Here is a 52,618-nt window from a genome sequence, read left to right as displayed (position 1 = left end):
AGACGCGGTCGGCCAGCCGCTGCACGGCGGCCTTGCCGTTCTGCGCGTCCTCGACCATCCGGGCCATCTGCGCGAGCTGGGTGTCGGAGCCGACACGGGTCGCGCGGACGACCAGTCGGCCGCCGGCATTGACCGTGGCACCGATGACGGTGTCGCCGGGGCCGACCTCGACGGGGACCGACTCGCCTGTGACCATGGAGGCGTCGACCGCGGAGGCGCCGTCGACGACCTCGCCGTCGGTGGCGATCTTCTCCCCAGGGCGCACGACGAACCGCGTCCCGACGGTCAGCTCTCCGATCGGGATACGGGTCTCGATTGGGCCGTCGGGGCCGTCGCGCAGGACGGCGACGTCCTTGGCCCCGAGGTCGAGCAGCGCCCGCAGCGCGGCGCCTGCTCGACGCTTCGCGCGGGCCTCGAAGAACCGGCCGGCGAGGATGAAGGTGGTGACTCCCGCGCCCACCTCGAGATAGATGTTCCCGGCCCCGTCGGTGGGGGCGATCGAGAGCTCGAACGCGTGGGTCATCCCCGGGATGCCCGCGGTACCGAGGAACAGCGCGTAGAGCGACCAGCCCAGGGCGGCGAGCGTGCCCATGGAGATCAACGTGTCCATGGTTGCCGAGCCGTGGCGCAGGTTCGTCCAGGCGGCCCGGTGGAATGGCAGTGCACCCCAGATGATCACCGGCGCGGCGAGCGTCAGCGACGCCCACTGCCAGTAGGTGAACTGCAGGGCCGGGACCATCGCGAGGGCGATGGTCGGGACCGAGAGCACCAACGAGACGACGAGCCGGGTCCGGAGCTCGGTGGCCTCGCGATCAGCCTCGGGCTCCTCACCCCCGTCGGTCTCGTGCGCGGTCGACGGAGTGGCGGAGTAGCCGGCGGCTTCGACGGCCTCGACGAGGTCGGCGGTCGTGACCGTGTCGGGGTAGGTGACGCGGGCCTTCTCGGTGGCGAAGTTGACCGAGGCCTGGACGCCGTCGAGCTTGTTGAGCTTGCGCTCGATGCGGTTCGCGCATGAGGCGCAGGTCATTCCGCCGAGCGCGAGCTCGACGTGCTGTGCGCCGGTGACGCTCGCGGGCGCGGTTCCGGTGTCGGTGCTCATCGCGGGTGCTCCTCCCGTCGATCGTCAGTGGGCGGTGGTGCTGTGTGGTGGTGCGACCGGACCGGGCACGGAGTCGGGCCCGGCGAGCGCGCCGAGTCCGGCTCCGGCACCGAAGGTGATGGCGAGGGCCGCGCTGAAGGCCGCCAGGCGCGGTGCCGGGCGTTCGGACCATCGGGATACCCGTGGGCCGAGATGGCCCCGCGGGGCGGGTGCGGCACTCATGCCGCGTGCTCGGCGAGCCGGTATCCGGCCTCGGTCACGGCCGCTCGGATCTGCTCCACCGCGATCGGCGCCGAGGCGGTCACCGTAACCGCGCCCGTGCTGCGGTCGACGTCCACCGCGGTGACGGCTGGGATCTCCTGGAGCTCTTCGCGCGCGGAGCGCTCGCAGTGCTCGCAGGTCATCCCGACGACGGTGTAGGTGGTAGTGCTGCTCACGATCTTCTCCTCGGTGTCGACTCGGCGGGTGACGACGGACGTGGGTCTCAGGCGCGGACCAGGCGGGCGATGGCGGCGTTGGCCTCGGCGACCTTGCGATCAGCGACGTCGCCGCCTTCGCTCACCGCCTCGGTGACGCAGTGCTCGAGGTGGTCGGACAGCAGTTCCAGCGCCACGCCTTCGAGGGCACGGGTCGCCGCCGAGACCTGGGTGAGGACGTCGATGCAGTACGTGTCCTCCTCGATCATTCGGGCGATCCCGCGAACTTGCCCCTCGATGCGGCGCATCCGCTTCAGGTAGGCGTCCTTGTCCTGGCTGTAGCCGTGCATGACGACCTCCTCGCTCGACTCGAGCATATACCTCTAGGGGGTATGGGTATCAAGTCGAGCCCGTGGCGACTGCACGTCGGCGACCCGCAGGATCGTCGCGCACTACCGCGATCAGACGAGACATCGCTGCTCAGGAGCACGGGCAACCCGATCGGCAGCCCGCCATGGGCGGAGTTGCACACCCGGAGCGGGGCGGGATGCCGCGTGGCTTGCCCATACCCCGTACGGGTACGAGGTCGCTGGCCCGCGGGGCTCTCGCGGGCCTCCGCCGCGGTTCCCGACCTGAATGGACCGCGACCGAGGGACACGTCCGCAGTACTGTTCAGCCCGTGCTGAATCGTGAGTCGCGCGAGGTGGCGGCCGCACGGCTGGGTCGGGCGCTCGCGGACTCGACCCGCCGGCGCCTGTTGCTGGCGTTGGTGGACGGCCCTGGTTATCCGGCCGTGCTGGCGCAGAGGCTGGAGTTGACCAGGTCGAACGTGTCGAACCACTTGTCGTGTCTGCGCGGGTGCGGGCTGGTGGTGGCCCATGACGAGGGTCGACAGGTCCGCTACGAGCTCGCGGATCACCATCTCGGGCGGGCACTCTCCGAGCTGCTCGAGGTGGTGCTTGCGGTCGCTCCGTCTCCGGAGTGCGAGCCGCAGTGCACCCCTGCCGTGGGTCGCCACGAGGCAGCACTGCTCGGCGTCACCGGGACCGCGTCGTGAGCTCGCCACCGAGCGTCGAGGTCTCGGCGGTATCGGGCGAGCGCCGGCAGGTCTTGACTCGCCGGGTGCGGTCGTTGGTCGCGGTGACCATCGCCTACAACGTGATCGAGGCCGTGATCGCGGTGGCGGCCGGGACCGTTGCCTCGTCGGCCGCGCTGGTGGGGTTCGGCCTGGACTCGGTGATCGAGGTGTCCTCGGCGGCAGCCGTGGCGTGGCAGTTCGCGGGCCGGGACCCCGCGGCGCGGGAGAAGGTGGCGCTACGACTCATCACGGCGTCGTTCGTGGCTCTGGCGATCTACGTGTCGGTCGAGTCCATCCGCGCTCTGAGCGGCTTCGCCGAGCCGGAGCACTCGCCGGTCGGGATCGGGCTCGCGGCAGTGTCGCTCGTGGTCATGCCCTGGTTGTCGTGGGCGCAGCGTCGGGCAGGCCGCGAACTCGGGTCGGCCTCGGCGGTGGCGGACTCGAAGCAGACTCTGCTGTGCACCTATCTCTCGGCGGTGGTGCTGGTCGGGTTGGTTCTCAACAGCCTGTTCGGGTGGCGCTGGGCCGACCCCGCGGCAGGACTGGTGATCGCCGTGATCGCGCTCAGGGAGGCCCGGAACGCCTGGCGGGGTGACGGGTGCTGCACCCCGGCGCTGCAGGCCGTGGCTGCCGCGGAGCCCGTCAGCGCGTGTTCGTGCTGCGCGACGCGGGCCGTTCCCGGAGGCGGCTCGGGCGATCGGTGTTGTTCCTGATGTAGCTACGGGTGGGCGGGTACACGCCGAGCAGCGCCTCGAGAGGCGCCGGCGGACGCGGACCACACGTTCGCCGGCGCCCTCGGGCTACCTGATCAGACCCGACCGAGCAGGGTCTGCATCTGCAGGATTTCCGACTGCTGGTCGGCGATGATGGCCTGGGCGAGCTGCTTGGCCTGCGGGTTCTGCCCCTGAGCCAGCTCGGTCTGGGCCATCTGGATCGCACCGGTGTGGTGCTGGATCATCATGTCGAGGAACGCTCGGTCGAACGCCGCTCCGGACTGCGCCGACAGCTGCTGCATCTGGCCGTCGCTCATCATGCCGGGCATCGACGTGCCCCCCATCGGCATCCCCGTCATCCCCGGCATCCCGGGCATGGAGGTGCTCCCGGCCGGCGGCGCCGGGGCGCCCCAGGCGGCAAGCATGGCGTTCATCTGATCCAGCTCGGGGGCTTGGGCCCCCTCGATCTTCGTCGCCAGCTCTTTGATCTCGGGCGAAGCCGCCCGGGTCGGCGCGAGCTGGGACATGGCGATGGCCTGGGTGTGGTGCGGGATCATCTGCTGGGCGAACATCACGTCGGCCGCGTTGTGCTCGGCGGACACCGGCGCCGTGCCCTGCGCCGCTGTCGGGGTCGACGGTAGGGCGCTCGGCGTCGTCGTGGGGGCGGTGCTGGAGCAACCGGCCGCCACCGCGGCGACGGTCACGCCGGCGAGGACGCCACCGGCAAGTCGAGTACGCATGGGTTGTTCGTCTCCTTCGGCTGCACGCCCCGCTCCTATGCGGGCGTGCGCGGGCATGGGTCGGCGCCACAACGTCGAACTGTTGACGTCGCGGTGGGTCGACCTACAGCCGAAGAACCTGCAATCGGGCCTGCCTGCGCTGGGAAGGAGGCGGCCGAGGCGTGAGTGGGAGCCATCCCGTCGACGTGGAGGTCGAGGTGGCCTGCGCGCCGAGCGCAGAGGCAAGGAGTAGGAGCGCGGCCAGGGCAACGACCGCCGCGAGGACGGCCAGGCACAGATGCACCATCGCCATCCCGCCGGCCATCGGGTCCGGTGACCCGATCTCGGCAGTGCCCGCCACCGCGTCGCTCGCGTGCCGTGTGTCGAAGGCGAACCTGGCCGGCGCTGAACCCGGGGTCGCGACATGCCCACCGAACGAATCCGTCGCCGTCGGCAGCGCCTGGAAGCTCGACACACCGGCCGCCGCGTGGGACGCCATGTCCGCGCCCTCGCCGTGTGCGTGGGCTCCCACGACGTGGTGCATCACGACGACGAAAATAGCCAGGACGAGGAGCCCGAGCCGCTGCAGCATCCGACCGTGGGCGGGCGCGGCGGCGGGCAGCCCGACGGCGGCCGCGACCGGCACGAAGCTTCGCCCACGCCCTGACACGTTGCTCATTCTACGATCGCGGTGGCGGTACCGCTGTGAGGCGGGAGCCGAGGGGCTCTGTGGAGCAGCCGTGGCCGGTCCACACCTGCCCACGAGCAGCCCCGGCGCCCCAGACCCCGTTGGCGGGCGTCTAAGCCACCCACGCCGAATTTCGGATAGCGTGAGGTTCCGCTATCCGAGGAGGGGTGGGTTTGTGACGAGTGTTCGGCGGCGGGATCGGTGGCGGCGAGGCTGGGACCGCAGTGCGGGCGGCTACGACGCCCAGATGGCGCGGTTCGATCGCTGGTTGTTCCGGGACACCAGGACGTGGATCTGTTCCCGAGCCCGGGGGGAGGTCCTCGAAATCGCGGTGGGCACGGGGCTGAATCTGCCGCTCTACCCACCGTCCTGTCGTGTCACCGGCATCGACATCAGCGCGGAGATGATCGAGCACGCCCGCCGCCGGCGCGACGGGCTCGGGCGCGGCGACGAGCTGCGTCTCGGCGACGCCGAATCCATCGACCTGCCCGATCACAGCGTGGACACCGTGGTGTGCACCTTCTCCTGCTGCGCGATCCCCGACCATCTCCAGGCGCTGCGCGAGATGCTGCGGGTGCTGCGCCCAGGGGGGCGCCTGCTCCTGGCCGATCACATCGCCAGCGACTGGGCATCGGTCCGAGTCGGGCAGCGCCTCATCGAAGCGGTGACGATCCCGATCGCGGGCGAGCACTTCACCCGGCGGCCCGCCGCCGACCTGGCCGAACTCGCCGGCCTCGCCGACCACCCGATCGTCGTGCAGGAACGCGAGCGTTTCACGTTCGGCATCGTGGAGCGACTGGCGGCGGAACGCGTCTCGCCGTGACCTCATCGCACCGCGCGGGCCGACGACCGCGGCGCACACCCGCCGAGCGCCATTTGGGACGTCTCACGTCGTGGTCGCAGGACGCCGATCGCGCGACGTCGGTCACGTGGCCCTGGTTGGTGGTATGCCCGTACGGCGATGGGAAGTCGGGTCAGGGACGGGAAGCCGTGGCGGTGCCGGACGGAACCCCTGACCGGCCCCGGAGAACCGGTCTCGACTCGCGCAGGCCGGGCAGGCGGGAAGTGCTCCCTCCCGGCGGGATCCGTCGCCCTGCGAGACCTGCATGTCGCAGCTCAGCGACATGGTGCTGTCGTTCCACAAGCCTCGTTCCGGCGACCTCGAACAGGTGGAAGCCTGCGCATCCAGCGTGCGACGGGTTCACGTCGAGCTTCGCTTTCCCTGCTACCGTTCGGAGTATGGGCCCACCGAACGTCACGCATTGTGACTCTCGTGTGCGCTCAGCGGGATTGATCCTTTCGGCGTCGGCCGTGGTGGCACTGGCCGTCGTCTTCGACGTACTCGCTGACGAGCCACCGACGCACACGCTGACGGTGCTGTTGGCGGCGGGGACCGTGGGACTGGGCCGTCTCTGGCTACGCGGTCGTGCGGGCCAGGTTTTCGCTGCTGTGAACCTCGTCGTGATCGGCCAGCCCGCCGTGCACGCCCTCACCAAGCTCACCCACGCCGGCGCCGAGATGTCGCCCCACTCGCATGCCGTGCCCGAGAGTTTCTTCGCGATCGCGATCCACGTCGTGATCGCCGTGCTCGTGGTCGCGGTGGCTGCCAGTGAACCGCTGTGCGTCGTCATCGCCCGGGCCGTTCTGCGCGCGCTGGCCATCCTCACGCGGACCGAGCAGCCCGCCGGGCCGCCGGTCCTCCGACTCCACAGGCGCGAGCGACAGAACGATTCGCCGCACCATCGGGATCTCCTTCTCCGACAGAGCCTCACGCGACGTGGCCCGCCCACCTCGCGCGCCCGCATCGTCTGAGCTCTCCTCCCGACGACGTTCCTGGTCCTGCACCACGGCGCGCTTCCCAGCACGCCGCGCAGGTCCATGGGAAGGGGTTCAGCGATCGGCGCCGACGGTGCCCTGTCCGCACCGGACCGCCCGTCCGGTCATCCCGTGAGGCTCCAATGAGCAACCGACCGACCCTCCCGTCCTCCAACCCCCGACCTCGAATCGCCGAGGCCGGTCCGCGCCGCGCGCTGACCGGTCGCCGTGCCCTGGTGACAGGGGCTCGCGGCTTCATCGGCTCCCGCCTGGTGCGCTCCCTGCTCGACGACGGCGCCGAAGTGCACGTGCTGATCCGACCCGACGACCACCGCCCGGTCCACGCGGTCGCGTCGACACGCGGGCTCGCGCACCGCATCACCTGGCATCGCTGCGACCTCGTCGACGTCGACGCCGTGCAAGCCGTCTTCCGCGAGATCGCGCCCGAGGTGGTCTTCCACCTCGCGAGCCGCGTCCAGGGCCACCGGGATCTCGCGCTCGCCCTGCCCATGCTCGAGGACAACACCCGCGCGGCGGTGAACATCAGCAGGCGCATCAGGAGCTCCACGAGCTCAGGTACTAGGGGCTGTTCCCGGTCTTCCAACTGGGCGCGGCGTTGCCCCATCGTTGGCGCTTTCGGCACGGTCCCCCACCAGGTCGCCCTCGTATCCTGGAGAAGGACAGTAGAGCCTGTCTCACGCCGCCATCACATGGCCGAGACCGAGGTGGTGTCCAGCTTCCGGGAAAAGCGACGTTCCGGTGCACTTCCGACATCTGCCGCTGTCAGAACTCGGGACCGGGTCCCGGGTCGAAGCGGCGTTCGAGGCCGGCCGGTCGACGGCGGCCTCGTGACCCCCAGGGAGATGATCATGGGTGTACCCGAGATCCTGGCACTCCTCGCCGTCCTCATCGTCGCGGTCGCGGGTGTGACCGTCGCGGCGCTGGCTGTCCTTCATCCCGACCGCGAGATCCGCGCCCGGGCAGTGTCGGTCTTGACGCTGCTGTTCAGCGGTCGCCGCCCCAAGGGGCAGTAGCCCGAGGCGCCCCGCCGACTGTGGCGGCGCGGCGACGGCGCCAGTGCGGCGCCGACTGGGGAGGTCGACGGCGGGCGGACACGAGAGTGGTGTCCGCCCGCTTCTCGTTGTCCGAGCTAGCGGAGCAGGTCGGTGTAGGCGGCGACCTCGCTGATCATCACGCGGACATCCGGCCCGGTGGGCATCGGCAGGTTCACCGACTCCACGGCGGCGTTCTGGACGCCGACGTAGCCGTTCAGCGTCCGCACGATGTCGGCCTGCTGCTCGTCGGTGCCTGCCACCTCGAACACGTAGCCGCTCTTGAGCCACACCTGCACACGCACTCCCTAGAACCACGCAAAGCGGACACCTGACGATCATGTCGTCGCAGCGCAGGGGTCACCCGTTACAGAGCGCAGCGCGGTGGTGGCGAACCCGCTTCGGAGGCTGTCCCGCCGTCGAGGTCCAGCTGCTTCGAAGCCTCGCACGACCCGCCCGCTGCACGCGGTCGCAGCGGGTGCGCCGGAACCGACCCCGCGCGGACGGGAGATGGCAGCTCAGCCGCTGGGCTTCGCTTTCGCTCGTCGTGCGCTATCGGGGTGACGGGGCGCGGCGGCGGTACTCACCGTGGCTAGACACACCTCCACGACGTTCTCGCCCCTGTGAAAGCGCAGTAGCGGCCAACCCTCGACCGGAGTCTCGCCCTCGTCGATGAAATCAGGGCGACCCCGCAGTGCGGCGGTCACCGACCGCTGAGCTCGCTGAAAGTCGCTCCGCTCCACGAGCAGGAGGAGCAGCGCCTTAGTGTCCTGGACCTGGAGGTAGCCCATGAGCTGGTCGAGGTGATGACGCTCGGCGAAGCTCCCCGGACCTGCTAGATCATCTTCCCCAGTTGACTGCAGCATAGCGGTCGTTCCTTGTGCTCGATGGGCGGAGCGCGCAGCAGGTTGGCAGGTCGGGCCGCGATGGGCTGTGGCTGCCGAAGAAATCGGGTGGGGCGCGGTTGTCGAAGGACGGCGCCAGACCAATCCCCGGCCCCGCCTCGAGCAGTCAGGAACTTCAACCAGTTCGCTGCTCAGCGGGTGTAGATGCCGGTTGGGGTGTCGTGGTAGCCCTTGGCGCCGACGCTGCGGGCCAGGACGCTGAGCGGGTCTCCGTCAGCAGCGACGGCTGCGGCTGCGGTGTCGACGGTGTGGCGTGGGTGCCAGTCGAGGTCGCGACGTGCGCGGTCGTTGACGTAGACGCGGTCGATGGTGGGAAACATGCGCCAGCCCCATTGCTCGTAGCGCGCGGCCAGTGCTGGAGCCCGGCGGCGCAGGACCGCGGGAGCGTCGCGGCCGAGCTCGGCGAGGTCGTCGTGGGTGAACGGGGTGGTGGCGCTGATGATGTAGCGGCCGAATCTGAGGTCGGGGCCTCGGTGGGCTGCCTGCAGGTGGGCGTCGACGACGTCGACGAGGTCGACGCGGCGATAGCAGAACTCGTTGAGCTTGATGTTCGCGTCTCCGTAGGCGGCGCGGGTCCGCTCGTTGTCGTCGAGTTCCGGGAAGAACCGCGCGGTGCGCAGGACGATCACCGGAAGGCCGAGGTCGGTGGCGGCGAGCTCGCAGAGGTCCTCGGCCGCGGTCTTGGTGGCGCCGTAGATGTTGCGGACCCGGTGGGTGACGTCCTCGGTGATCCAGGCAGCTGGCTCGCCCGGCCCAGGGGTCAAGGCGTGTCCGAAGGCGCTGGTGCTGGAGGTGAACACCACGCTCCGCGCTGCTGCCGCGGCGGCGGACTCGAGGACGGCCAGGGTGCCGGCGACGTTGACCTCGACGAAGTCGGCGCGGGTGTGGGACCCGATGTGGGGTTTGTGCAGGGTCGCGGTGTGCAGCACGTGCTTGACCCCGTTCATCGCCTCGGCCAGCGTGGCGCGGTCGGTGATCGAGGCGACCAGGTCGGTGTGCGGCGACGGGGTGATGTCTAGCCCGCGGACGTTCTCGCCGCGCTCGCGCAGGGTGCGGACCAGGGCCTCGCCGAGGTGGCCGCTGCTGCCGGTGACCAGCCAGCGGCTCACGGGCTGCTCGCCTGGTCGAGTAGGTCGCGGCCGTGCGCGTAGGCCTCGCGCAGGTCCTCGCCGCGGTAGGCGACCCGGGCCAGGGCCTCGATGGTGGGGTCGGCGTTGACCGCGACGGTGTTGGGTAGATGAGCGAACAGCGGCTCGTCGGACATGGAGTCGCCGTAGGCCACGCAGGCCAACGGCGACAGGCCTCGCGCGGTGCGTTCCGCCTCGGTGAGGCGGACCTTGTCGGCGGGGGTGAGGATCGCCTCGGGATCGATGGGGGCGGTGAACGGCAGCGGCGGGAACAGCGAGCCGTGGACGACCTCGATGCCGTAGTCGTGGAGGTGGCGGGCGAAGAAGTCCGGCGACATGGTGATCAGCATCGAGGTCTCGCCGCGGGCGGTGATGTCGGCGCAGACTTCGGCGATCCCTCCGATCCAGGGCGCCCCGGTGGCGATGTCGGCGACCAGGGTGGGGTCGAGATCGGCCCAGAGCTCGCGGACCTCCACCGCGAACTCGGCCGCGGTGATCTCGCCGGTGGCGAAGCGGCGTTCGAGGTCGGTGAGCTCGTCGAGCTGGTTGAGGCGGCGGCTGATCTCCAGGCTGGCGGTGGTGGCGCGCAGCAGGGTGCCGTCCATGTCGAACACGTGCAGAGCGCTCACCGGTGGTTCTCCCAGGCCCGCAGGGTGTAGGCGGCGGCACCAGCGTTGCTCGGTCTGCCCGCCCAGGCGTCCAGGACGAACCGGGTCGGGCCGAACAGCTCAGCGGGCAGCGCGTCGGGCTCGAACCAGGCCAGCTCGCTGAACTCGTGGGTGGCCACCACCTCGGGTTCCCCGGTGACGTCCTCGGCGACGACGCCGGCGGTCCAGACCAGGCGGTCGTCCTCGATCGGCGTCAGTCCGAGCGCGAATACCGTCGCGGTTGCAGCGTGCAGCCCGGTCTCCTCGGCCAGCTCGCGTCGAGCAGCCGACTCGAACGACTCGCCAGCGTCGAGGGTGCCACCGGGCAGCGACCAGCTCACCGCTTCACCGGCCTTCTCTCGGCGCCCCAGCAGCAGCGTCGGCCCCCGGCGCACGATCACCCCGACTCCCAGCTTCGGTGACGACACGACAGCAACCCCCGTTCCTGCGCTCCCTCCCGCCGCCGATCGCCAACGACGACGAGCCGGAAAAATCGCGCCTCACGATCTCAGGGTGCCTCGGCTCGGTGTGGAGCGCCCGCCTGATTTCGGGTCCCCGGCCCGACGTCGCCGGCCGCGAGCGGGTTGTCCGCGCGGCCGGCGACACCCGCTCTCAGGCCCGTCGCAACGACACCACTCCGGGTCTGGGCAACGTCGGGCGAGCGGCCTCCGGGGTGGTCAGCAGCGCGACGACGCTGACGTCGTTGCCGCAGTGCGGGCAGGCACGGACCGCGACCGGCGCCGGCCTCGACCGGGGCTGCTCCTCGTGCTGATCGCCGACAGCGTGACGGCGACTGTGGCCGGCCTTGCGGCAGCGCTCCGAGCAGTAGCGGTGGCGTGGACCAGCGGGGATGAAGGCGGTCCAGCAGATCGGGCAGCTGCGCTCAGACCGCCAGCTCGCGTCGGTTCCTCGTGCCAGGTCAGCTGGCATGGCTGCCTCCCAGACCCGCCCCGTCCCGGACCGCCGAGCCCGAGCGGTGACCGGCTGCGGCGCGCAGGGTGTCGGAGGTCTGCTGGTGGGCGCGCAGCCGGTAGGAGGGTCCGTCGATGCCGACGACGGTCGCGCGGTGCAGAAGCCGATCCAGCATCGCGGCGGCGACGGTGGCGTCGCCGAACGCTCCGGCCCAGTCCGCGATACCGACGTTGGTCGTCAGAATCGTCGAGGATTTCAGGTAGCGCTGGTTGATGACCTGGAACAGCGCCGACGCCCCATCGCCTGGGAGCGGCAGATACCCGAGTTCGTCGATGACCAGGAGTTTCGGGCCGGCGAAGAAGCGCATGACGGTGTTCCAGCGGCCCTCGAGGGCGGCTTTGTGGCAGCGGGCGGCGAGGTCGGCGGCGGTGGTGAAGTAGACCCGGGCGCCGGCCTCGGCGGCGCCCCTGGCGAGGGCGACGGCGAGCATGGTCTTGCCGACCCCGGGTGGGCCGACGAGCAAGACGTTCGCGGCGTCGTCGAGGAACCGCAGCGTCGCCAGGTCCCGGACCAGCTTCTCGTCGACCCCTGGCTGGGCGGCGAAGTCGAAGTCGGCCAGGGTCCAGGGGGCGGGCAGGCAGGCGAACCGCAACCGTCCCGCGAGGCGGCGAGCCTCGGTGGCGTCGACCTCGATCTCCAACAGCCGCTCGAGCGCGGCAGTCAGCGACAGCCGCTCGGAGCGGGCCGCGTCGAGGACGGTGTTGAGGTGCTCGGCGGCGTCGTTGAGCTTCAGGTAGCCCAGGTGCGCGCGCAGGTTCTGGTAGCGGCGGGCTTCGCTGGTCGTCACCGGACCTCACCCCCAACCGGCGCCGACGCTGAGGAAGACGTGGCGCGGGCAGCCGCGGGGACCAGCGCGGCGTAGGTCGCCATGTCGACCACGACCCGCTGCGCCGAGCTCGTGCTCGATCTCGCGCTCGCTGTGGCGGCCGTGGCTGGAGCACCTCGAAGGCGGGCGGCCTCGGCGCGCGACGCCTCACCCGCGGGCCGGCGGGTCTTCGCTCGACACGGCCGGGCGTCGCTGAACGCCTGCAGAACCCGCGCTTCCAGCGCCCGGACGTGGCCCTGGTCGCGGACCACCGCCCCGGCCCCGTCCGGCGCGGCGTGGTGGACCGCGACCGTCGCCCCCGCCGCGGTGACGATGCGCAGCTCGTCGGCCCCGAGGCGCCGCCGCAGCATGACCTGCGCGCCCGGCATCCCCGGTGGCACCGAGTAGCGGTTGCCGCGGAACGCCACCAGCGCCTGCGCGGACACCGTCCGGACGACCGTGAGCTCGGCGGGGTAGGCGGCCGTTGGTGCGGCCCGCAGCCCCTCGCCCGCGGCGAGCGCGCCGACCGTGGTGCGCTCGCCGTCGCGGCGTCGGGCGCGGCCGTCGAGGCGGTCGCAGAGCTCATCCAGACTGGTCTCCGCGGCGGCGACGGTGGTGTCGTCGCCGACGGTGCGCCACCAGCGCTGTGCGGCGGTGTGGTTGGCCTTCTCGACCACGCCCTTGCGGTTGCCGTGGCGCGGTGGGCAGAGATCGACCCCGACGCCGTAGTGCTTCGCGACGTGCGCGAACGCCGCCGACACCGTGTTCGTCGCCGGTGAGCAGACCGTGGCCATCCGGTCGAACCGCCACCGCCGCGAGACGCCGCCGAGCTTGCGGGTGACGCGGTCGAGGGCCTCGACCAGGTGCGGGAAGTCCTCGGACTCCGCGAGCACCGCCCGCCACCGCCCCGAGTGGGCCAACGACCCCACCAGCAGGTGCGCGTTCGCCCCGACACCCCACGAGCTCGGGGGGTTCGGCAGCTCCAGCCAGTCCCACTGGGTCTCCTCCCCCGCGGGATGGGTGATCAGCGCGGCGTCCCGGCCGCGGGACGCCGAGCAGGGCTCGCAGTGCGGGCGCAGCCCGTGGGCCCGGATCGCCGCGGTCAGCGACGGATAGGACCCGGTGAACCCCAGCTTCGCGAGCTCGTCGAGCAGGGTCGAGGCCCACAGGTGCGGATCCTCGGCCAGGCGCAGCCGGCAGTACTCCAGGAACGGCTCGGCCACCGTCGGCTCGCGGCGGACCCGCTGCTCGGGGACCCGCCGGCCCTCGAGGTAGGCGCGGACGGTCTTGCGGTCATGACCCACGTGCCGGGCGATCGCCGAGATCGACCAGCCCCGCTCACGCAGAGCGTGCACTTCCACATCAGCCTCCCAGGACAACACCCGGGCCTCCCGCTGCTCCGCCGGTGATCACTCACCCGGCAGCCCAACGGCCGACCCTCCCGAGGCCTCGGCACCACGCCGAGAACCTGTCGCTACCTGGGGAAGTTGATCTAGCAAGGGTGGGGAACTTCGGTTGGCGCCATCAGAGGGCGGTGCTTGCGGCGGCTGGTCCGGAGTACTTCTTGTTCTCGCCGATGAAGACCTTCTCCGGACCCGCTCCCGTGGGAAGAGCGTCGGCCTTGATGAAGATGTCGGTCTTGCCGCCCCGGCTGTAGACCTCACGGTTCGCGCCGGGCAACGCCGCGTTGAGGGTGACCACCAGCAGGTCACTGATGCGGTCTTCGTCGAGTTGCCGGTAGGCCTCGGGGTGTTGCTCGACCGCGTTCGCCCACACCCGCACTGTCCGGAGCACCTGCTCGAAGCTGGCGTCCGCGAAGCGCGGTGGCGTCCCGGAGGGCAGGGCGAGGTCCGTGCCTCCCGCAGCTTCGGGCAGGGGTTGGTCTTCGGCCAGCTGAGGCTCCGGGTCCTTCCAGTCGGCCGGGAACCCGATGCTGTCCCGGGCAGCTTGTAGTCCCCGCAGGCGCTGTCGGCGTCGTGCGACGGCATCGCTGAGCAGGGCAGGCAGGTCTGTCTCGAAGAACCGGCGGTGCTGCTCGGCGATGGCGACGATGATCGGTTGCACACGCGCGAGGTGTGCCGCGAGTTCACCGCCGAGGTCGAGGTGCAGTTCTGCGGCGCGGTCGAGGTCGGCCTCGAGGTGCTCGACGAAGGTGTAGAGACCGCGACTCCGTTGCGGATCGTTGTCGCCGGCGACCTGCCAACGCTGGGACTCCAGTCGCGCCAGGTAGTCCTGCAGATCTGCGCCCGGCCCCCCTGCCACCTCCCGGGATCGGTCCGCGAAAGAGACGCCGTCGTCGACCGCCACCAGATCGCTGCCAGTATCCGCGTCGTGGCCGGCGTCGTCCGGCCACCATCGCAGGGCCTCGATGTCGCCCTCGACGAGGTAGCGCACCCAGTGCCGCACGGTCGGTGCGCGGACGGTTCCCGCCTCGTTGGGCCGGTACTCCCCAGAACTTGTGCCGGTGGCGCGGCCCTCGCCGAGGGTCGGTGGGGCCACCCAGTAGGCAGCAAGGAGCCGTTCGACGGTGGCCTCCGGGTCGGCCAGGTCGACCAGGCTCATCACATCGATGTCGGCGAGCGCGGGGGTCGTGTACTGCTGCGCCAGGTACCCCGAGAGGGGGCTCGTGGTCCGTTGGAAGTCGCGGAAGACCGCGGTCATCGGGCTGCCGGCGGCACGGGCCCCTCGGGGCCGCGGCGCAGCCCGAGATGACGCGTCGGGTTGGTGGCAGCGAACCGTTCGGCGTCCTCGACGTAGCCGCGCATCGTGGTCGCCGAGCGCCTGCGTCGTCCGGTCCTTTCTCCAGGCATCGACGAGTCGTGAACGGGTCCGCACCTCCCACGGGCCCGTCACCCCCGCGCCTCGTGGGCGGGGTGGAGATCGCTCGGATGACGCCGCCCCGATCCGGGGTCCGGTGCGCTCGGCGGCGAACACCCTCGCGCAGCGGGGACCGGTCGGCTCGGCACTCCGCACCGTGCACGACCCGGGCGTCCGCTGTGGACGCCCGCCGTGTCCAGCCACGACGCGGCGCACAGGACCCGATGACGCTCCGGGCGACGGAAAGGCACTGATGGACGAGGCACTGCTCAGGTCCGATCTGTTCGGTGGACTGGACCCGACTGCCGCGGAGGCACTGGCGGCGGCGCTCGATCGCGTCGATCTCCCTCGTGGTGCCGTCGTCTTCGGTGAGGGCGAGCAGGGCGACCGCCTCTTCGTCCTGCGGAGCGGGGTGGTCACGGTGGGCCGTCGGGCCATCGACGGGCGGGAGATCCTGCTGTCGGTCATCGGGCCGTCCGACGTGTTCGGCGAACTCGCCGCCTTCGATCCCGGCCCCCGGACCTCGACGGCCACGTGCGTCACCGATGTCCACGTCTACTCCCTGGGTGGAGCCGCGCTCACCAGGTGGATCACACGATCACCGGAGTTCGCGGACCACCGGCTGCGCCTGCTCGTCCGTCGACTCCGTCGCGCCGAGAGCCGACTCACGGAGATGGCCGTCAGCGAGGTGGCGAGCCGGGTCGCCGCGGTCCTGCTGCACCTCGCGCATCGCTTCGGCTACCAGGAGGCAGGCAGGCTCCGGATCAGGGCGGTCCTCAGCCACGACGAGATCGCCGAGCTCGCGGGTGCATCGCACGAGGTGGGCAGGAAGGCCCTGGAAGACTTCGTGGCCCGTGGGTGGTTGCTGGTGGACAAGAAGTCCCTCGTCGTTCTCGAACCGGACCGCCTTCGCCGTCACTCCCGTCGAGCGGTGAGCGGAGACCTCCAGGTCGGCTCATCGGTGGGTCACGACGACCGTCACCGGGCCGCCCCCCGTGCGCGCGATGTCCAGGGAGCGGAAGGTCGAGCCGATCGCCGCTTCCACGTGGGTGTCGATCCCGTGTCTGCCGACCATGACTAGGTCGATCTCCCACCGCTCCGCCGCCGGGGAGGAGCTGCTCGAGCGTGCCCACCGGGCCCGAGCCGAATCGGTCCGCCTCGGCCTCGAGGCCGTCGGTAGCCGTCAGCGGTCACGAGAGATCTGTACCGGGTCCATCCGCGTGCGGGACGGCACTTTTCGGAGGTGGACGTGATCCCTCATCGGCTACGACGCCCGCCGACCGGTCGTGGCCATCGCCGCTGAGCGGTTCGCCCGACGAGTCCTGCTCCCGCCCGACCGGTCGGTCCAGGTGCCGCCGATGTCGAGGGAGCCGCCAGGAGCAGGCCGACACACGACGAAGGCCCCGACCGATGCCGGTCAGGGCCTTCATGTGAGGGTGCGCCGTCAGGGACTCGAACCCCGAACCCAGTGGACAGGGTTCACGTCGCCCGTCGTGAGCCACCATCGGCATCTGTGCTGCTCAGCGACATGATCGAGATGAAGTGATCTTGTGCTGTGGGTGTCCGTCGGTCGCCGTGGTGTGACGTAAGCGGTACTCAATCCGGTCCCCGTCCGGAGGACTTCGGCGACGCGAGGAACGACGAGCTGTGCGCGACCGCCGTCTTCGCCTGGTTGGAGTGGCGGGCCTCGCTGACTGCGAGGGGCGTCTACTGGTCATTCCCGACGTCGGGTCGCGAGGCCCACGAGCTCGGCCGCCGGTCCCGCGAGGGGTCGGCCGCGCGGCCAGACGGCGACGAGCCGTCGGTCGAGGTCGACGCCGACGACGGGCACCGCCACGAGCGTCCCGACCGCGAGCTCGCCCGCCACGACGAGTGAACTAAGGACGGCGGGCGCGACGCCCGCGGCGACCGCACCCTTGATGGCGGTCGTGGACGCGAGCTCCAGGGCGGGCCGGGCGAGGGCGCCGACGGCGTGTTCGAGGAAGGCCCGCGTCCCCGAGCCGTGCTCCCGGGCCACCAGCGGGGTGGCGCGGAGCCGCTCGGCGTCGATCCCCCGTCGTCGGGACGCCCACGCGTGGCCGGGCGCGACGACGAGCGTGAGCCGGTCGCGGGCGACGACCTGGGCGTCGAGGTCGTCGGACACCGCCGGCCCCTCGACGAAGCCGAGGTCCGCCGCGCCGGCGAGGACGTCCGCCGCCACGTCCGTGGAGTTGCGCGAGGACAGTGACACCGACGTCTCCGGGTGCTCGGTGCGCAGCGCGACCAGCCAGCGGGGGAGCAGGTACTCGGCGACGGTGAGGCTCGCCGCCACCCGCAGCCGGGCGGCCTGCTCGCTGCGGATCGACGTGACCCCGGCGTCGAGGGCCTCGGCCGCGTCGACGGCGACCCGCGCCCAGTCCGCCACCAGTGCCCCGTGCGGGGTGAGCCGGGTCCCGCGCGGTGACCGCTCCAGCAGCGTCACCCCGAGGGCACCCTCCAGCGAACGGATGCGGGCACTGACCGCCGCCTGGGTGACCCCGTGCCGCTCGGCGGCCCGCCCCATGCTGCCCAGCTCGGCCACCGAGAGGAGGACGTCGTAGGGACCGAGGTCGACCACACGGGGACTCAGGGGCACAAGCGCAGCTTATGACCCCACGAGGTCGGACCGCCTACTCGATCACCTCGCCGCGGACCAGTCTCGGAGCCATGACATTGATCGACGAGCGCGAGACGACGACCGGTCCCGCCACCGAGAAGGCGACGGGACGCCACGAGGCGGTGCCGGCCCACGGGTTCGCCCGCATCGGCCTGCTCCGGGACCTCGAGCGGCCCCGCGAGATGTTCGCGAACCTCGGGCCGAACTGGTACTCGTCGATCATGGGCACCGGCATCGTCGGCGGTGCCGCCGCCACGCTGCCCATCCAGTTCCCGGGTCTGCGGGTCTTCGGCACGGTCGTGTGGGGCCTCGCAGCCGTGCTGCTGGTGCTGCTCACCACGGCGTGGGCCGTGCACTGGATCCGGCACACCGAGACCGCCCGCGGGCACGCCGCGAACCCGGTGATGGGGCAGTTCTGGGGTGCGGTCGCGATGGGGGTCATGACCGTCGGCGCCGGGGCCGGGTCGCTCGGCGGCGCCGTCCTCGGGACCTCGACGGCGATCACGGTCGACTGGGTGCTCTGGAGCGTCGGGACCGCCATCGGGCTCGTGACGACGGCGGCGATCCCCTACCTCATGATCACGCGTGGGAACGTGGCGGCCGACGGGGCCTTCGGCGGCTGGCTGATGCCCGTCGTGCCCCCGATGGTCTCGGCCGCGAACGGTGCGCTGCTCGTCGGGCACCTCCCGGCCGGCACCGGCAAGGAGACGATGCTCCTGGCCTGCTACGCGATGTTCGGGGTCAGCCTCTTCGCGACCCTGGCGATCCTGCCCCAGATCTGGAACAAGCTCGTCGTGCACGGCACCGGGCCGGCGGCGACCGTCCCGACGATGTGGATCGTCCTCGGCCCGCTCGGGCAGTCGGTGACGGCGGCGAACCTGCTCGGCAACCAGGCCCGGGGTGTCCTGCCCGAGCCCTACGCCACCGGGGCCGAGGTCTTCGGCCTGCTCTACGGCGTGCCGACCTGGGGCTTCGCGATGGTCTGGATGGCGCTCGCGGCGGCGGTGACGATCCGGACCGCCTGCCGGAAGCTGCCGTTCGCCCTGACCTGGTGGAGCTTCACGTTCCCGGTGGGCACCGTGGTCACCGGCACGAGCGCCCTCGCCGCCCGCATGCACCTGCCGGCCTTCGCCTGGGGCGCCCTCGCGCTCTACGTCCTGCTGGTCGCCGCGTGGGCCGTGGTCGCGACCCGCACCGCACACGGCAGCGTCGTTCGCGGGCACCTGTTCGCCTGATCGCCGCATCTCGTTCTGGACCCCAAGGCCGAGCCTTGGGGTCCAGACGTACGAGACAGGGAAGGAAGCGGGCATGACCGACACGCAGGCCGCGCCCGATCACCGGCGCCTGCTCCTCCGCGACCTGGAACAGCCGCGCGACCTCTTCGCCAACATCGGGCCGAACTGGTACGCGTCGGTGATGGGCACCGGCATCGTCGGGGGCGCTGCCGCGACCCTCCCGATCCAGTTCCCCGGCCTGCGGGGCTGGGGGACCTTGATCTGGGGCCTCGCGACCGTGTGGCTCGTCGTCCTCACCGCCGCCTGGGCGGTGCACTGGATCCGGCACACGGAGCAGGCCAAGGGCCACGCGACGAACCCGACGATGGCCCAGTTCTGGGGCGCTCCCGCCATGGGGCTGATGACGATCGGGCTCGGCTTCGCCCAGTTCGGGCCGTCGCTCATCGGCGCCACGACCGCCCTCGCCGCGAGTTGGGTCCTCTGGAGCCTCGGCACGGCCCTCGGCCTGTTCACCACGGCGTGGATCCCGTACATGATGATCACCCGGCACGAGATCGGGCAGGACCACGCCTTCGGCGGCTGGCTGATGCCGGTGGTCCCGCCGATGGTCTCCGCGGCGAACGGCTCCCTGCTGATCGGCCACATGCCGCCCGGAGCCGGACGGGAGACGATGCTGCTCGCCTGTTACGCGATGTTCGGGGTCAGCCTGTTCGCGACGCTCGCGATCCTGCCCCAGATCTGGAACCGGCTCGTCGTGCACGGCGAGGGAGCCGCGTCGGCGGTGCCGACGATGTGGATCGTGCTGGGCCCGCTCGGCCAGTCGGTGACGGCGGCGAACCTGCTCGCGAACCAGGCCCGCGGGACGCTGGGTGAGCCGTACGCGAGCGGCGCCGAGGTGTTCGGCCTCTTCTACGGGTTCGCCACCTGGGGCTTCGCGATGATCTGGATCGGACTCGCGGCGGCCGTCACGATCCGGACCGTCCGCCGGAAGATGCCGTTCGCGCTGACCTGGTGGAGCTTCACCTTCCCCGTCGGTACCTGCGTCACCGGGACCAGCGCGCTGGCCGCCCGGACCCACGTCCCGGCCCTCGCCTGGTGGGCGATGGGCCTCTACGCCCTCCTCGTCGCCGCCTGGCTCGTCGTCGCCGTGCGTACCGCGCACCGCAGCGTCGTCCGTGGCGACATCCTCGCCCCCGCCTGAAGGAGAACCCCGTGTCACCCGTCACCGTCACCATCACCGGCGCCGCCGGCCAGATCGCCTACTCGCTGATCTTCCGCGTCGCCTCCGGCCAGCTCCTCGGCCCGGACGTCCCCGTCCGGCTGCGTCTCCTGGAGATCCCCGCCGCGACCGCGGCCGCCGAGGGGGTAGCCATGGAACTCGACGACTGTGCTTTCTCCCTGCTGCGGGGGGTGGAGGTCACCGACGACCCGAAGGTCGCGTTCGACGGCACCAACGTCGGCCTGCTGGTCGGTGCGCGTCCCCGCGGGAAGGGGATGGAGCGCTCCGATCTGCTGGGGGCCAACGGCGGGATCTTCGGCCCGCAAGGCGCGGCGATCAACGCGCATGCCGCGGACGACGTCCGCGTGCTCGTCGTCGGGAACCCTGCCAACACGAACGCGCTGATCACCCGCGCGCACGCGCCCGACGTCCCCGCGGAGCGCTTCACCTCGATGATGCGCCTGGACCACAACCGTGCGATCGCGCAGCTCGCGAAGCGGGTCGGCGCGGAGAACGACGACGTGCGGCGCATGGTCGTGTGGGGCAACCACTCCTCGACCCAGTACCCCGACATCACCCACGCGGAGGTCTCCGGCCGTCCGGCGACCGAGCTGGTCGACGACGCCTGGGTGCGCGACGACTTCATCCCGACGGTCGCGAAGCGCGGCGCCGCGATCATCGACGCGCGCGGTGCCTCGTCCGCGGCGTCCGCGGCGCACGCTGCCATCGACCAGGTCCGCGACTGGATCCACGGCACCCCGGAGGGCGACTACACCTCGGCCGGGGTCGTCTCGGACGGCTCCTACGGCGTGCCGGAGGGACTCGTCTGTTCCGTTCCGTTGCGCGTGGTCGGCGGACACTACGAGGTCGTGGAGGGGCTCGAGGTCGACGCCTTCTCCCGGGAGCGGATCGACGCGACGGTCGCCGAGCTGACCGCGGAGCGGAACACCGTCTCGGGGCTCGGACTGATCTAGGTGGGTATCCGTCCGTCCGTGGACGACTCGGCACCGGCACCCCACGGCGATCGCCGTGGGTCTCGCCACCCTCGCGGCCTTCGGGCTGTGGAACGCGCCGTCGGTCGCCGAGACACACGTCGAGCGCCCGGCCCAGGTCGTCGCCCAGGCGGTCGCGCTCGGCGTGACGCTGCTGGTCCTGACGCTGGCACGGGCCCACCATGCTCCGTCGGGTGCCACGACACTGCTCATCGCCAGCGGCATCGCGGCCCCCGGAGCACCGCTGATCGGCCTCGTGGTCGGGCTCGTGATCGTCCTCGCCGCCGCCCCGCTGCTCGCGCGCCTCCCCGGGGAGCGGGACGACACCGCGGACCTCGCGGGACCGGAGACTCCGATGGGGTGAGGCGGGGCCGGATCAGGTCGCGGACGGGTCCGAGCCGAGCTCGCCGGGCTCGAGGATCCCGGCCGCGAGGACGTACGCCCCGCCGAAGCCCAGCAGGAACAGGATCCCGTGCAGGATGTGGTCGGGACCGTTGAGACCGAGCGGATTCGGGACCGCCAGGCCGAAGGCCGCCACCAGCAGGAACACGACGGTCTGGACCAGCAGGACCCGGCGCAGCACCTTCGCGGGTGCGAACACCGCGCCACCGACGACGACCGCGGTGACGAGCAGGAGGACCGCGTGGGCGACGTTCACGCGCAGGGCGAGGAAGGTCCCGCCGGGATCGACGAAGCCGGCGATCGCGACGACGAGCAGGATCACCGACTGGACCCCGGAGACGACGCGGCCGACCTTCGCCATCGTCGTCTCGTAGGGGACGTCCCGGGCCGGGGCACGGTCGAAGAGCTCGTCGTCGTCCCAGCCTCCGTGGACCGGGGTGGCCTTTCGACGTCCGTCGTTCGTCATGGCCGTTCGCCTCTTCCCGTGTCGTGGACGCCTCGACGCTAGGGGTGTCGGACGAGGACCAGCACCCACGCCGACCTCATGGGGTCAGAAGGCGGACTTGGGGCCTGCGAGGTGTCGGTCGGACGGACCGGGGGGAACGTGTCGACCATGGGCCCGCAGCGGATCGTGATCGTCGGGGGCGGCTTCGCCGGGGCGGGCGTGGCCCGGCGACTGGAACGCCTCGTCCCGGACGCGGACGTCCGGCTCGTCTGCCCGGACGACCACTCGCTCTACCTGCCCCTGCTGCCCCAGGTGGCGGCCGGGGTGATCCCGCCGCGGGCCGCCGTCGTCGGGCTGTCGCGCTCGCTGCGGCGCACGACGTTGGTGCCCGGCCGCGTCGTCGGGGCGGACCTCGACGCCCGTCGGCTGGTCGTCGAGGCGATTACGGGTGCTCGGGAGGTCGTGCCCTACGACCGGCTCGTACTCGCGCCGGGCAGCGTCACGAAGGTCATGGACATCCCGGGCCTGCGCGAGTGCGGCCGAGGGTGCAAGACCCTCGCGGAGGCCGACTTCCTACGCGATCACGTGCTCTCCCAGCTCGAGCTCGCGAACGCCAGCTCGGATCCGGACGAGCGTGCCCGACGCTGCCGGTTCGTCGTCGTCGGCGGTGGCTACGCCGGGGTCGAGACCGCCGCGAACCTCCAGCTCATGACGACGGCCGCCGCCCGGCGATCGCGCAACCTCACCGTCAGCGACGTCCGGTGGCACGTCGTGCAGCACGCCGACGAGCTCATGCCGGGCCTCGGCGCGGCGCTCGGCGCGGACACGAAGGAGATCCTGGAGAGCCGCGGGGTGCACGTCGACCTCTCGACGAGCCTCACCGCGGCCGACGACGACTCCGTGACCCTCTCCGACGGGCGCACCCTGGCGACGAACACGCTGATCTGGACCGCCGGCGTCGCGCCCAGCCCGCTGATGGAACGGCTGGGAGCGGAGACGACGAAGGGACGCCTGGTGGTGGGCGCGGACCTCGCGGTGCCGGGCCGGCCGGAGGTCTTCGCGCTCGGCGACGCCGCGGCGGTGCCGGACCTGGTGAGCGGGGGTGACGCGGTCTGTCCCCCCACGGCACAGCACGCGACGCGGCAGGCCCCGGTCGCCGCGGCCAACGTCGCCGCCTCGCTCCGCGGAGCTCCGGGGCGGGACTACCGACACCACGACCTCGGCCTCGTCGTCGACCTCGGCGGCCGCGAGGCCGTGGCGAAACCGCTCGGCGTCGACCTCGCCGGCCTACCCGCCCAGGCGGTGACGCGCGGTTACCACCTCTGGGCGCTGCGATCACCGGGTGCCGTCGCCCGGGTCGCCACCAACTGGGCGCTGCACGGGCTCGGAGCGAGCCATGCGGTGCGGATGGGCTTCCTGACGGGCGCCAGCGGCCGCCTCGCCGAGTTCGAACAGACCGACGACTACCTGACCGCCGACCAGGCCCGGGCCGCCGCGGGGGTTCCGTGACCGGCGTCGCGATCCTGCTCGCCGCCGTCGCGGCCACCTGCAACGCCGCCGGCGACCTGCTCCAGCGTCGTTCGGCACGCAGCGAGACGAGCGACCTGCGCGGGTCGCTCTCGCTCGTCGGACGGCTGCTGCGGCAGAAGGCCTGGCTCGCCGGGGTCGTCGTGAGCCTGGCGGGCCTGTGCATCCACGTCACCGCGCTCTCGCTGGGGGAGCTCGCCACCGTGCAGCCGGTCCTGGTCGCCGAGCTCCCGCTGGCGGTGCTCGGATCGGCGTTCTTCTTCGGCCGACGGCTCGCGCGGCGTGACTGGGTGGCGGTGGCGGCGCTCGCCGTCGGCCTCGTACTGTTCGTGGTCTTCCTGCAGCCGACCGGCGGGGCGCCGCTGCAGGTGTCCGGTCCGCAGTGGGCGCTCGGGCTCGGCGTCGTCGGCGTGCTGATGATCGTGCTGGTGACCGCGGGGTGGCGGGCAGAGAACGACCTGCGGGGCGGTCTGCTCAGCGCGGCCGCCGGGGTCGGCTACGGGCTGACCGGGGTGCTGTTCTCCGTGGCGGGCAAGGCCCTGGGCGCCGACGGCCTCGCCGGCGCCCTCACCACCTGGCAGACCTACGCCGCCGTCGCCGCCGGGAGCATCTCCTTCTACCTGCTCCAGAACGCCCTGGTGGCGGGCAAGCTGGTCGCGGTCGAGCCCGGTCTGACGCTCGCGAACCCGATCGTCGCGGTGACCTGGGGACTCGTGGTGTTCGGGGAGCAGGCCCGAGGCGGCGGCGCCGTCGTCGGGAGCGCGATCGGCGGAGTGCTCCTGGCCTCGGGCGTGGTGCTGCTGGCCCGTTCGCCCGTCCTCGAGAACCATCACCGCGATCCGCGGGACGAGCCGTCGCCGGTCGGTCCGTGACCACGGGAAGAAGGATCATCCCGGCACGGTGACGACGAGACCGTGCGCCCGCGCGTGCTCGGCGAGTCGACGATCAGTAGAGCATCAGGAGCGCTCGTCCTCGCGCGCGGCCGCGAGGAGTGCACCGGCGTCGTCCGACGAGACCGGGCCCGAGGGGCGGGGGACGGGACCCGCGAGAGTCGGCGGGTGGACCCGTCCGGCCGCGATGAGTTCGGCCAGCTCCGGTGGAGCGACGGGCGAGAGGTGGGCGATCACCCGCCCCCGCTCGGTGACCGCGAGATGTTCTCCGGCCTCCACCCGGGCCAACACGCCGGAGGTGTCCTGGTTGAGCGCCCGGACGGGGACCTCGTTCACACCATCACTGAACTACATCGGTACTACTTCGGCGTGCGTCCACCTGCTCGCGCTCCGGGTCGGGGGCGAGTGGATCGGGGGCGCCGGGCAGGCCGTCCCCGAGCCCGGCCGTGTAGGTCGAGCGCCGCTCGAGGAGCCGGGCCACCAGCGTGCCCAATGTGGCGGCCAGCGCGAGCGGGACGAGCATCCCCTGCCCGACGTGGGTCAGCTCGAGGAGCAGCACGACGGTCGAGAGCGGCGCCTGCAGCGAGGCGGCGAGGAAGGCCGCGCCGCCGACCAGCGCGTAGGCGCCCAGCGGGCTGCCGGCCCACACGAGGATCCAGAGGTGACCCAGGGCGGCGCCCAGCAGGGCCCCGGTCGCGAGGGTCGGGGTGAAGAGGCCCCCGGTCGCCCCGCTGCGCAAGGAGGCGGCCGTGACCAGGGGCTTGAGCACGGCGAGGACCACGAGGAGCCCGAGCGACCCCCCACCGTCGAGCACCAGCTGCACGGGCCCCTTGCCGTTGCCCAGGACCTCCGGGAACGGGATGGCCAGCGCCCCGATCGCGGCGAACACGGCGGTGGTGGCGAGCGGGAGGCGCCAGGAGGTCGGACGACCGCGCCTCGCCCATGCGACGAGATGGACGAACCCGACTGCGGCGACGGCCGCGATCGGCGCGACCAGGACCGCGAAGAGGAGCACCGAGCCGCTGGTCGGCAGCGACGCGAACAGGTAGACCGGCCGGTCACCGATGACGATCCAGGCGCACACCGCGGCAAGGACGGACGTGACGACCGCCGGCAGCACCAGCGGGATGGCGAGCGAGCCGAGCAGCACCTCGAGCGTGAACAGCGCCCCGCCGAACGGCACGTTGTAGACCGCCGCCAGACCGGCACCGGCGCCGCAGGCGATGATCGTCCGTTGCTGGGCCGAGGACAGCCCGGCGAGCTCGGAGAGCCGGGAGCCCAGCGCGGCGGCGACCTCCCGCGGCGCGCCCTCGCGGCCGAGCGACGCCCCCATCCCGACGATGACGATCTGCAGGACCGCGTCGAGCGCCGTCCGCACGAACCCCATCCGGCCGCGTTCGGTCCACACCGATTCCGAGACCCCGGAGGAGCGTCCCAGCCACCGGCTGACCGGACCGCGCAGCAACCACCATCCGAGGCCGGCGACGAGGCCGGCGAGGGCGAGGACCCCCAGGCGCCGCCACCACGGCGCCTGCTCCACACCCTGGAGGAATGTCTCCTCGGTGTAGCCGAAGGCGGTGTGCTGCACGAGGTAGAGCAGCAGCGTCAACGCGCCGCCCGCGAAGCCCGCCCCGACGCCGGTCAGCAGCACCACGACCCAGAACCGGGGGCTCAGCGTGATCAGGCCCCGGTGGCCCTCCGGGGCGTTCGGCTGCTGCACGAGCCCCTCCTAGACGATCACCGCGACGCCGCTGAGAACAGCCAGCACCGCCACCGACCACCCGAGCAGCGGGACAGCACGCGACGGCGCGAGCGGCACCGGCAGCGGGGAGTGCCTCAGGGCCCGCGTGCGGCGCCGTCCGTAGATCGCGGTCGCGACGGCGATGACCAGGGCGAGGGAGGCGGGGATCAGCGCGAGGGTCAGCTGCGCGTGCTGGAGCTCGCGGATCGCGAGCAGCGCCGCGTTGCCGGCCACGCCCAGCGAGGTCCGGCTCCAGGCAAGACCGGTCCGTTCCGCCTGGAGCCCCGCGTCGGACGGGGAGGTCACGTCGCGCCCCGGAGCACGATCAGCACCAGCCCGAACAGCGCCAGCACGACGAGGCCCGCCGCGAGCACCCAGGGAATCCGCTGCGCGGGCAGCGGGCGGTCACGGCGGATCGCGGTCTCGACGCTCCGCCACCGCAGGACGCCGGAAGCCGCCGCGACCACGGCGAGCGACGCCAGCAACCCGCCGGTCACCGCGCGGGCGCCCGGGATGGTGAACGCCGGGACGAGCTGGACGATCGCGACGCCGGCCGCGAGCAGGGACAACGACGTCCGCAGCCAGGCGAGGAAGGTCCGCTCGTTGGCCAGGGTGAACCGGTAGTCCGGCTCGCGCTCGTCGTCCGGCCCGCCGGTGTGTTCCTCCTCCGGGGGGGCCGCTCCGGCTTCTGCCATGCGTTGTCCTCCGCTCACGTCCCGGTGAGTGTTCACCATTGCGGGCTGTCGATCACACCAGCACCAAGCACCGTGCATGTGGTCCCAAAGCCTGAGAGCGGTATCACACGAAACGGATCTTGCTTAACGTCAGGTGACCGGATCATGAACGGACGGGGGAGAACCGCGTGCGCTACGGCTTCGCGATCGACCAGCGGACCTGTATCGGGTGCCACGCGTGCACGGTCGCGTGCAAGACCGAGCACGAGGTCCCGGTCGGTCAGTTCCGGACCTGGGTGAAGTACGTCGACCAGGGCACCTTCCCCTCGAACACCCGCGACTTCGGGGTGATGCGGTGCAACCACTGCACCGATGCCCCATGCGTGCGGATCTGTCCGACGAAGGCGCTGTTCACCCGCGAGGACGGGATCGTCGACTTCGACCGGGACCGCTGCATCGGCTGCAAGAGCTGCATGCAGGGCTGCCCGTACGACGCCATCTACATCGACGACGACACCCACACCGCCGCGAAGTGCAACTTCTGCGCCCACCGGGTGGACGAGGGGCTCGAGCCGGCCTGCGTGGTCGTGTGCCCCACGCACTCGATCTGGGTCGGCGACCTCTCGGACCCGAACTCGGGGATCGCGCGCCTGGTGGCCGACAACCCGGTCCAGGTCCGGGCTCCGGAGCAGGGCACTGGTCCGAACGTGTTCTACCTCGGGTCGGACCGCGCCGTCCTCGATCCGGTCTCGGCCCCCGCGCAGGGCGGCTACATCTACTCGACGCCCGACCCGCACCGGGCCGAGGTCGCCGCGGACATGCCGCTCGATCCGGTCACCCAGGCCCGCACCACGCTCGACACCGCGCACCCGCGGCCCTGGGGCTGGCGCGTCACCACCTACCTGTGGACCAAGGCGCTGGGCGCCGGGGCGATGCTGCTGGCCACGCTCGCGCAGCTCTTCGGCATCCCGCTCGGCGGGATCGGGATGATCGTCGCGCCCGCCCTCGGGGTGGCCGGCATCGCGATCACCGGCGCCCTGCTCGTCTGGGACCTCAAGCGGCCCGAGCGCTTCTACTACATCCTGACCAAGCCCAACCCGACGTCGTGGCTGTTCTGGGGCTCGGTCGTCCTCGGCGTCGGGGCCGCGCTGTTCGGCATCTGGCTGCTGATGGGCATCGCGGTCGTCGCCGGGCTCGTCGCTCCCGCCACGATGTCGCCCTGGTTCACCGGCCTCGCGATCCCTGCGTTCCTCGCCGCCGCGATGGTCACCGGCTACACCGGGTTCCTGTTCAACCAGGCCGAGGGTCGCGACCTCTGGCAGTCGCCGCTGCTGTTCTGGCACCTCGTCGTGCAGGCCTTCGGGGTCGGTGGCGGCGGGCTGCTCGTCGCCGCGCTCTTCGGCGACGTCGACGAGACCGCGCTCGCCCTGCTCGCCGGCGCCCTCACGCTCGGGATCGCCGTCCACGTCGTGATGCTCGTCTTCGAGTACCTCGGGCAGCACGAGACCCGCCAGGCCTCGACGGCCGCGCACCTGGTGACCCATGGCCGGTACGCCACGACGTTCTGGTTCGGCGGGATCGGCCTCGCCGTCGTCGCCGCCGTCCTCGGCGCGATCGGATGGGCCGGGGTGCTCGTCGTCGGCGCGATCGGCGGGCTGCTCGCCCAGGCCGCGCTGCTCTTCTACGAGTCGGTGTTCGTGCGCGCCGGCCAGGACGTGCCGCTCTCCTGATCCCCGTACTCCCGTCAGCGACCACCACCGCTGGAGGCACCACCATGACAGACATCGCTCCGTCTGATTCGATCCCGACGCGCCCGAGCACCCAACCCACCACCGAGCCCCGGGTCCCGCCCGGGCAGGAGGCGGAGGCAGAACCGGGCCACCCGATGCCGGGCGAACGGCGGCACGAGCACCTGCGCAACTACCCGCCGGTCTCCGACTGGGACCACCATGTCGAGTACGACGCCAAGGCGCACCCACGCAAGGTGCCGCACAGCTACATGCTGATCCCAACGACGTGCTTCAACTGCGAGTCGGCCTGCGGTCTCCTGGCCTACGTCGACAAGGAAGACCTGTCGATCAAGAAGCTGGAGGGCAACCCGGCCCACCCCGGCTCCCGGGGGCGCAACTGCGCCAAGGGTCCCGCCACCGTCAACCAGATCGACGACCCCGAGCGGATCCTGCACCCGCTCAAGCGCGTCGGGGAGCGGGGCGCCGGACAGTGGGAGCAGGTCACCTGGGACGAGGCCCTGGACGACATCGGCGGCCGGATCCGGCGGGCGATCCTCGAGGATCGCCACAACGAGGTCATGTACCACGTGGGTCGGCCCGGGGAGGACGGCTTCGCCGAGCGGTTCCTCGCCGCCTGGGGCGTCGACGGGCACAACAGCCACACGAACGTCTGCTCGTCCGGCGCCCGGCTCGGGATGACACTGTGGGGCGGCTACGACCGGCCCTCTCCCGACCATGCGAACGCGAAGGTCATCCTGCTGCTCTCCAGCCACCTGGAGACCGGGCACTACTTCAACCCTCACGCCCAGCGGATCATGGAGGGCAAGCAGGCCGGCGCCAAGCTCGTCGTCGTGGACCCGCGGATGTCCAACACCGCGAGCCATGCGGACCTGTGGCTGGCGCCCTGGCCCGGCAGCGAGGCCGCGATCCTGTTGGCGATCGCCTCGCACCTGCTCCGCACGCGCCAGATCGACCGCGACTACCTGCGCCGCTGGTTCAACTGGAAGGTCTACCTCGCCGAGCTGCACCCCGAGGCGCCCGTCACGTTCGAGGCGTTCCTCGACCGGCTCGAGGCCGACTACGCGGGCTACACCCCGGAGTTCGCCGCCGAGGAGGCCCAGGTCCCGGTCGAGCGGATCACGGCGCTGTCCGAGCTCGTCGCGCAGTGCGACCACCGGCTCTCGGCCCACGTCTGGCGCTCGGCGTGCGCCGGGAACGAGGGCGGCTGGCAGGTCGCGCGGTCCCTGTGGTTCGTCCTCGCGCTCACCGGCTCCATCGGGACGCCGGGTGGCACCAGCCCCAACGGCTGGGACAAGTTCATCCCGCACGGTCCGGGCATGCCGGGTGCCCACGAGCGGTGGAACGAACTCACGTGGCCGCGCGAGTACCCGCTCTCGACGAACGAGATGTCGATCCTGCTGCCGCACTTCCTGGCCGACGAGCGTGCGAAGCTCGACGTCTACTTCTCCCGGGTGTTCAACCCCGTCTGGACCTTCCCCGACGGTTTCTCCTGGATGCGGGCCCTCTCCGACGAGACCAAGGTCGGCTGCCACGTCGCGCTGACGCCCACCTGGTCGGAGACCGCCGAGTTCGCCGACTACGTGCTGCCGATGGGCCACGCCCCCGAGCGCCACGACACGCACTCCTACGAGACCCACGCCGGGCGCTGGCTGGGGTTCCGCCAGCCCGTCCGACGCGTCGCGATGGAGAAGCTCGGGCAGGCCGTCGGCGACACCCGCGACGCGAACCCGGGGGAGGTGTGGGAGGAGAACGAGTTCTGGTTCGAGCTCTCCTGGCGCATCGATCCGGACGGCTCGCTCGGTATCCGGCAGTACTTCGAGTCGCCCTACCGGCCCGGCGAGAAGGTCACCGTCGACGAGTACTACCGCTGGATCTTCGAGAACCGCGTCCCCGGTCTCCCGGCGAAGGCGGAGGCGGAGGGCCTGACGCCGCTGGAGTACATGCGGCGGTACGGCGCGGTCGAGGTCGGCGAGTCGATCTACCGGCAGGACGAGCGACACGTGCCCGACGATGATCTCGTCGGCGCCGAGCCCGACCCTGCCGGTAGCGAGACCGAGGGGGTCCTGCGGACGCCGACGACCGACGAGTCGGCCCCGCCCCTGATCGGCGAGGCCGGCGCGATCGGGGTGCGTCACGACGACGGCACCGAGACGGCGGGCTGGCTCACGCCGTCGCGCAAGCTGGAGGTCTACTCGACCTCGATGCGCGACTGGGGCTGGCCCGAGCACGCCACCCCGGGCTACATCCGGTCCCACGTGGCGCAGCGCGAGATCGACCTCGACGCGGGCGACCTCGTGCTCGTCCCGACCTTCCGGCTGCCGACCCTGATCCACACCCGGTCCGGCAACGCGAAGTACCTCAACGAGATCTCCAACTCCCACCCGCTGTGGCTGAACTCCGTCGACGCCCGCCGCCACGGGGTGGTCACCGGCGACCTGGTCCGGCTCTCCACCGCGATCGGCTACTTCGTCGTTCGGGTCTGGGTCACTGAGGGGATCCGGCCGAGCGTCTGTGCGTTGTCGCACCACATGGGGCGCTGGCGCCTGCACGACGCCGAGGGTTCGCGCTGGGTGTCCGGCCTGGTCGACATCACCCATCCCGACGGCCCGGAGTCGTTCCTGCTGCGCTACCGCGGCGGGGTGAAGCCCTTCACCTCCGACGACCCCGACTCCGAGCGCATCTGGTGGACCGACCCCGGCGTGCACCAGAATCTGGCGTTCGGGGTGCAGCCCGACCCGTGGTCGGGCATGCACTGCTGGCTGCAGAAGGTGCGGATGGAGAAGGCACGTCCGAACGACCGGTACGGAGACGTGTGGGTCGACACCGCCCGCTCGCGCGAGGTCTACCGCGAATGGCTCGCGAAGACCCGCCGGACCACCGGCCCGGGCGGCATGCGCCGTCCCGAGTTCCTCATGCGCCCGATCAAGCCCACCCGCGGCACGTTCCGGGTCGAGCCGTGATCGGGGTCAGGTCGCGGACGGGACTTCCCGACGAGGCGTCGGTGCGCTCCGCACTGTTTGTCGTCACCGACCCCCAGTTCGGGGCCACGGTGGGCGACCTCGGGCTGCTCGACGAGATCGTGGTCGGCCGCGGCGGGCGGGTTCGGGTCGGTCTCTCGCGGCCCGAGCCCGAGGGACCCGACGCCGCGGCCCTACGGACCGCGGTGGAGGCCGCGGTCCGGGAGGTCGACGGCGTGAGCCGGGTCGAGGTCGTCGTCACGACGATGGCCGAGCGCCGGCGGGCGGAGCTGGCGGACCTCCTGCGCCGCCGGTCCGCCACCCGTACCGGGGAGCTCGGCGGCGGATCCGCGCGGGTGTACGCGATCGCCAGCGGGAAGGGCGGCGTCGGTAAGTCGACGGTCACCGCGAACCTGGCGGCGTCGCTCGCGGCCCGGGGAAAGCGCGTGGGCATCCTCGACGCGGACGTCTGGGGCCACTCGATCCCGCAACTGTTCGGGGTGGGGGGCAACCCGGCCGTCGTCGGGGGCGTGATGCTGCCGCACCGGGCCCACGGGGTGGCCCTCATGTCGGTCGGCTTCCTCGTCCCGGAGGGGCAGCCGATCGTCTGGCGCGGGCCGATGCTCCACAAGGCCCTCGAACAGTTCCTCACCGACGTGGCCTGGGGCGAGCTCGACGTGCTCCTGCTCGACCTCCCGCCCGGCACCGGCGACATCACGATGAGCCTGCTCGAACTGGTGCCCGACGCCTCCCTCGTCGCCGTGACCACACCGCAGAAGGCCGCTCGTGACGTGGCCGCCCGGGTGGTCACGATGGCGCGGGAGGCGGGGATGCCGGTGGCGGGTGTCGTCGAGAACATGAGCGCGGCGATCTGCGACCACTGCGGTCACGGCAGCGCGGTGTTCGGCTCGGGCGGCGGGGAGGAGCTGGCCGAGCTCGCCGGGGCGCCCCTGCTCGGACGGGTGCCGCTCGACGTGGCCGCGCGCGAGCACGCCGATGCGGGCGTGCCCGTCGTCGTGGCCGATCCCGGGGCTCCGTCGGCGGTGGAGCTCGTCGCCGTCGCCGCGCGGCTGCCGGTCCGCCGGCGCAGCCTGCTGCACCGCAGCCTCCCGCTGTCCGTGGGGTGAGGTGGGCGGTGGAACGGGCGGACGACGACGAGGAGATCGACGGCCCCGAGGACCAACCGTGCAGCGCCGACGGGTGCGTGGCGGCCGGGGAGTCGGCAGCGGTCGTCCGCGCGGTCGCGTTGCTGGTGGAAGGGGCGGGGCCGGTCCAGGACATGCGGGCCGAGGTGGCGGCGTCCCTGCGATCGATGGCGGCCACGCTGGAGGACACCCATCCCCAGGGACGGATGCTGGCCGCGGACCCCGAGGTGCACGCCTGGGCGTCGCGCCTGCACTGGCTGCTCGGCAGCCCGGCGACCGCGGGCCGGGACGACACGGACGTCGGGTGAGATCGGCGGGACGGGTGTTCCTCGTCCGCCACGGCCGGACGGTCCTCAACGCCGAGGGACGGTTGCGGGGACTGGCGGATCCTCCGCTGGACGACGAGGGTCGCGCCGAGGTCGCCGCGCTCGCGGAGGTCCTCGCCGCGGAACGTCCCCGACGGATCCTCTCGAGCCCCCTGCAGCGTGCCGTGTCCACGGCCGAGGCGATCGGTGAGCGCGTCGGGGTGCGGGTCGAGATCGAGCCTCGCCTGACCGACCGGGACTACGGCGAGTGGACCGGGATGCCGCGCGACGAGGTGATCGGTCTCCACGGTTCGGTGGACGCGGCGCCCGGGGTCGAGGACGGGGACGGGATCACCCGGCGGGTCCGCGAGGTCCTCGACGAGCAGGACGACCGATGGATCGTCGTGGCCGTCGACCGGAAGTCGTGAGCTGCGTCAGGACAGCGCCCCCGGCGGACGGAGCCGTGCCTCCTCCATGTCCAGCGCCGACTGCACCCGCATGAGCACGAGGTCGTCGACGAGTCGGTCGTCGCGCAACCGCACCACCGCGGCCCGGCGGGCCGCGAGCAGGGCCATCCGGAGGGCGGCCTCGGCGTCGGCCGCGTGACGGTCGGGGTCCGGGTCGTCCGCGGTGCTCCCGGCCTCGTCGGTGCGGGCGAGGACGAACTCCTGCTCGGCGCGGACGCGCTCGACGACGGCGGACGGGGTCCCGAGCCGGGCCGCCTCCGCCGGCAGGGCGTCGAGCGCGGCTTCCGCGGCGCGCCGTTCGGCGAGCCGCTCCTCGTCCCGTGGGCGCGGGTCCTCGGCGTAGCGGGCCGCCCGCAGGACCAGCGGGAGCGTCAGGCCCTGCACGACGAGCGTCACGACGATGACCCCGGCCGTCACGACGACGATGGCCGCTCGGCCGGGGAAGGGAGCGCCGTCCGTCAGGATGGTCGGCACGGCCAGGGCGGCGGCCAACGATACCCCGCCGCGGAAGCCCGCCCAGGCCAGCGGTAGTCGACGCCGCACCCGGCCGGGTGTCGGTGCCCACCGCACGGTGGCCACCGCGGGGACGAGGAACCACAGCAGGCGCGTGCCGAGGACGGTCACGACGACGAGGACCCCGAGGATCGCGGTGGGGACCCGGTCGTCGGGGGCGAGCGCCGTGAGCGCGCCGCGCAGCTGCAGCCCGACGAGGACGAACAGCGCACCGTTGAGCAGGAACGCCGTCAGACTCCAGAACGCCTGGGACTGCAGGCGGGTCCGTGCCCCGATCCACCGCGGGCTCAGCCGGGCATGGGCCAGGCCGTAGACGACGACGGCGACCACTCCTGATCCCCCGAGGAGATCCGCCAGGAGGAACGACGCGAAGGGCATCACGGCTGTGACGGCGTTGCGCAGCACCGGCTCTCCGGCCAGGGTGCGGATCCGGGCGGCCGCGAGGGCGACCAGCCAGCCCACGACCACGCCGCCGACGTAGGAGAGGGCGAAGCTCGCGGTCGCCTCGAGGAGGTCGAACTCCTCGGCACCCGTCGCGACGGCCGCGGCCACCGCGAAGAGGGCCAGCGCGGTCCCGTCGTTGATCAGGCTCTCGGCCCGCAGGGTCGTGAGTTCGCGGGGCGGGAGACGGCCGGCGACGGCCCCGACCGCCGTCGCGTCGGTGGGAGCGACCACGGCCCCGAGGACGAAGGCTGCCGGCCATCCGAGTCCCAGGGCGTGCGCGACCGTGGCGACGGCCCCGGCCGTGACGAGCACCAGGACCACGGCGGAGGAGAGCACCCCGGCGAGCCCGCTGCGGATCTCGCGCAGCGAGGTCGTCCGGGCCTCCCAGAACAGCAGCGCCGGCAGCATGAAGAGCACGACGGCCTCTGGGGCGACCCGGACGTCGGCCAGGCCCGGGAGGAACGACAGGGCGGCGCCGCCGATCAGGAGCAGGACCGGGGGACTGACCCCGATCCGGCGTCCGGCCATGGTGAACGCCACCACGACGGCACCGATCAGGACGGCGAGCTCGAGGCCCGCGACGTCGTACACCGGGCCCTCCGATCGGACTCAGAAGTCCTGGCTCGCCTCGACCGGCCACGTCGACGACGAGCCGGAGAGGCGCCGCAGGTGCAGGTGCCGGGAGAGCCGGATGAGCGGGCGGAGGAGCAGCTCGATGCTCCCCAGCAGGAAGCACCACGTCCCGGCGGTCTCCGTCCCGTCGGAGAAGAACAGCACGCTGCCCACCACGAACCAGAGCGCGACGAGGACGTCGTTGAGGATCGAGAGGACCTCGTAGCGCTTCCGGATCACGAGCTCGTCGTGTCCGATCGTGAGGGTCAGCGGGCCGGAGCTCATGGACGGTCGAGTGCCCGGCTCTCCGGCGGTCCACTCCATGGCCGGCCCATGGGATGCCCTCACGAGCCGTTGGTCGGGGTCCGCCGACGTCGGTTGTGGAGCCGGCCATCCCGGTCTAGCGTCGATCGCACAGGCGATGGGGCTCGCCTTCGAACGCAGGACTCCCTGCTGACGGTCCCTGGTCGGTTTCCACCGAGCAGAGGACCTGTCATGTCCCTGATCCCGCACGAGGAGCGCGAGCTCCTGGCACTGGCCGCCGAACTCCGTCGCACGGATCCGGCCCTGGCGCGCGCACTCGGCGCGATGCCTCTGCGGCCTCGTGCGCGGCGGACCAGGCTCGTCGGGCTGGTGGTCCTGCTCGGGGGGCTGGTGGCAGGACTGGTGCCGCTCGCCGTCGGACTGCGGGCCGGCCTTCCCTGGCTCGCCGGTGTGGGAGCCGTGCTGACCTGCGCGCTGCCGTTCATCACCCTCTATGCGCTGACCCGGTGCTTCCCGCCGCCCGACGGTCGTCCGCACCCGTCCCGGTAGGCGCTCGTGTCGTCGAAGGAGATCGTCATGTCCTCGCCCACCCCCTCCGTCCCCGAAGGACTGCCCGTCCTCGCGCGCGGACGCCACCTCGATCCGCGGGACGGGAGCTGCCTGATGGAGTACGTGTCGGTCCTCGCCGGCGAGCGGTTCTCCGATCGGCCCCGTTGCACGCCACCCTCCCTCCGGTGGTTGGCGCAGCGCGTGAACGACGCCGTCTCCGACCCGGCGCGCACCGAGCTGGTGCTCCGCGCGCCGCTCCTGACGCGCGCGTGCCCGATCGACCCGACGACCGTGGTCCTGGGCGTGGTGGCGCGGGCGGGTCTCGCTGCCGGTCCCGAGGACCGCCGGCTCCTGGCGGCGCGTCGCCTCGGGGAGCGGTCCGTGCTCTCCTGGTACCGACCCGGCGTCCGCACCCGGCTCCTGGGGGCGTTCCTCGAACTCCGGTCCCGGCTCGGGCCGCTCCCGGTCGCGGAGCAGGACCGGAGCCTCCTCGCGGTGCTCGACGAGGTGCTCGACACCGTGCACCCGGTGGGAGCCGTGCTCCTCGCGGCGCGGCCCGGAGCCCGCTGATGGCACCCCGGCTCGACGTCCAGGGCCCGCGTCCCGGCGTCGCCCCCGCCGCCCACCTCGTCCTCGGCTATCGGGACGACGACGCGGGCGGCGCCGCGCTGCAGGTCGGTGCCGACCTCACCGAGCGCCTGACCGCGACCCTCCACGTGGTCCACGTCGTCGACCTCTCGGACTACCCCATCGACCCCGACGACCCGGACTGGGATCGACGGGCGGGCGAGCACCTGGCCGAAGAGCAGCGGCAGGTCGACGCGGCCCTGGCCGGGAGCCGCTGCAGCTGGACCTATCACGCCGCTCACGGCGACCCCGTCGACCTGCTGCGCCGCGTCGCCGACGACCACGACGCGCTGATGTTCGTCGTCGGCACCCGCGGCGAGGGGCTCGGCGGGGTCGTGAGCCGCCTGCTGGGCGTTCCGTCGGTCTCGCACGGGCTCATCGCGCGCAGCCACCGCCCCGTCGTGGTGTGCCACTCCTCCGGGTCCACGCACACCGGGTCGGCATGACGGGCCCCCTCGACGAGAGCTCCGCCGACGTGCACTCGGGGGCGCTCGCCGCGGACGATCTCGTCGTCGGGTTCGACGGCTCGCCGACGTCGGTCGACGCCCTCGCCCTCGCGACACCGCTCGCCCGGCTCTGGAAGGTCGGGCTCCGGGTGGTGACCGTGCACCAGCCCGTGGTGCTGGGAGGTCGCCGGTCGGAGGAGGACCGGGAGCTCGCCGCGGCGCGATGCGCGCGCGACGGCGCATCGCGGCTGGGAGCGGGCGTGCGGCTCTCCTGGGGTGAGCGCCGGGCGGCGGACGTCGTGGCCGGGCTGCACGCGGCCGCGGTGACCAGCGCCGGCCTCGTCGTCGGTCGACCCCGCCATCGCGTCTCCGACCGTGGGTTCCACCGCACGGTCCTCGAGGACGCGCCCGTGCCGGTGGCGCTCGCCCGTCGCCATCTCCTGCCGCATCCCGCGCTCCGGCACGTCGTCCTCGGCCTGACCGGCGAGGGCTCCGACACCATCGACGTGCTCCTGGCCTTCGCCGGCCGCCTGCGCCACCTGCAGGACGTCCTCGTCACGGTGGCGGGCCTCGACGCCGGCGTCGGGTCGGGTTTCCTGGCCGACGCCGTGTTCCAGGTCGGGGGCGCCCTCGGTCGTCGTGCCCGGGGTGCTGTGCTACCCGCCCGGGATGCCGCCCGGCGGTGGGACGGAGACGAGCTGGTGGTGTGCGTCGGGCGACCACGGGGAGCTCACGGTCACCAGGGAGCGGACGCGGTGGAACGGATCCTGTTGGCCGAGGACGGACCGTCCTTGCTGGTGCTCCCGCCGACTGCGGTCTCCTAGGCAGCGGTCACGGGGAATCGTGGCCGGACGCCCGACGACTGCGGGCCGCACGGGCGAGGACGACGGCCCCCGCGAGCTGGACGGCCGCGGACACGGCCACCATGAGCGGCACCGACCTGTCGTAGAGGACGCCGAGCGCCACGCTGCCGGCGAACCATGCCGTCCCGTACGTCGCGGAGTAGTAGCCGGTGATCCGCGACCGGTCGGCGGGCCGGACCATGGCGGCGATCGGCGCCGACATCACCGAGTCCTGGACCCCGAGGCCGATGCCCCACAGCACGACGCCTCCCACCGCCTCCGGTAGGCCGGCAAGGAAGAGCAACGGGGTGGCCCCGATCGCGGGTACGAGTGCGACGACCAGCGCCCGGAGGCCGACGCGGTCGAATGCTCGCCCCACGGCGAGGCCGCAGAGGCCCGACACTCCCATCGCGAGTGCGTAGAGCAGCGGGATCGTCCCGAGCGGTTCGCCCCGTCGCGCGAGGTGGAAGGCCACCAGGGTGAAATCGACGTACCCCAGTCCCGTCAGACACACGGCGACCAGGTAGAGCCGCCGGGCGCGTGGGTCGCCCGGATCCCCGCTCGTCGTCGGGCCGGCCGGCCCGGATGCCTGCCCGGGCGCGGGGAACACGTGTCGGGCCACCAGCAGCACGGCCAGGGCGAGGACCGTGGGGACGAGCAGCCAGGCATAGGCGTCGGTCAGCTCCCCGGGCCGGGCGAGGAGATAGAGCCCGACGGCCAGGGGCCCGATGACGGCGCCCGCCTGGTCGAGTGCCTCCCGCAGGGCGAAGGCCCAGCCCTGGCCGAGCACGTTCCCGGCGAAGGAGATCATCGTGTCGCGGGGCGGATTGCGCAGGCCCTTGCCGACCCGTTCGAGGACGATCAGACCGGCCGCCACCGGCCAGCTCCCGGCCAGCGCGAGAGCGGGAACGGCGAGCAGGTTGACGAGATAGCCGATGACGGTCCAGGTCCAGTAGCGGCCCGACCGCCCGGCGGCCGGGCCGGACCAGAGCCGGACCAGGTAGCCGGCGAGCTCGCCGATGCCCGCCACCGACGCCACCACGGCTCCCGAGGCGCCGAGCTGGGCGAGGAAGGCCCCGTTCACGCCCTTCGCGGCTTCGTGGGTCATGTCTCCGAAGAGGCTGACCAGACCGATGACGACGACGAAGTGCAGGGCGGCCCGGCGGCTCGGTCCGCCCGGCGTCACGGGGCGGTGTCCTCCGCGCTGTGCCGTCGCCAGCCCTGGCCGAACTCCTCGTCGTGGAGGCGACGGAGCCGGTGGGCGTCGTGGTCCAGCTGGTCGGCGGCCGCCTGCATCGCGTGGAAGTCGTGGCCGTGATCGCGCGCGGGGGTCTTCTCCTCGGACCGCTTGCGCACGACGTGCAGCTCCTCGCGAGCGTGCTCCACGAGCTTCTCGAGGGTCTCCGACAGGTCCATCGTGGTCTCCTTTCCTCGACGGCACACGCGGACGCGTGCCGAGACAGGGAAGGAGCCATCAGCCCGGTGGGAGGCGGTTCAGCATCGAGTGCTCGGCGGGATCCATCGCCGCGCACCATGGTAGCCCGGCTCCGTCGGTCCGGTACCGAGGTCCGGTTGAGGGAGACCACACCCCACGTGGGGTGGCCGGGGTACCGAGGTCGAGGGAACGTCGACGTCCAGTCCCCGAGGAGGTCGCACGATGACGAGCACCGGACCCACCACGACGACGGTCGCCGGGGAACCCCAGCCGAGCGACGAGCACTCCCTGACCCAGGGGCCGGGCGGCGGCATCCTGCTCCACGACCGGTTCCTCATCGAGAAGATGGCCCACTTCAACCGCGAGCGGATCCCGGAGCGGGTGGTGCACGCGAAGGGCGCCGGTGCGTTCGGCCGGTTCGAGGTGACCGACGACGTCAGCGCGTTCACCCGGGCCGACTTCCTCCAGCCCGGCCGGGCGTGCGACGTCCTGGTGCGGTTCTCCCACGTCGCCATCGAGACCGGGGGCGGCGACACCTTCCGTGACCTGCGGGGGTTCGCGATCAAGTTCTACACCGACGAGGGCAACTACGACCTCGTCGGGAACAACACCCCAATCTTCTGGATCCGCGATCCGATGAAGTTCCAGGACTTCATCCGCTCGCAGAAGCGCACGCCGGACACCGGGCTGCGTGACAACACCATGCAGTGGGACTTCTGGACGCTCTCGCCCGAGTCCGCCCACCAGGTGGCGTGGCTCTTCGGCGACCGTGGCCTGCCGTACTCCTACCGTCACATGAACGGGTACGGCTCCCACACGTTCCAGTGGATCAACGCCGCGGGGGAGCGCTTCTGGATCAAATACCACCTGCAGACCGACCAGGGTGTGGAGCACCTGAGCCAGGACGATGGCGAGCGCCTGGCGGGAGCCTCGCCCGACTACTACACCCAGGACCTCTCGGGTGCGATCGCCGGGGGCGAGTTCCCGTCCTGGACGGTCTACGTCCAGGTCATGCCGGTCGACGAGGCGGCCGGCTACCGCTTCAACCCGTTCGACCTGACCAAGGTCTGGCCGCACGAGGACTACCCGCTGCGCCGGGTGGGCAGGATGACGCTCGACCGCAACCCCGAGAACTACTTCGCGCAGATCGAGCAGGCCGCCTTCGCGCCGTCGAACCTCGTGCCCGGGATCGACGTCAGCCCCGACAAGATGCTGCTCGGTCGGATGTTCTCCTACGCCGACACCCACCGGTACCGCCTGGGCGTGAACTACACCCAGCTCCCGGTGAACGCGCCGGTCGCACCGGTACACAGTTATGCCAAGGACGGGGCGATGCGGGTGGACTTCCCGGTGCCGCCGCAGCCGACCTACGCACCGAACTCCTTCGGCGGACCGGTCGCGGACCCGACCGTCGTCACCGAGGCCACCGGGCTCGCCGATCCCGGGGACGCGGTCCGTGCCGCGTACGTCGCGCACGCCCAGGACGACGACTACGGACAGGCCCACACCCTCGTCCGTGAGGTGATGAGCGAGGAGGAACGGGACCGCCTCGTCGACAACGTCGTCGGCCACCTGCTCAACGGCGTCGTCGAGCCGGTGCTCTCGCGGGTGTTCGCGTTCATGTCCGCGATCGACGACGAGGTCGGCAAGCGCATCGAGGAGGGCTACCGTCGACAGGCCGACGACGTGGCTCCGACGACGGGGCAGTCGGCGCGTCCGGTCGGCGACGTGGCGACGAAGACCTGACCCGTGCCGCAGGCCGCCCCCCGTCCGCGAGGGTCCGGGTCTACGGTCCGCCGACATGACGCACGATGTGGAGACCGTGGACACCGGATCGCGACGGGTGACCCGACGGGTGATCGTGGAGACGACCCCGCCGGAGATCTTCGCACTGCTCGCCGACCCGCACCGCCACGGCGAGCTGGACGGCTCGGGCACCGTACGCGACGCGGTGTCCGGCCCGTACCGGGTGGCGCTCGGCGACCGCTTCTCGCTGAACATGCGCCAGCTCGGCATCCCGTACCGCATCACGAGCACGGTGGTGGAGTACGAGGAGGACCGGCTGCTCGCCTGGCGCCATCCGGTCGGCCACGTGTGGCGGTGGGAGCTGGAGCCCGACCCGCGGGGGACCGTCGTGACCGAGACGTTCGACTACTCCACGACGCTCGCGGCGCCGATGTTCGAGCTCTCCGGCCGCCCTGCCCGCAACGCCCGGGGGATCGAGGAGACCCTGCGGCATCTGCGGGCGCGTTTCGACGGTCACGGGGCCTGACCGGATCAGTCCTCGTCGTCCCCGTCGGGACTGCGCTCGGTCGCGACGGCGAGGACGTCGCGCAGGACCGGGGAGTGGCGCCGCCCGCTGGGCCAGACCGCCCGGAGCTCGCGACGGATCTGCATCCCGTCGACCTCGATCCGGCGCAGCCGACCGAGGGCGATCTCCCCGGCGACCGCGAGGGAACTGAGGACGGCGGGGCCGACCCCGTCCTCCACGGCGGCCTTGATCGCGGTCATCGACGACAGCTCCACGACCGGCTCGGCGAGGCGTCCGTGGTCGGCCAGCGCCGTGTCCAGCGCATGTCCCGTGCCGGAACCCGGCTCACGGGCGACGAGTCGGAGTCCGAGCAGTTCGTCGATCGTCATCGCCCGCCGCCGCCCGACCCAGGCACTGCTCGGCCCGACGACGAGGACCAGCTCGTCCCGGGCGATCGTGCGCGCCTCGAGCCCGTCGGGGAGCTCCGGGCCCTCGAGGAAGCCGAGGTCGACCTCGCCCTCGAGGACGAGACGGGCGACCTCGGAGGAGTTCACCGCGCGCAGGGAGATCGCGGCATCGGGACGTCGCGCCCGCAGGGCGAGCAGCCAGTGCGGGGCGAGGTACTCCGAGACCGTCAGGCTGGCGCCGAGTCGGATCCGTCCCTCGGTGCGCGTGCGCAAGGCGTCGAGGCCCGCGTCCAGCGAGTTGGCGGCGCCGACGACCTCGCGGGCCCAGTCGGCGACGAGGGCCCCCTCGGTCGTCAACCGGGAGCCCAGGGCGGACCGTTCGATGAGGGGCTGGCCGACGAGGTTCTCCAGGTGCCGGATCCGGGAGCCGGCCGCCGGCTGGGTGATGCCGTGCTCCGCGGCGGCCCGTCCGAGGCTGCCCAACCTGGCCACACTCAGCAGCAGGTCGAGGGCCCGGAGATCGGGCACGCGGGGCGAGAGCGGCATGGCGGCGGACGATAGCGGCTCCCGCGCCCCAAGAGTCGCTGATGGGGTACCCGACCCGGGGCCACGTACCGGGGTGGGCCCCGGGGCGGCATCATCGGCTGCCGATGCGCACCACCGACCCGGGACTCGCCCGTCTCTCCCTGCAGATCGCCGACTGCACGGCATGCCCCCGGCTGGTCGCTGCGCGGGAGGCGGTGGCGGGCCCGGGGTACTGGGCGCGCCCGGTCCCGGGCTTCGGGGATCCGGACGCCCGCATCCATGTCCTCGGCCTGGCCACCGCGCCGCACGGGGGCAACCGACACGGCCGAGCCTTCACCGGCAACCGGTCGGCCGACACCCTCGTCGCGGCGCTGCACCGCGCAGGCCTCGCGAACCAGCCGAGCTCGCGACATGCCCGCGACGGGTTGCACCTGCATCGCGCGTGGATGGCATCCGCGGTGCGCTGCCCCCCGCCCGAGCATCGGCCGACCCGCGCCGAACGCGACGCCTGCCTGGCCTGGCTCACCGCCGAGGTCGCCGCCCTGCGCGAGCTGCGGGTGATCGTGTGCCTGGGCCGGACGGCCTGGGAGGCGGCCTGCGACTGGGCCGGCGCGCATCCGCGGCCCCGCTTCGGTCACGGTGCCGAGCACCGGACGGATGGTGGGCTGCTGCTGCTCGGCTGTTACCACCCGAGCCCGCAGAACACCCACAGTGGCCGACTGACCCCGGCGATGCTCGACGACGTCCTCCTCCGGGCCCGCGACCGGGCCGGGCTCGACCCTCTGGACACCGACCTCGAGGAGTCCGCATGACCGCCGTCGCCCCGACGCCGATCACCACCGAGCCGTACCCGGCCCGCGACAGCAAGCGCGGCTCGTTCGTCGGCCGGATGCTGAAGACGACGGACCCGAAGGACATCGCGATCCTCTACCTGGTCACGTCGTTCGCGGTGTTCCTCATCGGCGGGCTGATGGCCCTGCTGATGCGGGCCGAGCTGGCGCGGCCTGGTCTGCAGATCCTCTCGGTCGAGCAGTACAACCAGCTGTTCACCATGCACGGCACCCTGATGCTGCTGCTGTACGCGACGCCGATCCTCTTCGGCTTCGCGAACTACATCGTGCCGCTGCAGATCGGCGCGCCGGACGTGGCCTTCCCACGGCTGAACGCCTTCTCCTACTGGCTGTTCCTCTTCGGCACGCTGATGGTGCTCTCGGGTTTCGTCACCCCCGGAGGTGCGGCGTCGGCCGGGTGGTTCGCCTACACCCCGCTCTCGGACACGCTCTACACCCCGGGCTACGGCCAGGACCTCTGGATCATGGGACTCGTCGTGTCCGGGCTCGGCACGATCCTCGGCGCCGTCAACTTCGTGACGACGATCGTGTGCATGCGCGCACCGGGCATGACGATGTTCCGGATGCCGATGTTCACCTGGAACATCCTGGTGACCGCGGTGCTGATCCTCATCGCCTTCCCGGTGCTCACCGCGGGACTGTTCGGGCAGCTCGCGGACCGGCAACTGGGGGCGCACATCTTCGATCCGGCCAACGGCGGGGTCATCCTGTGGCAGCACCTGTTCTGGTTCTTCGGGCACCCCGAGGTCTACATCGTCGCGCTCCCCTTCTTCGGGATCGTCACCGAAATCTTCCCGGTCTTCAGTCGCAAGCCGCTCTTCGGCTACAAGACGCTGATCTACGCGACGCTGTCCATCGCCGCGTTGTCGATCGCAGTGTGGGCGCACCACATGTACGCGACCGGCGCCGTCCTGCTGCCGTTCTTCTCCTTCACGACTTTCCTCATCGCCGTGCCGACCGGGATCAAGTTCTTCAACTGGATCGGCACGATGTGGAAGGGGCAGCTGACCTTCGAGACGCCGATGCTGTTCTCGGTCGGCTTCCTGGTGACGTTCCTCTTCGGCGGGCTCACCGGTGTGCTGCTGGCGGCCCCGCCGCTGGACTTCCACGTGTCGGACTCGTACTTCGTGGTGGCGCACTTCCACTACGTGCTGTTCGGCACGATCGTGTTCGCGACCTACGCCGGCATCTACTTCTGGTTCCCGAAGATGACCGGCCGGATGATGAACGAGCGGCTCGGGAAGTTCCATTTCTGGGCGACGTTCGTCGGCTTCCACATGACATTCCTGGTGCAGCACTGGCTGGGCAACGAGGGCATGCCGCGTCGCTACGCGGACTACCTGCCCTCCGACGGCTTCACCACGCTGAACACGATCTCGACGATCGGTTCGTTCATCCTCGGTGCCTCGACGTTGCCGTTCATCTGGAACGTCTTCCACTCCTACCGCTACGGGCGCCCCGTGACCGTGGACGACCCGTGGGGCCACGGCAACTCGCTGGAGTGGGCCACCTCGTGCCCGCCCCCGCGGCACAACTTCACCGAGCTGCCCCGGATCCGTTCCGAGCGCCCGGCGTTCGAGCTGCACTACCCGCACATGTCGGGGCGGATGCGTCTGGAGGCCCACAGCGGAGGGGGCCACGCGACCCCGGGTGAGGAAGCTGCGCTCGCCACCGGAGGCGAGGGTCTCCCCGGGTCCGACCCGCGGAACCGGTGAGGCGACGATGGCCGACCACGAGCTCGCACCGCTCACGGCGTCAGAGACGGCGTCACTGCGGGCGATCGCGCAGGAGCTGACCCGCACGGATCCGCGCCTGCTGGCGGTCCGAGCGGGTGAGGGTGCTCCGCGACCGGGGTCGACGGGTGCGTTCGTGATGGCGGTGTGCGTCGTGATCGGGGTGTCCGGACTCGTGTTCGGTGTCCTCCCCGCTCTCGTCGTCGGTGTGATGCTCGGCCTGACCGGCCTCCTCGCGCTCGTCGGGTTCAGGTGACGCAGCAGGCCCCGGTCACACCGTCGGTCCCGTACACCGCGGAATCCCCGGTGACGGCGTAGACCTCCCACGGTTCCGCGCCGGGACCGGTCACCCAGACCTTGTCCTGGCGGGCGTAGCAGCAGACGACGTCGTCCTCGGTGCGCGTCCCCAGACCCTCGGCGGCCAGCCGCCCGGTCGCGGCGTGGACTTCGTCGGGGCTCCCGACCTCCACGCCGAGGTGGTCCATCGCGGTCGGCCCGCCGGGCTCGCTCTCGAGCAGCACGAGCTTGAGCGGCGGTTCGGCGACGGCGAAGTTCGCGTAGCCCGGGCGGCGCTTGGCCGGGGCCACGCCGAACAGGGCGGAGTAGAAGCGGACGGAGGCCTCGAGGTCGGCCACCCGCAGGGCCAGCTGGACGCGCGACATGCGCCCAGCGTGCGGTTCTGGTTCGACATGCGTCAAGATAGAGGAGTGTCGAAGCAGCAACGGTGTGTCCCGCTCGTCGGGGAGCCGCTCGCGGAGGAGCGGGCGGGGGAGCTCGCCCGGGTGTTCAAGGCGATGGGTGACCCGGTCCGGCTCCGGCTGCTGTCCCTGATCGCGTCGCATGCCGGCGGCGAGGCCTGCGTCTGCGACCTGACCGGCGCGTTCGACCTGGCCGGCCCGACGATCTCGCACCACCTCAAGGTGCTGCGCGAGGCCGGGCTGATCGTCGGCGAACGCCGCGGGACCTGGATCTACTACCGCGCCCGGCCCGAGGTCCTGGCCGACGCCGCCGCCGTCCTCGCGCCGGTCGGGGCCCCGGTGTGAGCGCTGTGGGGACGCCTGCCCGGTCTTCCCCGGCAAGCGCTCTCTCGACTGGCAGCTCGACGACCCTGCCGGCCTGCCCCCGTTACCTTCTTGATCAAGCCCGGTGAGGGCTTGCAGGCCGCCGGCCACGGCATGACTGAGTGCCCCTGTCGCTGATGATCTGGGGGGTGTTGTCACCGTGGTCGGAGGGCGCCAACGACCGCTGATAGAGACCTGACCCGCTCGCGTGGTCTGCTCGTAACGTGGCGGCCGGCGCGGGTGTCCAGGTCGGCCTGCCGCGACGAGCAAGGAGCCGCGGTTGAGCAACTCCGTGTCGGTATCTGAAGTCGACTGCACTGCTTCGCGAAGCCGGCTGCACCGGTCCGCGGCCAGACTCCGGCCCAGCCGCTCCTTCAACCTCCTGACAGGGCGACCGGTTAGGGTGCCTGACAGGTGATGGGGCTCGCCTTCAACCGCAGATTCCTGCTGACGGTCCCTGTTCGGTTCCGACCGTGCAGGAGGCTGTATGTCTACCGCCAGCCCGCTTGACCTCACTGCTCCACCGTCACCCGGCAGGGGACGGTCCGGTGACGCCGGCCCGCTGTCGCGGGGCCGGGCAGGTGTGTTCGATGCCGCCAGCCGATCGACGGCCGGGTTCGGCCGCCCCGGGCGGTGCGCGTGATCGCGGTCAGCGATGTCTTGTGGGCGAGTGTGGCGGCGTTCTTTCTGGCGGTGCTCTCCGCCGTCGCGGGGTTCGGCGGTGGCGTTCTGTTGCTCCCGGTCTTCGCTGGCCTGTTCGGGCTGCGCGTTGCGGTCCCGGTGTTGACCTTGACCCAGATCGTGAGCAACGGGTCGCGCGTGTGGTTCAACCGGAGTGCGCTGCAGTGGGGGCTGATCGGACGGTTCTGTTGCGGCGCGGTGCCCTCGGCCGTAGTCGGTGCGCTGCTGCTGGCTCGGGCTCCCCTGGCAGGTCTGACCCGCGTGTTGGGGGTGTTCCTGCTGCTGGTCGTGCTGTGGCGCCGACTGGGGCCGGCCCCACGCCGTCATGGCGACGCCACGTTCTTTCTGGTCGGCGCGGGATCGGGATTGGGCTCGGCGCTACTCGGCAGTGTGGGACCTCTGACGGCCCCGTTCTTCCTGGGTCGTGGATTGCGCCGGGCGGCGTATGTGGGCACCGAGGCAGCGTGCGCGTTGGCGATGCACCTGACCAAGACCGCGGCCTACGGCGCCGGAGCACTGATCGACGCGCGGGTGGTGTGGCTGGGGGTGGCCCTGACTCCCGCCACCTTGGCCGGAACCTGGTGTGGCAGATGGCTGGTGGAGCGGATCAGCGACCGCGTCTTCGTGGTGCTGGTCGAGGTGGGGCTGATCGTGGCCGGTGTGCTGTTCCTGACCGGTGTGGCGTGAGCCCCGACCCGGGGAGGCTGTCGCTCGGGCTCGTCGCGGGCTACCATCCACTCCAGGCGATGGGGCTCGCCTTCAACCGCAGGTCTTCCTGCTGACGGTCCCTGTTCGGTTCCGACCGTGCAGGAGGCCCCATGCCCATCACCAGATCATGTCCGGTCTGCGCTCACCTCGTCTCCCTGGGCGAACCTCGTCCGGCGACGTCATGGATCTGACTCCCGACCAGGCACGGGTGCTCGACGCGATCGCCCGCCAGCTCACCCGAGATGACCCCGCCCTGGCACGCCGCCTCGCTGCTCCGTCGAGCCCTCCCCGCTCGCGAGCACGGGAACTGATCGTGCTCGCGGTTCTGCTTACGGAGATGTCACTCGGGTTCATCCCGCTGGCCTGCGGTATCGCCGCGATGTCCCCGGCGCTGGTCTACCTCGGGATGGCGACCGCCTTCATCGCCGCGCCGACCGCGATGGGGCTGACCACCGAATGGGCCAGACGTCGATGGGTCAGCTTCGACGACGGCTCGGCTCGGCGATTGTGAGCGCGGTGCTCCGGGCTCGACACGCCCTACGAGGAATCCACCAGAGAAGACCGAAGGAGAACGACGATGACGGATGAGCACGGTCCGACCGGCCGCGACACGCAGCCCGGCGGGGGTAGCGCGGGGGCCGGTGACGCCGCCGGCGTCGAGCCGGTCGACCTGACGGGTCCGCGACTGGACCAGGTCAGCCCAAGCTCGAGCGCGGAGCCCGGCGCGCACCTGGTTCTGGGCTACCGGCAGGGCGAGCTCGGCGCGGCCGTCTTGCGCACCGGCGCGGACATCGCTGGTCGTCTCGACGCGACCCTGCACGTCGTGCACGTGGTGGACCTGTCGGACTACCCGATCGATCCCGACGCCTGGGACTGGGAACAACAGGCCGAACGCACCCTCGCCGCCGAGAAGCGAGCCGTCGAGGCCGCGCTCGCCGCGCAGCCGACGCCGTGGACCTACCACGCGGCCCACGGCAACCCCGTCGCGCTGCTCCGCCAGGTCGCCGACGAGTACGACGCGTTGATGATCGTCGTCGGCACGCGCGGCGAAGGCGGCGGAAGCATCCTCAGCCGCCTCACCGGCGAACCCTCGGTGTCCCATGGCCTGATGGCTCGGACCCACCGCCCCGTGCTCGTCGTCCCACCCCGTGCCGCGTCCCCGCGCCCCGATCCGTCCACCGCCGACGCCGGTTCCTCCCGGTGAACGACAGCCGGCGACGCTCGGCGGACCGACAGACCTTCCCCACCCACACCACACGAGGTGACGGCATGACTCCCGAGGCGCACCCGACGCCCACTGACACCGACCCCGCGACCACCGGACCGGGAGTCGGAGGAACCCCGCGCGCCACCGACGACACCCACAGCGAGGACGTGATCGCTGGCCGCCGTCCGGGCGAGGCGATGCTGCGCGGGCAGGGCGCGATTACCGTGGCGGTGTCGATCGGAGGGGCGCTCGGGGCGCTGGCCCGATGGGTCCTGCAGGTGCTGTTCCCGCCGGCACCGGGCGGCTTCCCCGCGGCCACCTTCGCGATCAACGTGGTCGGGTGCCTGCTGATGGGGGTCCTGGTCGTGCTGGTGACCGAAGCCCGCGAATCCCACCCACTGCTACGGCCGTTCCTCGGCGTGGGCGTGCTCGGCGGGTTCACCACCTTCTCCAGCTTCACCGTCGAGGCCCACCAACTGCTCGCCGGCCGGCACCTCGCCGTCGCGGGGCTCTACCTGGCCCTGACCATCGCCGCAGCCCTGGTCGCCGTCGTCACCGGACTGGGCCTCACCCGTCGCGCTGCCGGACTCCACCGCACGGCGGCTGCAGCGTGACCGCCTCCGCCGGCCTCCTCGTCGTCCTCGGAGCCGCTCTCGGTGCTCCCGCCCGCTACCTCACCGACCGCTGGCTGCAGTCCACCCACGGCACCGGCTTCCCCTGGGGCACCTTCACCGTCAACATCGTCGCCTCGTTCGTCCTCGGCCTCGTCGCCGGCGCCAGCGTGTCCCCGGTGATCAGCGCCCTGATCGGCACCGGCTTCTGCGGCACCCTGAGCACTTGGTCGACCCTCGGGTACGAGACCGTCCGCCTCGCCGAGGAACGCGCCTGGACACCGGCCCTGTTCAACATCGTCGCCTCCGTCCTCGCCGGGCTCGGGGCCGCCGGGCTGGGCTTCGCGCTGGCATAGAACCGCCACCAGCTCCCGCGCACCCCTCGTCACCGGAGACGTGACGACGTAGGCTCCACGACAAGGTGATGGGGCTCACCTCCAACCGCAGGCTCGCCTGCTGACGGTCCCTGTTCGGTTCCGACCGATCAGGAGACCGCTATGCGCGACGCAAGGCAGAACGCCGACGACACCGACCGGCAGACACCCCCGAACTTCCTCGCGATCCTGTCGCTGGCATTCACGATCGTCTGCAGCCCGATCGCCGTCCTGCTCGGCGCCATCGCCCTGCGGCAGATCGCCCGAACCGGTCAACGTGGCCGGGAGCTGGCTCGCCTGGCCGTCATCTCGGGCACTGCGCTCACGGTGGCCACCCTCGTGATCTATCTCGGCATCGAAATGACCACACATGGAGGATGACCAGCGATGTCCCCCGCAGACCTCGCCGACTCAAGGTCGACCGGCACCGATCCTTTCCGGCGGCCCTCATCGGGCTGCCGTGGGCGCGGCAGCAGCAGACGTGAACCTCGTCCTCGACGGGAGTGTCCGACTAACGGTGTAACTGGTCCTCTGGCTCCGGGCGTGTCCCGGGGGAAGGACCAGTCATGAGCGACACGATCGAGCCTGTGACGGCTCGGATCGATCAGCAGCAGCTCGCCAAGGAGTTGGTGGCCGCGGCCCGCGCCGAGGGCGTCGAGCTCGTCGGCCCGGACGGGCTGCTGGCCGGGTTGACCAAGACGGTGCTCGAGACCGCCCTCGAAGCGGAGATGACCGAGCACCTGGGCTATGAGGCCCACGACGCGGCGGGCCGCGACGGCGGGAACTCTCGCAACGGCACCCGCACCAAGACCGTGCTCACCGAGATCGGGCCGGTCGAGATCGAGGTCCCCCGCGACCGGGATGCCAGCTTCGAGCCGGTGATCGTCAAGAAGCGGCAACGTCGCCTGGACGGGATCGACGAGATCGTGTTGTCGCTGACCGCCCGCGGGTTGACCACCGGTGAGGTCGCCGCCCACTTCGAGGAGGTCTACGGGGCGAAGGTCTCCAAGGACACCATCTCGAGGATCACCGACAAGGTCCTCGAGGAGATGACCGAGTGGCAGAACCGACCCCTCGACTCCGTCTATCCGGTGCTGTTCGTCGATGCGATCCACCTCAAGGTCCGCGACGGTCAGGTGACCAACCGGCCCTTCTACGTGGTCATCGGGGTCACCGTCGACGGGCGCCGCGACATCCTCGGGATCTGGGCCGGTGAGGGCGGTGAAGGCGCGAAGTACTGGCTGCACGTGCTGACCGAGATCAAGAATCGTGGTGTCGTCGACGTATGCATCGCGGTCTGCGACGACCTGCCCGGGCTGCCGGCGGCGATCAACACGGTGTGGCCGCCCACCCTGGTGCAGGCCTGCGTGCTGCACCTGATCCGCAACACCTTCCGCTACGCCTCGCGGCGCTACTGGGAGCAGATGGCCAAGGATCTGCGGCCGGTCTACACCGCCCCGACCGAGGCCGCCGCCGCGGAACGGTTCGCCGAGTTCATTGAGAAGTGGGGCGCGCTCTATCCGGCGATCGTCACGCTCTGGCGCAGCGCCTGGTCGGAGTTCGTGCCGTTCCTCGACTACGACGTGGAGATCCGCAAGGTCATCTGCAGCACCAACGCGATCGAGAGCCTCAACGCCCGCTACCGGCGGGCGGTGAAGGCGCGCGGGCACTTTCCCACCGAGCAGGCCGCGCTGAAGTGCCTCTACCTCGTCACGAGATCCCTCGACCCGACCGGGAAGGGACGGGCACGGTGGGCGATCCGCTGGAAGCCAGCGTTGAACGCCTTCGCGATCTCGTTCCCCGGCCGTATCGTCCCGTCAAGCACCTACTGACCCATCAACGCCAGTTACACCGGAAGTCGGACAGTCCCTCCTCGACTCAGGAGTCAGCTCAGCCAGTGGGTGGGGTTGGTGGCGTCGAAGGTGCGGGCGGCGTCGATGTAGGGGTCCATGGAGGCGCGGGAGCGCCAGCGGCCGTGGCGTTGGACGTCGCGTTCGGGGACGCCGGCGGCGATGGCTTCGGTGGCGAACCCGCGGCGGAGGCTGTGTCCGCCCCACAGCTGCGCGTCCTCGAGCCCGGCTGCGGCTGCACGCCGTTTGATGGTCTCGGCGATGGAGTTGCGGTGCAGTCCGCCGGCACGGGGACGGCGCCCGTACCGGTCGATGCCGCGCCAGGCGGGGCCCTCGAGGATGCCGTGGGAGCCGAGCAGGTTGCGCCAGCGGATCCAGGCGGCACCGGCGTCGAGCAGCGTCGACTCCTCGCTCCCCTCCCCCATCGCTGTGTCGGGGGCGGCGATGCCGAGGGTGGTGCCGTGGCCGGTCTGGTCGGTCTTGGAGCGGGCGATGAACACCGAGAGTCCTTGCTCGGAGGCGTGCAGGTCGGCCATCTGCAGGCGGGCGAGGTCGTCGGAGCGCAGCGCGGCCTTCCACCCGACCAGCAGCAGGGCATGGTCACGGGCGTCAGCCAGGGACTCCTCGGGCCGTAGCGCTCGGAGGAGCTCGAGGAGCGGGTCGCGGCGAGCGGCGGCGCGGCGCCGGGGTGGGGCGACGGCGGGGTGGCGGCCGATCCCGGCCAGGGTGCGCCGCACCGCCTCCGAGCGGGTCGGGTTCTCCAGCTGAGCGGTCTGGTGGACCACCGAGATCGCGGCGAGGTAGCCCCGCAGGGTGCCGGGCCGCATCCCCTCGCACTCCCGGACCTGGCCGGCCACCACCGTTGAAGAAGAGTCAGCGGGTGTCGCCGGGCGCCAGCGCGGGGCCAGGTCGGCCAGGAACCGCGCGACGGTCAGCGGGTCCGCCGGCAGCGCCCGCTCCCCCACCTCCCGACACCACGTCTCGAAGCGGGCCCACTGCCGCTCGTAGGCCGCCCACGTCTTATCCGCCCGCGCCCCGCGCGCCCAGGACTCCGCTCGAGCGATCAGGTCTTCGCGGGGTGCAGGCAGCAGCTCCGCGGGCCCGGGGACAAGCTGGCCGGGAGAGTCCCGCGCTGCCTTGAGGGCGAACTCTGGGGTCACGCGGACCAGCTTCTCCCCGACTTCGACTCGTGTTAGGGAGGCGCGCCGCACCAACTGGGCAGATGAGGTACTTATGCACTGTTGGGAGCCTGAGGCGACAGGTGTCAACGGCGCCTGAATCTGGACCCTCTGGCGACGGCCGAAAACGGACCCCTCTGCGGTTGTTGATCTAGCTAGTCGTCGGTCTTGCCGGCGGCGGGGACGCGGCCGAGGTCGCGGTCCTTGAGGC

At 71.8% G+C, this 52,618-nt stretch carries 58 protein-coding genes, 2 pseudogenes and 4 riboswitches; of the genes and pseudogenes, 35 read left to right on the top strand and 25 right to left on the bottom strand.

The genetic code is table 11. The features are described from left to right. From LN037_RS28670 to LN037_RS28660, 3 genes are all read right to left on the bottom strand, one after another. Window positions 1–1,099: heavy metal translocating P-type ATPase (locus LN037_RS28670; protein ID WP_230759907.1), on the bottom strand; the 1,099-nt coding region annotated here is incomplete at its 3' end. A gap of 218 nt (window positions 1,100–1,317) precedes the next feature. Beyond that, complete coding sequence (locus LN037_RS28665; protein WP_308286208.1) at window positions 1,318–1,536, bottom strand: heavy-metal-associated domain-containing protein; 219 nt, start codon at window positions 1,534–1,536, stop codon at window positions 1,318–1,320. Between the two features lie 47 nt (window positions 1,537–1,583). After that, a complete protein-coding gene (locus LN037_RS28660) occupies window positions 1,584–1,865 on the bottom strand; it encodes a metal-sensitive transcriptional regulator (protein WP_230759906.1) in 282 nt (93 codons plus the stop codon). A 329-nt stretch (window positions 1,866–2,194) separates the two neighbouring features. Between LN037_RS28660 and cmtR the strand changes: the two genes are divergently transcribed. After that, entirely contained in the window at window positions 2,195–2,572 is a 378-nt protein-coding gene (gene cmtR / locus LN037_RS28655; RefSeq protein ID WP_230759905.1) for a Cd(II)/Pb(II)-sensing metalloregulatory transcriptional regulator CmtR, read from the top strand. Next, window positions 2,569–3,306 carry a cation diffusion facilitator family transporter gene (locus LN037_RS28650; RefSeq protein ID WP_372460552.1) on the top strand — a complete coding sequence of 246 codons (738 nt, stop codon included), beginning with the start codon at window positions 2,569–2,571 and terminating at the stop codon, window positions 3,304–3,306. Before cmtR ends, LN037_RS28650 begins: the two co-directional genes overlap by 4 nt. A 95-nt stretch (window positions 3,307–3,401) precedes the next feature. On the opposite strand, the gene LN037_RS28645 is transcribed toward LN037_RS28650, so the two are convergent. Both LN037_RS28645 and LN037_RS28640 read right to left on the bottom strand, forming a co-directional pair. Next, a complete protein-coding gene (locus LN037_RS28645) occupies window positions 3,402–4,010 on the bottom strand; it encodes a DUF305 domain-containing protein (protein ID WP_230759904.1) in 609 nt (202 codons plus the stop codon). A 139-nt stretch (window positions 4,011–4,149) separates the two neighbouring features. Further along, window positions 4,150–4,704 (bottom strand): hypothetical protein, encoded by a 555-nt coding sequence (locus LN037_RS28640; RefSeq protein ID WP_230759902.1) that lies wholly within the window; start codon window positions 4,702–4,704, stop codon window positions 4,150–4,152. A 256-nt stretch (window positions 4,705–4,960) separates the two neighbouring features. Here LN037_RS28640 and LN037_RS28635 point away from each other — a divergent pair, with 256 nt between their 5' ends. The 3 genes from LN037_RS28635 (at window position 4,961) to LN037_RS28625 (ending at window position 7,562) form a co-directional block, all read left to right on the top strand. Next, on the top strand, window positions 4,961–5,536 hold the full coding sequence (locus tag LN037_RS28635) for a class I SAM-dependent methyltransferase (protein ID WP_230759901.1): 576 nt from the start codon (window positions 4,961–4,963) through the stop codon (window positions 5,534–5,536). A 491-nt stretch (window positions 5,537–6,027) separates the two neighbouring features. Next, the gene (locus LN037_RS28630; protein WP_230759899.1) at window positions 6,028–6,525 is read left to right on the top strand and encodes a hypothetical protein; all 498 of its coding nucleotides are present in this window, start codon (window positions 6,028–6,030) and stop codon (window positions 6,523–6,525) included. 146 nt (window positions 6,526–6,671) lie between these two features. Beyond that, window positions 6,672–7,562: an NAD-dependent epimerase/dehydratase family protein gene (locus LN037_RS28625; RefSeq protein ID WP_230759897.1), complete on the top strand. Its 891-nt coding sequence runs from the start codon at window positions 6,672–6,674 to the stop codon at window positions 7,560–7,562. A 116-nt stretch (window positions 7,563–7,678) separates the two neighbouring features. Here the strand turns inward: LN037_RS28625 and LN037_RS28620 are convergent, their stop codons facing one another. The 7 genes from LN037_RS28620 to LN037_RS28590 all read right to left on the bottom strand — a co-directional run bounded on the left by LN037_RS28620 (window position 7,679) and on the right by LN037_RS28590 (window position 14,697). Then, window positions 7,679–7,879, bottom strand: coding sequence for a hypothetical protein (locus tag LN037_RS28620; protein WP_230759896.1), 201 nt, complete (start codon window positions 7,877–7,879; stop codon window positions 7,679–7,681). A gap of 737 nt (window positions 7,880–8,616) precedes the next feature. After that, a complete protein-coding gene (locus LN037_RS28615) occupies window positions 8,617–9,594 on the bottom strand; it encodes an NAD-dependent epimerase/dehydratase family protein (protein ID WP_230759894.1) in 978 nt (325 codons plus the stop codon). Further along, window positions 9,591–10,241, bottom strand: coding sequence for an HAD family hydrolase (locus tag LN037_RS28610; RefSeq protein WP_230759892.1), 651 nt, complete (start codon window positions 10,239–10,241; stop codon window positions 9,591–9,593). The genes LN037_RS28615 and LN037_RS28610 overlap by 4 nt, the downstream gene beginning before the upstream one ends. Then, entirely contained in the window at window positions 10,238–10,687 is a 450-nt protein-coding gene (locus tag LN037_RS28605; RefSeq protein WP_230759890.1) for a nucleotide triphosphate diphosphatase NUDT15, read from the bottom strand. The genes LN037_RS28610 and LN037_RS28605 overlap by 4 nt, the downstream gene beginning before the upstream one ends. 491 nt (window positions 10,688–11,178) lie before the next feature. Further along, the gene (istB, locus tag LN037_RS28600; RefSeq protein ID WP_230759888.1) at window positions 11,179–12,018 is read right to left on the bottom strand and encodes an IS21-like element helper ATPase IstB; all 840 of its coding nucleotides are present in this window, start codon (window positions 12,016–12,018) and stop codon (window positions 11,179–11,181) included. Then, window positions 12,015–13,397, bottom strand: a complete 1,383-nt coding sequence (locus tag LN037_RS28595; RefSeq protein ID WP_230759886.1) for a Mu transposase domain-containing protein — start codon at window positions 13,395–13,397, stop codon at window positions 12,015–12,017. Before LN037_RS28595 ends, istB begins: the two co-directional genes overlap by 4 nt. A 163-nt stretch (window positions 13,398–13,560) precedes the next feature. Continuing rightward, the gene (locus LN037_RS28590; protein ID WP_230759884.1) at window positions 13,561–14,697 is read right to left on the bottom strand and encodes a hypothetical protein; all 1,137 of its coding nucleotides are present in this window, start codon (window positions 14,695–14,697) and stop codon (window positions 13,561–13,563) included. A gap of 409 nt (window positions 14,698–15,106) precedes the next feature. On the opposite strand from LN037_RS28590, the gene LN037_RS28585 reads away from it, so the two are divergent. Next, the gene (locus LN037_RS28585) at window positions 15,107–15,934 is read left to right on the top strand and encodes a Crp/Fnr family transcriptional regulator (protein WP_255695174.1); all 828 of its coding nucleotides are present in this window, start codon (window positions 15,107–15,109) and stop codon (window positions 15,932–15,934) included. 633 nt (window positions 15,935–16,567) lie between these two features. Here the strand turns inward: LN037_RS28585 and LN037_RS28580 are convergent. After that, the gene (locus LN037_RS28580) at window positions 16,568–17,467 is read right to left on the bottom strand and encodes a LysR family transcriptional regulator (protein ID WP_230759882.1); all 900 of its coding nucleotides are present in this window, start codon (window positions 17,465–17,467) and stop codon (window positions 16,568–16,570) included. Window positions 17,468–17,538: 71 nt separating this feature from the next. Between LN037_RS28580 and LN037_RS28575 the strand changes: the two genes are divergently transcribed. From LN037_RS28575 to LN037_RS28560, 4 genes and pseudogenes are all read left to right on the top strand, one after another. After that, the gene (locus LN037_RS28575) at window positions 17,539–18,723 is read left to right on the top strand and encodes a TDT family transporter (protein ID WP_230759881.1); all 1,185 of its coding nucleotides are present in this window, start codon (window positions 17,539–17,541) and stop codon (window positions 18,721–18,723) included. A 73-nt stretch (window positions 18,724–18,796) separates the two neighbouring features. After that, complete coding sequence (locus LN037_RS28570) at window positions 18,797–19,924, top strand: TDT family transporter (RefSeq protein ID WP_230759879.1); 1,128 nt, start codon at window positions 18,797–18,799, stop codon at window positions 19,922–19,924. A gap of 11 nt (window positions 19,925–19,935) precedes the next feature. Further along, window positions 19,936–20,916 carry a malate dehydrogenase gene (locus LN037_RS28565; RefSeq protein WP_230759878.1) on the top strand — a complete coding sequence of 327 codons (981 nt, stop codon included), beginning with the start codon at window positions 19,936–19,938 and terminating at the stop codon, window positions 20,914–20,916. Between the two features lie 28 nt (window positions 20,917–20,944). Beyond that, window positions 20,945–21,298 (top strand): annotated as a pseudogene (locus LN037_RS28560) (hypothetical protein); the annotation flags it as partial. 12 nt (window positions 21,299–21,310) lie between these two features. Here the strand turns inward: LN037_RS28560 and LN037_RS28555 are convergent. Further along, window positions 21,311–21,802, bottom strand: a complete 492-nt coding sequence (locus tag LN037_RS28555) for a hypothetical protein (RefSeq protein WP_230759874.1) — start codon at window positions 21,800–21,802, stop codon at window positions 21,311–21,313. Between the two features lie 147 nt (window positions 21,803–21,949). On the opposite strand from LN037_RS28555, the gene LN037_RS28550 reads away from it, so the two are divergent. Continuing rightward, entirely contained in the window at window positions 21,950–23,290 is a 1,341-nt protein-coding gene (locus LN037_RS28550) for an NAD(P)/FAD-dependent oxidoreductase (protein WP_230759872.1), read from the top strand. Further along, complete coding sequence (locus LN037_RS28545) at window positions 23,287–24,180, top strand: DMT family transporter (RefSeq protein ID WP_230759870.1); 894 nt, start codon at window positions 23,287–23,289, stop codon at window positions 24,178–24,180. Before LN037_RS28550 ends, LN037_RS28545 begins: the two co-directional genes overlap by 4 nt. Before the next feature lie 84 nt (window positions 24,181–24,264). Here the strand turns inward: LN037_RS28545 and LN037_RS28540 are convergent, their stop codons facing one another. From LN037_RS28540 to LN037_RS28525, 4 genes are read right to left on the bottom strand one after another with little or no spacing between them, the layout of a single operon-like run. Continuing rightward, complete coding sequence (locus LN037_RS28540; RefSeq protein ID WP_230759868.1) at window positions 24,265–24,534, bottom strand: type II toxin-antitoxin system Phd/YefM family antitoxin; 270 nt, start codon at window positions 24,532–24,534, stop codon at window positions 24,265–24,267. Between the two features lie 4 nt (window positions 24,535–24,538). Continuing rightward, on the bottom strand, window positions 24,539–25,918 hold the full coding sequence (locus LN037_RS28535) for a chloride channel protein (protein ID WP_230759866.1): 1,380 nt from the start codon (window positions 25,916–25,918) through the stop codon (window positions 24,539–24,541). 9 nt (window positions 25,919–25,927) lie between these two features. After that, complete coding sequence (locus LN037_RS28530) at window positions 25,928–26,245, bottom strand: DUF202 domain-containing protein (protein WP_230759864.1); 318 nt, start codon at window positions 26,243–26,245, stop codon at window positions 25,928–25,930. Beyond that, complete coding sequence (locus LN037_RS28525; RefSeq protein WP_230759862.1) at window positions 26,242–26,634, bottom strand: YidH family protein; 393 nt, start codon at window positions 26,632–26,634, stop codon at window positions 26,242–26,244. The genes LN037_RS28530 and LN037_RS28525 overlap by 4 nt, the downstream gene beginning before the upstream one ends. A 167-nt stretch (window positions 26,635–26,801) precedes the next feature. Here LN037_RS28525 and LN037_RS33925 point away from each other — a divergent pair, with 167 nt between their 5' ends. The 5 genes from LN037_RS33925 (at window position 26,802) to LN037_RS28500 (ending at window position 33,199) form a co-directional block, all read left to right on the top strand. Next, a complete protein-coding gene (locus tag LN037_RS33925; RefSeq protein ID WP_230759860.1) occupies window positions 26,802–28,343 on the top strand; it encodes a 4Fe-4S dicluster domain-containing protein in 1,542 nt (513 codons plus the stop codon). A 155-nt stretch (window positions 28,344–28,498) separates the two neighbouring features. Then, window positions 28,499–31,324, top strand: a complete 2,826-nt coding sequence (locus LN037_RS28515) for a molybdopterin-dependent oxidoreductase (protein ID WP_230759858.1) — start codon at window positions 28,499–28,501, stop codon at window positions 31,322–31,324. 41 nt (window positions 31,325–31,365) lie between these two features. Continuing rightward, entirely contained in the window at window positions 31,366–32,448 is a 1,083-nt protein-coding gene (locus LN037_RS28510; RefSeq protein WP_230759856.1) for an Mrp/NBP35 family ATP-binding protein, read from the top strand. Window positions 32,449–32,456: 8 nt separating this feature from the next. Then, the gene (locus LN037_RS28505; protein ID WP_230759854.1) at window positions 32,457–32,774 is read left to right on the top strand and encodes a hypothetical protein; all 318 of its coding nucleotides are present in this window, start codon (window positions 32,457–32,459) and stop codon (window positions 32,772–32,774) included. Then, window positions 32,771–33,199 (top strand): histidine phosphatase family protein, encoded by a 429-nt coding sequence (locus LN037_RS28500; RefSeq protein ID WP_230759852.1) that lies wholly within the window; start codon window positions 32,771–32,773, stop codon window positions 33,197–33,199. Before LN037_RS28505 ends, LN037_RS28500 begins: the two co-directional genes overlap by 4 nt. A gap of 6 nt (window positions 33,200–33,205) precedes the next feature. On the opposite strand, the gene LN037_RS28495 is transcribed toward LN037_RS28500, so the two are convergent. Then, window positions 33,206–34,786: a Na+/H+ antiporter gene (locus LN037_RS28495; RefSeq protein ID WP_230759851.1), complete on the bottom strand. Its 1,581-nt coding sequence runs from the start codon at window positions 34,784–34,786 to the stop codon at window positions 33,206–33,208. Between the two features lie 18 nt (window positions 34,787–34,804). Continuing rightward, a complete protein-coding gene (locus LN037_RS28490) occupies window positions 34,805–35,092 on the bottom strand; it encodes a YrhK family protein (protein WP_230759849.1) in 288 nt (95 codons plus the stop codon). A 210-nt stretch (window positions 35,093–35,302) separates the two neighbouring features. On the opposite strand from LN037_RS28490, the gene LN037_RS28485 reads away from it, so the two are divergent. The 4 genes from LN037_RS28485 to LN037_RS28470 are packed head-to-tail and all read left to right on the top strand — an operon-like array spanning window position 35,303 to window position 37,517. Beyond that, window positions 35,303–35,620, top strand: coding sequence for a DUF3040 domain-containing protein (locus LN037_RS28485; protein WP_230759848.1), 318 nt, complete (start codon window positions 35,303–35,305; stop codon window positions 35,618–35,620). A gap of 27 nt (window positions 35,621–35,647) precedes the next feature. Next, complete coding sequence (locus tag LN037_RS28480) at window positions 35,648–36,190, top strand: hypothetical protein (RefSeq protein WP_230759846.1); 543 nt, start codon at window positions 35,648–35,650, stop codon at window positions 36,188–36,190. Beyond that, the gene (locus LN037_RS28475; RefSeq protein WP_230759844.1) at window positions 36,190–36,693 is read left to right on the top strand and encodes a universal stress protein; all 504 of its coding nucleotides are present in this window, start codon (window positions 36,190–36,192) and stop codon (window positions 36,691–36,693) included. Before LN037_RS28480 ends, LN037_RS28475 begins: the two co-directional genes overlap by 1 nt. Further along, window positions 36,690–37,517 carry a putative universal stress family protein gene (locus LN037_RS28470; RefSeq protein WP_230759842.1) on the top strand — a complete coding sequence of 276 codons (828 nt, stop codon included), beginning with the start codon at window positions 36,690–36,692 and terminating at the stop codon, window positions 37,515–37,517. The genes LN037_RS28475 and LN037_RS28470 overlap by 4 nt, the downstream gene beginning before the upstream one ends. A 7-nt stretch (window positions 37,518–37,524) precedes the next feature. Here the strand turns inward: LN037_RS28470 and LN037_RS28465 are convergent, their stop codons facing one another. After that, window positions 37,525–38,721: an MFS transporter gene (locus LN037_RS28465; RefSeq protein WP_230759840.1), complete on the bottom strand. Its 1,197-nt coding sequence runs from the start codon at window positions 38,719–38,721 to the stop codon at window positions 37,525–37,527. Further along, window positions 38,718–38,951, bottom strand: a complete 234-nt coding sequence (locus tag LN037_RS28460; RefSeq protein ID WP_230759838.1) for a hypothetical protein — start codon at window positions 38,949–38,951, stop codon at window positions 38,718–38,720. Before LN037_RS28460 ends, LN037_RS28465 begins: the two co-directional genes overlap by 4 nt. A gap of 42 nt (window positions 38,952–38,993) precedes the next feature. Continuing rightward, a riboswitch (Fluoride riboswitch) is annotated at window positions 38,994–39,070 on the bottom strand. 122 nt (window positions 39,071–39,192) lie between these two features. On the opposite strand from LN037_RS28460, the gene LN037_RS28455 reads away from it, so the two are divergent. Further along, on the top strand, window positions 39,193–40,716 hold the full coding sequence (locus tag LN037_RS28455) for a catalase (RefSeq protein ID WP_230759836.1): 1,524 nt from the start codon (window positions 39,193–39,195) through the stop codon (window positions 40,714–40,716). 55 nt (window positions 40,717–40,771) lie between these two features. After that, window positions 40,772–41,242, top strand: a complete 471-nt coding sequence (locus LN037_RS28450; protein WP_230759834.1) for an SRPBCC family protein — start codon at window positions 40,772–40,774, stop codon at window positions 41,240–41,242. Window positions 41,243–41,247: 5 nt separating this feature from the next. Here the strand turns inward: LN037_RS28450 and LN037_RS28445 are convergent, their stop codons facing one another. Continuing rightward, window positions 41,248–42,174: a LysR family transcriptional regulator gene (locus tag LN037_RS28445; protein WP_230759832.1), complete on the bottom strand. Its 927-nt coding sequence runs from the start codon at window positions 42,172–42,174 to the stop codon at window positions 41,248–41,250. A gap of 104 nt (window positions 42,175–42,278) precedes the next feature. Here LN037_RS28445 and LN037_RS28440 point away from each other — a divergent pair, with 104 nt between their 5' ends. The 3 genes from LN037_RS28440 to LN037_RS28430 are packed head-to-tail and all read left to right on the top strand — an operon-like array spanning window position 42,279 to window position 44,993. Further along, on the top strand, window positions 42,279–42,965 hold the full coding sequence (locus tag LN037_RS28440; RefSeq protein WP_230759830.1) for a uracil-DNA glycosylase: 687 nt from the start codon (window positions 42,279–42,281) through the stop codon (window positions 42,963–42,965). Further along, window positions 42,962–44,719: an aa3-type cytochrome oxidase subunit I gene (ctaD, locus tag LN037_RS28435; protein ID WP_230759828.1), complete on the top strand. Its 1,758-nt coding sequence runs from the start codon at window positions 42,962–42,964 to the stop codon at window positions 44,717–44,719. The genes LN037_RS28440 and ctaD overlap by 4 nt, the downstream gene beginning before the upstream one ends. A gap of 7 nt (window positions 44,720–44,726) precedes the next feature. Then, window positions 44,727–44,993: a DUF3040 domain-containing protein gene (locus LN037_RS28430; protein WP_230759826.1), complete on the top strand. Its 267-nt coding sequence runs from the start codon at window positions 44,727–44,729 to the stop codon at window positions 44,991–44,993. Here LN037_RS28430 and LN037_RS28425 read toward each other — a convergent pair. Continuing rightward, on the bottom strand, window positions 44,986–45,399 hold the full coding sequence (locus LN037_RS28425) for an ArsI/CadI family heavy metal resistance metalloenzyme (protein ID WP_230759824.1): 414 nt from the start codon (window positions 45,397–45,399) through the stop codon (window positions 44,986–44,988). The genes LN037_RS28430 and LN037_RS28425 overlap by 8 nt on opposite strands. A gap of 45 nt (window positions 45,400–45,444) precedes the next feature. Between LN037_RS28425 and LN037_RS28420 the strand changes: the two genes are divergently transcribed. The 9 genes and pseudogenes from LN037_RS28420 (at window position 45,445) to LN037_RS28380 (ending at window position 51,211) form a co-directional block, all read left to right on the top strand. Beyond that, window positions 45,445–45,780 (top strand): ArsR/SmtB family transcription factor, encoded by a 336-nt coding sequence (locus tag LN037_RS28420; protein WP_230759822.1) that lies wholly within the window; start codon window positions 45,445–45,447, stop codon window positions 45,778–45,780. Between the two features lie 4 nt (window positions 45,781–45,784). Then, window positions 45,785–45,856 (top strand): annotated as a pseudogene (locus LN037_RS28415) (arsenate reductase ArsC); the annotation flags it as partial. A 346-nt stretch (window positions 45,857–46,202) separates the two neighbouring features. Next, window positions 46,203–46,265, top strand: a riboswitch (Fluoride riboswitch). 172 nt (window positions 46,266–46,437) lie between these two features. Beyond that, window positions 46,438–47,166, top strand: coding sequence for a sulfite exporter TauE/SafE family protein (locus tag LN037_RS28410; protein WP_230759820.1), 729 nt, complete (start codon window positions 46,438–46,440; stop codon window positions 47,164–47,166). A 46-nt stretch (window positions 47,167–47,212) separates the two neighbouring features. Beyond that, window positions 47,213–47,277, top strand: a riboswitch (Fluoride riboswitch). A 37-nt stretch (window positions 47,278–47,314) separates the two neighbouring features. Continuing rightward, entirely contained in the window at window positions 47,315–47,698 is a 384-nt protein-coding gene (locus tag LN037_RS28405; RefSeq protein WP_308286207.1) for a DUF3040 domain-containing protein, read from the top strand. A gap of 66 nt (window positions 47,699–47,764) precedes the next feature. Continuing rightward, on the top strand, window positions 47,765–48,391 hold the full coding sequence (locus tag LN037_RS28400) for a universal stress protein (RefSeq protein WP_230759817.1): 627 nt from the start codon (window positions 47,765–47,767) through the stop codon (window positions 48,389–48,391). Between the two features lie 65 nt (window positions 48,392–48,456). Continuing rightward, on the top strand, window positions 48,457–49,008 hold the full coding sequence (gene crcB / locus LN037_RS28395; protein ID WP_230759815.1) for a fluoride efflux transporter CrcB: 552 nt from the start codon (window positions 48,457–48,459) through the stop codon (window positions 49,006–49,008). After that, window positions 49,005–49,361 (top strand): fluoride efflux transporter FluC, encoded by a 357-nt coding sequence (locus LN037_RS28390; RefSeq protein ID WP_230759813.1) that lies wholly within the window; start codon window positions 49,005–49,007, stop codon window positions 49,359–49,361. The genes crcB and LN037_RS28390 overlap by 4 nt, the downstream gene beginning before the upstream one ends. Before the next feature lie 55 nt (window positions 49,362–49,416). Next, a riboswitch (Fluoride riboswitch) is annotated at window positions 49,417–49,481 on the top strand. 21 nt (window positions 49,482–49,502) lie between these two features. Beyond that, entirely contained in the window at window positions 49,503–49,760 is a 258-nt protein-coding gene (locus LN037_RS28385) for a DUF4190 domain-containing protein (protein WP_230759811.1), read from the top strand. A gap of 185 nt (window positions 49,761–49,945) precedes the next feature. Beyond that, window positions 49,946–51,211, top strand: coding sequence for an IS256 family transposase (locus LN037_RS28380; RefSeq protein WP_230759809.1), 1,266 nt, complete (start codon window positions 49,946–49,948; stop codon window positions 51,209–51,211). A gap of 53 nt (window positions 51,212–51,264) precedes the next feature. Here LN037_RS28380 and LN037_RS28375 read toward each other — a convergent pair whose 3' ends face one another. Then, on the bottom strand, window positions 51,265–52,389 hold the full coding sequence (locus tag LN037_RS28375; protein ID WP_230759807.1) for a tyrosine-type recombinase/integrase: 1,125 nt from the start codon (window positions 52,387–52,389) through the stop codon (window positions 51,265–51,267). Window positions 52,390–52,618: the final 229 nt, after the last annotated feature.

Source organism: Actinomycetospora soli (genome assembly GCF_021026295.1).
GTDB lineage: Bacteria > Actinomycetota > Actinomycetes > Mycobacteriales > Pseudonocardiaceae > Actinomycetospora > Actinomycetospora soli.
Note: the sequence above shows the minus strand (reverse complement) of the source record. Positions and strands in the feature narration are given on the sequence as shown.

Excerpts from the sequence above, each read along its gene's own strand:
- LN037_RS28445 (WP_230759832.1), bottom strand. The coding sequence starts at position 42,174 with ATGCCGCTCTCGCCCCGCGTGCCCGATCTCCGGGCCCTCGACCTGCTG.
- LN037_RS28405 (WP_308286207.1), top strand. The coding sequence starts at position 47,315 with ATGTCCGGTCTGCGCTCACCTCGTCTCCCTGGGCGAACCTCGTCCGGC.
- LN037_RS28555 (WP_230759874.1), bottom strand. The coding sequence starts at position 21,802 with ATGACGAACGACGGACGTCGAAAGGCCACCCCGGTCCACGGAGGCTGG.
- LN037_RS28525 (WP_230759862.1), bottom strand. The coding sequence starts at position 26,634 with ATGGCAGAAGCCGGAGCGGCCCCCCCGGAGGAGGAACACACCGGCGGG.
- LN037_RS28625 (WP_230759897.1), top strand. The coding sequence starts at position 6,672 with ATGAGCAACCGACCGACCCTCCCGTCCTCCAACCCCCGACCTCGAATC.
- LN037_RS28570 (WP_230759879.1), top strand. The coding sequence starts at position 18,797 with ATGACCGACACGCAGGCCGCGCCCGATCACCGGCGCCTGCTCCTCCGC.
- LN037_RS28430 (WP_230759826.1), top strand. The coding sequence starts at position 44,727 with ATGGCCGACCACGAGCTCGCACCGCTCACGGCGTCAGAGACGGCGTCA.
- LN037_RS28385 (WP_230759811.1), top strand. The coding sequence starts at position 49,503 with ATGCGCGACGCAAGGCAGAACGCCGACGACACCGACCGGCAGACACCC.
- LN037_RS28590 (WP_230759884.1), bottom strand. The coding sequence starts at position 14,697 with ATGACCGCGGTCTTCCGCGACTTCCAACGGACCACGAGCCCCCTCTCG.
- LN037_RS28660 (WP_230759906.1), bottom strand. The coding sequence starts at position 1,865 with ATGCACGGCTACAGCCAGGACAAGGACGCCTACCTGAAGCGGATGCGC.
- LN037_RS28455 (WP_230759836.1), top strand. The coding sequence starts at position 39,193 with ATGACGAGCACCGGACCCACCACGACGACGGTCGCCGGGGAACCCCAG.
- LN037_RS28485 (WP_230759848.1), top strand. The coding sequence starts at position 35,303 with ATGTCCCTGATCCCGCACGAGGAGCGCGAGCTCCTGGCACTGGCCGCC.
- crcB (WP_230759815.1), top strand. The coding sequence starts at position 48,457 with ATGACTCCCGAGGCGCACCCGACGCCCACTGACACCGACCCCGCGACC.
- LN037_RS28475 (WP_230759844.1), top strand. The coding sequence starts at position 36,190 with ATGGCACCCCGGCTCGACGTCCAGGGCCCGCGTCCCGGCGTCGCCCCC.
- LN037_RS28450 (WP_230759834.1), top strand. The coding sequence starts at position 40,772 with ATGACGCACGATGTGGAGACCGTGGACACCGGATCGCGACGGGTGACC.
- LN037_RS28440 (WP_230759830.1), top strand. The coding sequence starts at position 42,279 with ATGCGCACCACCGACCCGGGACTCGCCCGTCTCTCCCTGCAGATCGCC.
- LN037_RS28490 (WP_230759849.1), bottom strand. The coding sequence starts at position 35,092 with ATGAGCTCCGGCCCGCTGACCCTCACGATCGGACACGACGAGCTCGTG.
- LN037_RS28550 (WP_230759872.1), top strand. The coding sequence starts at position 21,950 with ATGGGCCCGCAGCGGATCGTGATCGTCGGGGGCGGCTTCGCCGGGGCG.
- LN037_RS28635 (WP_230759901.1), top strand. The coding sequence starts at position 4,961 with ATGGCGCGGTTCGATCGCTGGTTGTTCCGGGACACCAGGACGTGGATC.
- LN037_RS28470 (WP_230759842.1), top strand. The coding sequence starts at position 36,690 with ATGACGGGCCCCCTCGACGAGAGCTCCGCCGACGTGCACTCGGGGGCG.
- LN037_RS28585 (WP_255695174.1), top strand. The coding sequence starts at position 15,107 with ATGGACGAGGCACTGCTCAGGTCCGATCTGTTCGGTGGACTGGACCCG.
- LN037_RS28400 (WP_230759817.1), top strand. The coding sequence starts at position 47,765 with ATGACGGATGAGCACGGTCCGACCGGCCGCGACACGCAGCCCGGCGGG.
- LN037_RS28460 (WP_230759838.1), bottom strand. The coding sequence starts at position 38,951 with ATGGACCTGTCGGAGACCCTCGAGAAGCTCGTGGAGCACGCTCGCGAG.
- LN037_RS28480 (WP_230759846.1), top strand. The coding sequence starts at position 35,648 with ATGTCCTCGCCCACCCCCTCCGTCCCCGAAGGACTGCCCGTCCTCGCG.
- ctaD (WP_230759828.1), top strand. The coding sequence starts at position 42,962 with ATGACCGCCGTCGCCCCGACGCCGATCACCACCGAGCCGTACCCGGCC.
- LN037_RS28380 (WP_230759809.1), top strand. The coding sequence starts at position 49,946 with ATGAGCGACACGATCGAGCCTGTGACGGCTCGGATCGATCAGCAGCAG.
- LN037_RS28640 (WP_230759902.1), bottom strand. The coding sequence starts at position 4,704 with ATGAGCAACGTGTCAGGGCGTGGGCGAAGCTTCGTGCCGGTCGCGGCC.
- LN037_RS28515 (WP_230759858.1), top strand. The coding sequence starts at position 28,499 with ATGCCGGGCGAACGGCGGCACGAGCACCTGCGCAACTACCCGCCGGTC.
- LN037_RS28425 (WP_230759824.1), bottom strand. The coding sequence starts at position 45,399 with ATGTCGCGCGTCCAGCTGGCCCTGCGGGTGGCCGACCTCGAGGCCTCC.
- LN037_RS28575 (WP_230759881.1), top strand. The coding sequence starts at position 17,539 with ATGACATTGATCGACGAGCGCGAGACGACGACCGGTCCCGCCACCGAG.